Source organism: Gallibacterium genomosp. 3, assembly GCF_001678475.1.
Taxonomy (GTDB): Bacteria; Pseudomonadota; Gammaproteobacteria; order Enterobacterales; family Pasteurellaceae; genus Gallibacterium; species Gallibacterium faecale.
In genome coordinates, this window is sequence record NZ_JTJR01000022.1 from 1 (window position 1) to 47,108 (window position 47,108).

51 protein-coding genes and 1 riboswitch are annotated in these 47,108 nt (G+C 36.9%); of the genes, 25 read left to right on the top strand and 26 right to left on the bottom strand.

The annotated features are described in order from the left end of the window. Window positions 1–106 precede the first annotated feature (106 nt). A complete protein-coding gene (locus QV06_RS05775) occupies window positions 107–1,501 on the bottom strand; it encodes an alanine/glycine:cation symporter family protein (RefSeq protein ID WP_065237314.1) in 1,395 nt (464 codons plus the stop codon). 96 nt (window positions 1,502–1,597) lie between these two features. Further along, a riboswitch (glycine riboswitch) is annotated at window positions 1,598–1,695 on the bottom strand. A 172-nt stretch (window positions 1,696–1,867) separates the two neighbouring features. Then, window positions 1,868–4,294, bottom strand: coding sequence for a bifunctional aspartate kinase/homoserine dehydrogenase II (gene metL / locus QV06_RS05780; RefSeq protein ID WP_065237315.1), 2,427 nt, complete (start codon window positions 4,292–4,294; stop codon window positions 1,868–1,870). Between the two features lie 181 nt (window positions 4,295–4,475). Here metL and metJ point away from each other — a divergent pair, with 181 nt between their 5' ends. From metJ to dctM, 9 genes are all read left to right on the top strand, one after another. Beyond that, window positions 4,476–4,793: a met regulon transcriptional regulator MetJ gene (gene metJ, locus QV06_RS05785; protein WP_065233630.1), complete on the top strand. Its 318-nt coding sequence runs from the start codon at window positions 4,476–4,478 to the stop codon at window positions 4,791–4,793. Window positions 4,794–5,010: 217 nt separating this feature from the next. Continuing rightward, complete coding sequence (locus QV06_RS05790; protein WP_065237316.1) at window positions 5,011–5,271, top strand: FeoA family protein; 261 nt, start codon at window positions 5,011–5,013, stop codon at window positions 5,269–5,271. Between the two features lie 50 nt (window positions 5,272–5,321). Then, entirely contained in the window at window positions 5,322–5,687 is a 366-nt protein-coding gene (locus QV06_RS11945) for a FeoB small GTPase domain-containing protein (RefSeq protein WP_245174253.1), read from the top strand. Further along, window positions 5,684–5,857 (top strand): hypothetical protein, encoded by a 174-nt coding sequence (locus QV06_RS11950; RefSeq protein ID WP_245174254.1) that lies wholly within the window; start codon window positions 5,684–5,686, stop codon window positions 5,855–5,857. The genes QV06_RS11945 and QV06_RS11950 overlap by 4 nt, the downstream gene beginning before the upstream one ends. Before the next feature lie 129 nt (window positions 5,858–5,986). Further along, window positions 5,987–7,075, top strand: a complete 1,089-nt coding sequence (gene feoB, locus QV06_RS11955; protein ID WP_245174255.1) for a ferrous iron transporter B — start codon at window positions 5,987–5,989, stop codon at window positions 7,073–7,075. Window positions 7,076–7,148: 73 nt separating this feature from the next. After that, window positions 7,149–7,295 (top strand): FeoB-associated Cys-rich membrane protein, encoded by a 147-nt coding sequence (locus QV06_RS11460; RefSeq protein ID WP_082985047.1) that lies wholly within the window; start codon window positions 7,149–7,151, stop codon window positions 7,293–7,295. 416 nt (window positions 7,296–7,711) lie between these two features. Continuing rightward, window positions 7,712–8,698 carry a TRAP transporter substrate-binding protein gene (locus QV06_RS05800; RefSeq protein WP_167348599.1) on the top strand — a complete coding sequence of 329 codons (987 nt, stop codon included), beginning with the start codon at window positions 7,712–7,714 and terminating at the stop codon, window positions 8,696–8,698. Window positions 8,699–8,763: 65 nt separating this feature from the next. After that, on the top strand, window positions 8,764–9,399 hold the full coding sequence (locus QV06_RS05805; protein WP_065233634.1) for a TRAP transporter small permease: 636 nt from the start codon (window positions 8,764–8,766) through the stop codon (window positions 9,397–9,399). A 3-nt stretch (window positions 9,400–9,402) separates the two neighbouring features. After that, a complete protein-coding gene (dctM, locus tag QV06_RS05810; protein WP_065233635.1) occupies window positions 9,403–10,686 on the top strand; it encodes a C4-dicarboxylate TRAP transporter large permease protein DctM in 1,284 nt (427 codons plus the stop codon). Window positions 10,687–10,782: 96 nt separating this feature from the next. Here the strand turns inward: dctM and QV06_RS05815 are convergent, their stop codons facing one another. The 3 genes from QV06_RS05815 to QV06_RS05825 all read right to left on the bottom strand — a co-directional run bounded on the left by QV06_RS05815 (window position 10,783) and on the right by QV06_RS05825 (window position 12,886). Continuing rightward, window positions 10,783–11,004 (bottom strand): YdcH family protein, encoded by a 222-nt coding sequence (locus QV06_RS05815; RefSeq protein ID WP_065234744.1) that lies wholly within the window; start codon window positions 11,002–11,004, stop codon window positions 10,783–10,785. A 69-nt stretch (window positions 11,005–11,073) separates the two neighbouring features. Further along, a complete protein-coding gene (locus tag QV06_RS05820; RefSeq protein WP_082985048.1) occupies window positions 11,074–11,550 on the bottom strand; it encodes a low molecular weight protein-tyrosine-phosphatase in 477 nt (158 codons plus the stop codon). A gap of 76 nt (window positions 11,551–11,626) precedes the next feature. Beyond that, window positions 11,627–12,886, bottom strand: a complete 1,260-nt coding sequence (locus QV06_RS05825) for an NRAMP family divalent metal transporter (RefSeq protein ID WP_065237319.1) — start codon at window positions 12,884–12,886, stop codon at window positions 11,627–11,629. A 369-nt stretch (window positions 12,887–13,255) separates the two neighbouring features. Between QV06_RS05825 and QV06_RS05830 the strand changes: the two genes are divergently transcribed. Next, window positions 13,256–13,909: a trimeric intracellular cation channel family protein gene (locus QV06_RS05830; RefSeq protein ID WP_065237320.1), complete on the top strand. Its 654-nt coding sequence runs from the start codon at window positions 13,256–13,258 to the stop codon at window positions 13,907–13,909. A 4-nt stretch (window positions 13,910–13,913) separates the two neighbouring features. Continuing rightward, window positions 13,914–14,243 (top strand): N(4)-acetylcytidine aminohydrolase, encoded by a 330-nt coding sequence (gene yqfB, locus QV06_RS05835; protein WP_065237348.1) that lies wholly within the window; start codon window positions 13,914–13,916, stop codon window positions 14,241–14,243. Here yqfB and QV06_RS05840 read toward each other — a convergent pair. Beyond that, window positions 14,207–15,028 (bottom strand): DNA ligase, encoded by an 822-nt coding sequence (locus QV06_RS05840; protein ID WP_065237321.1) that lies wholly within the window; start codon window positions 15,026–15,028, stop codon window positions 14,207–14,209. The two genes, yqfB and QV06_RS05840, sit on opposite strands and share 37 nt — an antisense overlap. Window positions 15,029–15,235: 207 nt before the next feature. Between QV06_RS05840 and sodC the strand changes: the two genes are divergently transcribed. Next, window positions 15,236–15,766, top strand: coding sequence for a superoxide dismutase family protein (gene sodC, locus QV06_RS05845; protein WP_065237322.1), 531 nt, complete (start codon window positions 15,236–15,238; stop codon window positions 15,764–15,766). A gap of 76 nt (window positions 15,767–15,842) precedes the next feature. Here the strand turns inward: sodC and lysS are convergent, their stop codons facing one another. Both lysS and prfB read right to left on the bottom strand, forming a co-directional pair. Beyond that, entirely contained in the window at window positions 15,843–17,351 is a 1,509-nt protein-coding gene (gene lysS, locus QV06_RS05850) for a lysine--tRNA ligase (protein ID WP_065237323.1), read from the bottom strand. Window positions 17,352–17,379: 28 nt separating this feature from the next. Continuing rightward, window positions 17,380–18,478 (bottom strand): peptide chain release factor 2 gene (gene prfB, locus QV06_RS05855; RefSeq protein ID WP_156541983.1). Its coding sequence is split into 2 segments (ribosomal slippage): window positions 17,380–18,402 and window positions 18,404–18,478, totalling 1,098 coding nucleotides; the frame shifts between segments, so codons are not numbered across the junction. A gap of 185 nt (window positions 18,479–18,663) precedes the next feature. Here prfB and QV06_RS05860 point away from each other — a divergent pair. After that, the gene (locus QV06_RS05860; RefSeq protein WP_065237325.1) at window positions 18,664–19,503 is read left to right on the top strand and encodes a formate/nitrite transporter family protein; all 840 of its coding nucleotides are present in this window, start codon (window positions 18,664–18,666) and stop codon (window positions 19,501–19,503) included. 54 nt (window positions 19,504–19,557) lie between these two features. Here the strand turns inward: QV06_RS05860 and QV06_RS05865 are convergent, their stop codons facing one another. Together QV06_RS05865 and QV06_RS05870 are read right to left on the bottom strand one after the other, a co-directional pair. Then, the gene (locus tag QV06_RS05865; RefSeq protein WP_065237326.1) at window positions 19,558–20,052 is read right to left on the bottom strand and encodes a YfbU family protein; all 495 of its coding nucleotides are present in this window, start codon (window positions 20,050–20,052) and stop codon (window positions 19,558–19,560) included. Between the two features lie 106 nt (window positions 20,053–20,158). Further along, complete coding sequence (locus tag QV06_RS05870; protein WP_065237327.1) at window positions 20,159–20,905, bottom strand: MlaA family lipoprotein; 747 nt, start codon at window positions 20,903–20,905, stop codon at window positions 20,159–20,161. 329 nt (window positions 20,906–21,234) lie between these two features. On the opposite strand from QV06_RS05870, the gene carA reads away from it, so the two are divergent. The 8 genes from carA (at window position 21,235) to apaH (ending at window position 31,535) form a co-directional block, all read left to right on the top strand. Beyond that, window positions 21,235–22,395: a glutamine-hydrolyzing carbamoyl-phosphate synthase small subunit gene (gene carA / locus QV06_RS05875; protein WP_065237328.1), complete on the top strand. Its 1,161-nt coding sequence runs from the start codon at window positions 21,235–21,237 to the stop codon at window positions 22,393–22,395. A 30-nt stretch (window positions 22,396–22,425) separates the two neighbouring features. Beyond that, window positions 22,426–25,614: a carbamoyl-phosphate synthase large subunit gene (carB, locus tag QV06_RS05880; RefSeq protein ID WP_065237329.1), complete on the top strand. Its 3,189-nt coding sequence runs from the start codon at window positions 22,426–22,428 to the stop codon at window positions 25,612–25,614. 187 nt (window positions 25,615–25,801) lie between these two features. Continuing rightward, the gene (locus tag QV06_RS05885) at window positions 25,802–27,121 is read left to right on the top strand and encodes an NCS2 family permease (protein WP_065237330.1); all 1,320 of its coding nucleotides are present in this window, start codon (window positions 25,802–25,804) and stop codon (window positions 27,119–27,121) included. 137 nt (window positions 27,122–27,258) lie between these two features. Beyond that, the gene (gene pyrR, locus QV06_RS05890) at window positions 27,259–27,798 is read left to right on the top strand and encodes a bifunctional pyr operon transcriptional regulator/uracil phosphoribosyltransferase PyrR (RefSeq protein WP_065234365.1); all 540 of its coding nucleotides are present in this window, start codon (window positions 27,259–27,261) and stop codon (window positions 27,796–27,798) included. Window positions 27,799–27,865: 67 nt separating this feature from the next. Further along, on the top strand, window positions 27,866–28,807 hold the full coding sequence (locus QV06_RS05895) for a peptidylprolyl isomerase (protein WP_065237331.1): 942 nt from the start codon (window positions 27,866–27,868) through the stop codon (window positions 28,805–28,807). A gap of 93 nt (window positions 28,808–28,900) precedes the next feature. Continuing rightward, complete coding sequence (rsmA, locus tag QV06_RS05900) at window positions 28,901–29,746, top strand: 16S rRNA (adenine(1518)-N(6)/adenine(1519)-N(6))-dimethyltransferase RsmA (protein ID WP_065237332.1); 846 nt, start codon at window positions 28,901–28,903, stop codon at window positions 29,744–29,746. A 1-nt stretch (window position 29,747) separates the two neighbouring features. After that, window positions 29,748–30,698, top strand: coding sequence for a calcium/sodium antiporter (locus QV06_RS05905; RefSeq protein WP_065237333.1), 951 nt, complete (start codon window positions 29,748–29,750; stop codon window positions 30,696–30,698). Window positions 30,699–30,707: 9 nt separating this feature from the next. After that, window positions 30,708–31,535 (top strand): bis(5'-nucleosyl)-tetraphosphatase (symmetrical) ApaH, encoded by an 828-nt coding sequence (apaH, locus tag QV06_RS05910; protein ID WP_065237334.1) that lies wholly within the window; start codon window positions 30,708–30,710, stop codon window positions 31,533–31,535. Between the two features lie 68 nt (window positions 31,536–31,603). On the opposite strand, the gene QV06_RS05915 is transcribed toward apaH, so the two are convergent. The 12 genes from QV06_RS05915 to QV06_RS05970 form a co-directional block, all read right to left on the bottom strand. Beyond that, entirely contained in the window at window positions 31,604–31,876 is a 273-nt protein-coding gene (locus QV06_RS05915; protein ID WP_065237335.1) for an HU family DNA-binding protein, read from the bottom strand. A gap of 204 nt (window positions 31,877–32,080) precedes the next feature. Beyond that, window positions 32,081–32,671, bottom strand: a complete 591-nt coding sequence (locus QV06_RS05920; protein WP_065237336.1) for a YjaG family protein — start codon at window positions 32,669–32,671, stop codon at window positions 32,081–32,083. Between the two features lie 12 nt (window positions 32,672–32,683). Next, a complete protein-coding gene (gene hemE, locus QV06_RS05925) occupies window positions 32,684–33,751 on the bottom strand; it encodes a uroporphyrinogen decarboxylase (protein ID WP_065234358.1) in 1,068 nt (355 codons plus the stop codon). Between the two features lie 6 nt (window positions 33,752–33,757). After that, window positions 33,758–34,534 carry an NAD(+) diphosphatase gene (nudC, locus tag QV06_RS05930; protein WP_209435883.1) on the bottom strand — a complete coding sequence of 259 codons (777 nt, stop codon included), beginning with the start codon at window positions 34,532–34,534 and terminating at the stop codon, window positions 33,758–33,760. Window positions 34,535–34,636: 102 nt separating this feature from the next. Next, window positions 34,637–35,209: an aminotransferase class IV family protein gene (locus QV06_RS05935; protein WP_065237338.1), complete on the bottom strand. Its 573-nt coding sequence runs from the start codon at window positions 35,207–35,209 to the stop codon at window positions 34,637–34,639. 3 nt (window positions 35,210–35,212) lie between these two features. Beyond that, on the bottom strand, window positions 35,213–36,148 hold the full coding sequence (locus tag QV06_RS05940; protein WP_082985050.1) for an aminodeoxychorismate synthase component I: 936 nt from the start codon (window positions 36,146–36,148) through the stop codon (window positions 35,213–35,215). Window positions 36,149–36,152: 4 nt separating this feature from the next. Further along, a complete protein-coding gene (locus QV06_RS05945; protein ID WP_065237340.1) occupies window positions 36,153–36,617 on the bottom strand; it encodes a YchJ family protein in 465 nt (154 codons plus the stop codon). A 196-nt stretch (window positions 36,618–36,813) separates the two neighbouring features. Further along, complete coding sequence (gene rplI / locus QV06_RS05950; protein ID WP_065234353.1) at window positions 36,814–37,263, bottom strand: 50S ribosomal protein L9; 450 nt, start codon at window positions 37,261–37,263, stop codon at window positions 36,814–36,816. 21 nt (window positions 37,264–37,284) lie between these two features. Beyond that, on the bottom strand, window positions 37,285–37,512 hold the full coding sequence (gene rpsR / locus QV06_RS05955; RefSeq protein ID WP_005759927.1) for a 30S ribosomal protein S18: 228 nt from the start codon (window positions 37,510–37,512) through the stop codon (window positions 37,285–37,287). 12 nt (window positions 37,513–37,524) lie between these two features. Further along, entirely contained in the window at window positions 37,525–37,851 is a 327-nt protein-coding gene (gene priB / locus QV06_RS05960; protein WP_065234352.1) for a primosomal replication protein N, read from the bottom strand. Beyond that, on the bottom strand, window positions 37,838–38,215 hold the full coding sequence (gene rpsF, locus QV06_RS05965) for a 30S ribosomal protein S6 (RefSeq protein WP_065234351.1): 378 nt from the start codon (window positions 38,213–38,215) through the stop codon (window positions 37,838–37,840). The genes priB and rpsF overlap by 14 nt, the downstream gene beginning before the upstream one ends. A 132-nt stretch (window positions 38,216–38,347) precedes the next feature. Continuing rightward, window positions 38,348–39,394, bottom strand: coding sequence for a glycosyltransferase family 9 protein (locus QV06_RS05970; RefSeq protein WP_065237341.1), 1,047 nt, complete (start codon window positions 39,392–39,394; stop codon window positions 38,348–38,350). Between the two features lie 16 nt (window positions 39,395–39,410). Here QV06_RS05970 and QV06_RS05975 point away from each other — a divergent pair, with 16 nt between their 5' ends. Further along, window positions 39,411–40,184, top strand: a complete 774-nt coding sequence (locus QV06_RS05975) for a 3-deoxy-D-manno-octulosonic acid kinase (protein WP_065237342.1) — start codon at window positions 39,411–39,413, stop codon at window positions 40,182–40,184. Here the strand turns inward: QV06_RS05975 and coaD are convergent. Continuing rightward, a complete protein-coding gene (gene coaD / locus QV06_RS05980; protein ID WP_065234348.1) occupies window positions 40,172–40,645 on the bottom strand; it encodes a pantetheine-phosphate adenylyltransferase in 474 nt (157 codons plus the stop codon). The two genes, QV06_RS05975 and coaD, sit on opposite strands and share 13 nt — an antisense overlap. A 7-nt stretch (window positions 40,646–40,652) precedes the next feature. Continuing rightward, window positions 40,653–41,924, bottom strand: coding sequence for a lipid IV(A) 3-deoxy-D-manno-octulosonic acid transferase (gene waaA / locus QV06_RS05985; RefSeq protein ID WP_065237343.1), 1,272 nt, complete (start codon window positions 41,922–41,924; stop codon window positions 40,653–40,655). A 107-nt stretch (window positions 41,925–42,031) separates the two neighbouring features. Between waaA and QV06_RS05990 the strand changes: the two genes are divergently transcribed. Next, the gene (locus tag QV06_RS05990) at window positions 42,032–42,799 is read left to right on the top strand and encodes a glycosyltransferase family 2 protein (RefSeq protein ID WP_065237344.1); all 768 of its coding nucleotides are present in this window, start codon (window positions 42,032–42,034) and stop codon (window positions 42,797–42,799) included. On the opposite strand, the gene QV06_RS05995 is transcribed toward QV06_RS05990, so the two are convergent. Both QV06_RS05995 and efp read right to left on the bottom strand, forming a co-directional pair. After that, on the bottom strand, window positions 42,796–43,830 hold the full coding sequence (locus tag QV06_RS05995) for a glycosyltransferase family 9 protein (RefSeq protein WP_065237345.1): 1,035 nt from the start codon (window positions 43,828–43,830) through the stop codon (window positions 42,796–42,798). The two genes, QV06_RS05990 and QV06_RS05995, sit on opposite strands and share 4 nt — an antisense overlap. A gap of 82 nt (window positions 43,831–43,912) precedes the next feature. Then, window positions 43,913–44,482, bottom strand: a complete 570-nt coding sequence (gene efp, locus QV06_RS06000) for an elongation factor P (RefSeq protein ID WP_065234346.1) — start codon at window positions 44,480–44,482, stop codon at window positions 43,913–43,915. Between the two features lie 70 nt (window positions 44,483–44,552). Between efp and epmB the strand changes: the two genes are divergently transcribed. Next, complete coding sequence (gene epmB / locus QV06_RS06005; RefSeq protein ID WP_065237346.1) at window positions 44,553–45,557, top strand: EF-P beta-lysylation protein EpmB; 1,005 nt, start codon at window positions 44,553–44,555, stop codon at window positions 45,555–45,557. A gap of 196 nt (window positions 45,558–45,753) precedes the next feature. Continuing rightward, window positions 45,754–46,962 (top strand): LysM-like peptidoglycan-binding domain-containing protein, encoded by a 1,209-nt coding sequence (locus tag QV06_RS06010; RefSeq protein ID WP_065237347.1) that lies wholly within the window; start codon window positions 45,754–45,756, stop codon window positions 46,960–46,962. The last annotated feature ends 146 nt before the right edge of the window (window positions 46,963–47,108 follow it).

Here is a 47,108-nt window from a genome sequence, read left to right on the forward strand (position 1 = left end):
AAGTGTGAGAGGGAACCCACTAGACACTTATTAAGATTTGTAATTAATTTCAAGTTTACCAACAAGTCTAAGTACATAGTATTAGTTATACTACACACTTCACCATTTAATTATAACTACTACTAAACCCCTTCTCAGCTAACACCTCATCTCGATCTTTCGCTGAAACACGTAAACGAGCAAAGTAATCTTTTGTCTCTTGAATAATGACTTTACGTAATCCAATTAATGCAATTAAGTTTGGTATTGCCATCAAACCATTCACAATATCCGCTAAACTCCAGATAATTTCTAATTTAATGAAAGCACCACCCGCAATTAATAGAATAAAACAAGTGCGGAAAAATTTAATCCCTTTGATCCCTGCTAGATAGACAAAACAGCGTTCACCGTAATAACACCAGCCTAAAATAGTGGTAAAGGCAAAGAATAACAAACCAATTGTCACAATCGTTGCACCAACGCTATGACCTAAACCTTGTGCAAAAGCTAAATTTGTTACTGCGGCTCCTTCAATATTACTATTCCAGACACCTGTTAATACAATCACTAACCCCGTCATGGTACAAATAATAATGGTATCAAAGAATGTACCGGTCATTGAAATTAATCCTTGGCGTACTGGCTCTTCTGTCTGTGCTGCTGCTGCGGCAATTGGCGCACTACCTAGACCAGATTCATTGGAGAAAATACCTCTTGCCATACCAGATTGAATCGCTTTTAACACCGTGAAACCAATTACCCCACCTAAGGCTGCTTCTGGATTAAATGCACTATGGATAATTAAGGCAAGCGCATCAGGAATGAGATTCCAATTCAATACTAAAATAACTACTGAAGTTCCTACATAAAGTAACGCCATAAATGGCACGATTAATGAAGAAACCACAGCAATACGATTTACTCCGCCTAGAATAATCATCGCGACCAATACAGTCATCACGATTGCTGTAATCACTGTTGAGACCCCAAAGGTATCATTCATTGCATGAGTGATTGCATTAATTTGTGGGAATGTTCCAATACCAAAGAAAGCGACCAACACGCCAAAGATTGCAAATAATTTAGCTAACCATTTGATACCTAAGCCGCGTTCAATGTAATACATTGGTCCGCCTGACATAAAGCCGTTTTTGTCTTTGGTACGATATTTCACCGCTAATAAACATTCTGCATATTTTGTTGACATTCCAAAGAAAGCAACAATCCACATCCAGAAAATTGCCCCTGGTCCACCTGCTTGAATTGCTGTAGCTACCCCGACAATATTCCCTGTTCCAATCGTTGCTGAGAGTGCTGTACATAACGCTGCAAACGCAGATACATCTCCTTCACCGGTATTCCCTTTTTTAAAGATATAGCGTAATGCACGCGGTAAAGCCCAAATCTGTAAGAACCCTAAGCGAAAACTAAAATAAATTCCTGTTCCACCTAATAAAATTAAGAGCGGTGGTCCCCAAACAAAGCTATCAATTGATGCTAAGATTTCATTGAAACTCATGACTTCCTCGTAAATAAAAAAGCTAAATACAAGGAGTAGAAAAGAATAAAAGAAGAAAAATCGCCAAAAAGCGATAACATGAAATGAAATTTTATCTTTCCTGCCCCTGTCCTTTTGCCTGAGCGTTTCAAAAATCAAAGATTTTTTTGCGCCTTCGGCGTCCGTTTATTACGGATCTCTCCAAGGGTTCGTCCAGTAACAGTCCATGCTGTAAACAGCGCCTGAAAGAGTTTACCTCGTCGGCGTAGAGTTAATTCTCTACTCTCCAGCTACCTTCATCCGAACTCGGTTTCAAGTTTGCTCTTGAAACCAAGCCGAAATTTTAACAAGTTATCTATACTTGCTCAAGGTGTATCCTTTCGCTTTCTATAATAATTTTACTAAGCGATTTAAATCTGCTTGGATTGCTCCCGCAGTCATTTTCACACCAGCACTTGGCCCATGAATCACTAATGGATTATCGCGATACCATAATGTTCTAATCAGGAATAAATTTTCCCCCGGTAGCACACGTCCTATTGGATCTTCACTTGAGCAAATTTCTAAGCCAATTTTTGATTGTCCATTCGCAAGGAAACGCACTACATAACGTAATACGCCATGTTCCTCTTTGGCATCATGATAATGTTCATTAATAAAAGGCTCAATTTCGTGTAATTGTTCAAAGAATTCTGCTAATGGTACGTCAAGCATATGTTCTGGGATCAAAGGTTCTACTTTGACATCTGTACGATCCAAATCATAGCCCGCCGTTCTTGCCACAATTAATAATTTACGTAACGCATCTAATCCACATAAATCTTCTCGAGGATCTCGTTCAGTCATCCCTTGTTGCCATGCTTGTTCTAACAACATAGAAAAAGGCACCGACCCATCATATTGATAGAACAACCAAGCCAAAGTACTGGAGAATGTTCCCTCAATTGACAAGATTGTATCCCCACTTTCCACCAAATCATGGATAGTAGTATTAATAGGTAATCCACCACCCACAGTTGCGTTATACAGCCAATAACTCCCTGATTGTAAGAATGCTGCTTCAATCTGATGGTATGTATCAAGATCAAATGCAGCTGCACGTTTATTCGCACTGATCACATGGAAACCATATTTTGCATAATCTGCGTAATGCGCAGCAACTTCATCACTATTGGTAAAATCCAAAATAACTAATTCATCAAACGGATGCATACTCATCCACTGGATCAATTCATCCGGCACAAACTCTCGAGCTGACTGTTCAAATTGATTATCCCAATTATTTTCTTTGATATGGGTTAGCAACCCTTGATGATCGAGCCACGCTTTTTGGCTAGAAACAATCCCAATTAAAGAAAAATCAAAATGGCTGCGTGCCGCAATTTTCTCTTGTTCTTGGCGGAAAAGATTTACCCAAGTTTTAGCGACCTCACCTTTTCCTAATACCACTAAGCCTACTGTTTTATGTGCTCTGAATAAATCATCATGCACATTACGTAATAATTCTCGACTTACTGATTGACGTAAAATAGCAACTACACTGATGTTATCTTCAGATTGCCACATAAACTCTAATGGCTGTGTTTTTAGCATTTGCGAGAAACGTAACATCTGTAACGAATTCTGACATACGCCAGCACCAACAATCGCCAATAAGGCTAAATCATAACGAATAGAGATTGAATCTGTGATTAACGGTAATTGTTTAAACTGCATAAATGCCGTATCAATATATTCGTTGGTATAAACCAAACGTAAAGTACGGCTACTTTCAATAAATTGTTCAACCAAAGCATCTAATTGATGCTCTTGCATCCAAGCACGAAAACGTTGTAACCAACTTTGCAAAACTTGGTTTTGTGGAATCACTAACTCAATCCAACCGATATGGTTGTGGAAAGTCACAATCTTACCTTGCGCAGAAGATGAATAAACGTGCTCGACACGCGTTGTCCCTTCATTTGGTTTTAAGCTGCTGCGTAATTGCAATTTTAATTGGCACTCTTTCACTGGCTGTAATGTACGGCTATGCAATACAGGGGCACCTAACCGCGCTAATTCATTCGCTTCATCAAACCGCAATAATGGCAATAAAGTTGCATTTTTTACATACCGAGGATCAGCCGAATACACCCCCGCCACATCGCTCCAAATCGTTACATTTTCAATTTCTGCTAGTTCTGCAATTTGTGTCGCAGAATAATCCGAACCATTTCGCCCTAATAGCACTGTTTCCCCAGCTGCATTACGACTAATAAACCCGGTAATAACTAAACGTTTATCTGGATAAGCCTCTAAAATAGGCTGTAAACGTCGTTTACTTGGCGCAACACGGACTTTAGGTAATACAGTACGTTCTGCCACCATAAAATCTCTTGCATCAACAAATACTGCTGGAATACCTTGTTGGTTTAAATAAGCGGTGACTAAACGAGTTGACCAAATCTCACCATGCCCGACTACTTCTGCATAAATTGCTTCACTAAATGGCTTATCTAATAATGAGGAAAGATAGAGGGTATCATCAACGAAAGATTGTGCGACTTCTTCTGGGTGATTTAATAGACTATTCACTAAAGAGAGATATTGATGGCGCAAATTCTGTAAAATACGATTAGCACTCACTGTATCTGTACGTGACGCTTCAACCCATTCGATTAATAAATTTGTAGTTTTACCTATCGCCGAGATCACAATTACATCAGTTTCTTTACTATAATTTTGAATGATTGAGGCAACACCTCGGATACAATCCACATTAGCTAAACTGCTGCCACCAAACTTATGCACTTGATAACGAGAAACTGTCTGCATCCTTAACCTCCTTCCAATGGCGATATACAGAAACGCTGAGTATTCTAACACAATCCTATTACAACGCAGCACAACAAAATTTAATGAAAAAGAAATCTAGATGTCTTTAAGGCTAGATTGTCATCATAGGTAATTTTGATTAAAATACTACACATTGTGTGGAATTTAGAGGAAATACATTATGGCTGACTGGGATGGCAAATATATCAGTCCTTATGCAGAACATGGCAAAAAAAGTGAGCAAGTAAAAAAAATTACTGTGTCAATTCCAATTAAAGTTTTGGAAATTTTAACTAATGAACGCACCCGCCGTCAGATTCGAAACCTCCGCCACGCAACCAATAGTGAATTACTTTGTGAAGCATTTTTACACGCATTTACTGGTCAGCCTTTACCAACAGATGAAGATCTTCTAAAAGACAGACATGATGAAATTCCTGAAGATGCTAAAGTATTAATGCGTGAAAAAGGCATCGATCCCGATAAATGGGAATACTAATTTCCACCTTTTAGGATAAAAACGCCACCTCCTCCTCTTCTATTTTTAGTGCGTTTTTATCCTTTTTTTATCCTCCTCTCCCCTAAATTAACTTGATATATACCAAACAATATCCACAGACTATCCGCTAGAATTACTTCCCATTATCAATATTAGGAATATTTCTTATTTAGATTTAAAATAAGATTCACCAGAAAGAAGTTAGGAAATTATTACTATGTCTGTTTATCCTCTTCATCAGTTAGCTAAACATCAACAAGCTTATATTAAAGATATTATCGATAATCCAGTTTTTGGTTCACAAGATCGTTCTGTTAGCCTTCGCTTAGCAGAGCTTGGCTTTTCCTCTCATCGTCCTGTCACTATCATTGCAAAAGGATTACTCGGGAAAGGGTCTTATGTGGTACGCCTTGATAACCATTCACAATTTTCTTTACGCAAAGCAGAAGCTGAAAAAATACTGTGTTACTTAAAATAATTTGTTGTTATGTCAAATCATCTTAATTTTGCCTTAATTGGCCCACCGAATTGTGGAAAACCGTTTTATTTAATGCCTTAACCGGTTCTAATGCTCGTATCACTAAATATCCTAGTGTTACAGTAGATAGACGTGAAGGTATGTTACTGGGCCATCCTAATATCACTATTTTAGACTTACCAGGTACTTATAGCCTGCATACCACCAGCCCTGATGAAGAAGTTTCCCGTAATGTATTACTTGGTCATCTTGGGAAAATTCCAGATGCTATTATTGCGGTCGCTGATGCCACTAATCTACGTATGACATTACGTATGGCACTAGAACTTAAATCACTTGGTTTGCCGATGATTATCTCGATCAACTTATATGATGTAGCAACTGCTCGTGGTTTAAAAATTGATACAAAAAAATGACTCAACTCCTTGGAGTACCTGTAATTAGTACCATTGCTGTTAGGAAACAAGGGTTAGAAAACGTCAAAACTGCTGTTGAAGCATTAATGCAAACCGTTACACCAACGCAAAAAACAACAGCCGAGTTAGAACAAATTACCGATAATCTAGACAGTGAATTATTATTCTAACAAGTAGATCATATCCTTGCTGAGAGTGTACAGAATGTAAATTCATTACCTCGCTGGCATCAAACTTTAGATCATATTTTCTTACATCCTGTCTGGGGATTACTCGCCCTTATTATTGTGATGTTACTGATGTTCCAAGCTGTATATACTTGGGCCGCGCCTTTTATGGATCTGATTGAAGCTGGATTTGGTTGGTTAGCTGAATGGGTAACCACAGTATTACCGGAAGGCATTGTTCGGGATCTGTTGGTTGATGGGGTCATTGCTGGAATCAGTAGCGTATTGGTTTTCCTGCCACAAATTACGATTTTATTTGCTTTGTTGTTAGTTTTAGAGGATTCAGGTTATCTCCCTCGTGGAGCTTATTTACTGGATAGTTTTCTAGCAAAAAGTGGATTATCTGGTCGTTCATTTATTCCTTTATTATCTGGATTTGCGTGTGCAGTTCCAGCAATTATGTCAGCAAGAACGATTACCGATCCTCGTGAACGTTTAGTAACGATTGCCATTGCACCGTTACTTACTTGTTCAGCTCGTTTACCCGTCTATGCTTTAATTATTGCTACGCTTATTCCTGATCGACAAGTATGGGGAATTTTTAACTTACAAGGGCTTACGCTTTTTGCACTCTATGCGATCGGTGTTATTTCAGTGGGATTCATTGCTTTTGTTTTAAAACTCTTTGCCAAACATAAAGGAAAAGTACAACAGTTCCCATTATTAATGGAATTACCAACTTATCGGGTGCCAAACTTTAAACATATTTTGGTCACACTATGGGAACGAGTTAGTGCCTTTCTGAAACGTGCCGGTACAATTATTTTTGCCTTAAGCATCGTTCTTTGGGTATTAGTCAGTTTTCCTTCTGCACCAGAACAAGCAGCTGGACCGGCAATTGATTATAGCTTTGCTGGTACCTTAGGGCATTTCCTTGAACCAATTTTCCGCCCAATTGGCTTTACTTGGGAAATGTGTATCGCTATGGTGCCGGGTATTGCGGCAAGAGAGGTGGTAGTTGCAGCGCTTGGTACAGTTTATTCGGTCGGTTCAGTTTCTGAAGAAGCAGCCCAACAATTTTTGATTCCACTAATTATTAATCAAAGTTGGGGACTACCTACTGCATTATCGTTCTTAGCTTGGTATGTCTATGTACCAATGTGTATGGCTACGCTTGCTGTGATCAAACGAGAAACTAAATCAACCAAAAAACCTTACTAATTACCCTATATCTCTCACTATTGGCATATCTGTTTGCCTATATCGTTTATCATCTCGCATTAGGAGCCGGTTTATGATCCAATATCTTATTGTTGCCCTCTTATTTATTGGTGCTGTAGCTTATTTGTTTTATAACTTTAAACAAAAACGAGCTAAAGGAAATGCTTGTGGCGATTGTTGTCGTTGTGGAACCCAATCAAATCAGAAATCTTGCCACTAATTATTTAGTTGAGATACATTCTTATATACATAATGTATCTCAACCATTTTCTTCTCTTTTTATTAACAAATTCATGTTGCTGATTACTTACTCTCAAAAATAACTATTTACGTATCATCTTCTTCATCCTTTCATTACAGAAACAACGCCAACTCACTATTACAGCAATGATTCTCTTCCTAACCATAAAAAAAATTACCACCAAAGAGTTATATCCCTTTACATGCTCAAAAAAGCTTTTCTCTATACTTATGCTTTATTTTTAAACGGTTTTATTAAATTTCTATTAAATTTTTGAGAATGAGATCAACTTTTTAAAAAAATCCGCTTTACTAAAATTTAGCATTTAAATAATCTTATTTGTGCATACACAAACTCACTCATATAAATTAGAGGATCTGCTTATGAAAAAAACTATGTTTAAAGTTCTTGCTACTGTTGCTACTTTCGGAGCAATTTTCTCTGGAAGCGCATTTGCTACTGACCCAATTGTGATTAAATTCTCTCACGTTGTTGCAGATGATACACCAAAAGGTCAAGGTGCTTTATTATTTAAAAAATTAGTTGAAGAAAAATTCCCAGGTAAAGTAAAAGTTGAAGTTTATTCAAACTCATCTCTTTATGGGGATGGAAAAGAAATGGAAGCATTGTTATTAAATAACGTACAAATGCTTGCACCATCTTTAGCTAAATTCGATAAATACACACCAAAAATTCAATTATTCGATTTGCCATTCCTATTTAACGACATCGAAGCTGTACAACGTTTCGAAAAAAGTGATGCAGGTAAAAGCTTACTTAATAGTATGAAAGATAAAGGTATCATTGGTTTAGGTTACTGGAACAATGACCTTAAACAACTTTCAGCAAATAAAAAACTTGTCTTACCTAAAGATGCTCGTGGTTTGAAATTCCGTGTACAAAACTCTGAAGTGCTTGATGCTCAATTTAAACAACTTAATGCTGTACCTCGTAAAATGGCATTCGGTGAAATGTATCAAGGCTTACAAACTGGTGTAGTAAATGGTGCTGAAAACCCATACTCAAACATCTATTCACAAAAAATCAATGAAGTACAAAAATACATTACTGAATCTAACCACGGCTTACTTTCTTATATGGTTATCGTAAACAGTAAATTCTGGGACGGTTTACCAGATGATGTACGTAAAGGTTTGATGGAAGTAATGGATGTTGTCAGTGATGATGTGAACAAAAAATCACATGAATTCAACCTTGCTGATAAACAACGTATTCTTGATGCGAAAACAACTGAAATCATTACTTTAACACCAGAACAAAGAAAAGAATGGCGTGATGCAATGCGCCCTGTCTGGAAAAAATTTGAAGATAAAATCGGTGCTGATTTAATCAAAGCTGCCGAAGAATCTAACAAAAAATAGTCTGTAAAACGTAAGTGCGGTACAAGCTACCGCACTTTCTCTGCTCAAGTTTGTAAGGAGCATCTATGCAACAATTTAATTACCTCTGGGGAAAACTCGAGGAGTTCATGATTGCATTTTCCCTAGCGTTAATGACCTTGGTCACATTCGTTTATGTCATGTTTAACAATCTTTATACGCCTTTCTTTGACTTAGCGGATGCCTACCCAAGCCTCGAATCTATCTGTATTCCTATCGCAACATTCTCAATGACAATTGCTCAAGAAATGACATGGAGTGTTGCTTTAACAAAATTATTCTTTGCAATGTTAATCTTTTTTGGCGCTTCCTATGGAGTGCGTACAGCGGGTCATATTGGAATTGATGCTATCGTTAAAAAATTCTCTACACCAACTCAACGATACATCAGTATTTTCGCTTGTCTTACCTGTTTAATTTATACAGGCATCATTATGGTAGCAAGCATCGATTGGGTAACAGCATTACTTATTGCGAATGTAGGTGCAGAGGATTTACAACATTTCGGTATCCAACTATGGCATCTCGGTATGATTATTCCTATCGGTTACTTCATGATATTTGCCCGTTTCATCGAAATTTTTGTTCGCTTATTACAAGGTAAACAAAATGATCTCGGTTTAGCTGATGAAGCGAAAGACGCCGTCAAACTACAAGATTCTGAAGAAGAACATAAGGAGTAATCTATGACTATTATTTTCTTGTTTGCATGTTTATTCTTCTTAATGTTTATCGGCGTACCAATTGCCGTTGCATTGGGATTATCGGGTTCTTTAGTAATTATTTTATTCAGCCAAGACTCTATTAGCTCTGTGGCAATAAAACTTTTTGAAACCTCTGAACACTATACTTTATTAGCAATTCCATTCTTCCTCCTTGCGGGTGCATTTATGACAACTGGCGGTGTAGCTCGCCGTTTAATTGATTTTGCTAATGCAACCGTTGGACATATTCGCGGTGGTCTAGCCATTGCCTCTGTTCTCTCCTGTATGCTTTTCGCTGCATTATCAGGTTCAAGTCCCGCTACTGTAGCGGCTGTTGGCTCGATCGCAATTGCTGGGATGGTAAGATCAGGTTATCCGGTTGAATTTGGTACTGGTATCGTATGTAATGCAGGAACATTAGGTATCTTAATTCCACCATCTGTAGTTATGGTGGTTTATGCCGCAGCAACTGAATCTTCCGTAGGACGGTTATTTATGGCTGGGGTTGTACCGGGATTACTCCTTGGTGTGGTCTTAATGGTTGCTATCTATATTGTTGCTCGACTAAAAAATCTGCCTGCTTTACCAAGAGCGAGTGTAAGAGAGTGGTTCAGAGCTGCCAGAAAAGCATTGTGGGGATTAATCCTCATGGTCATTATTCTTGGTGGTATTTATAGTGGCGCATTTACACCGACTGAAGCTGCTGCCGTTGCAGCTGTCTATTCATTCTTTGTTTCTGTGTTTATCTATAAAGACATCAAATTAAAAGAGTGTCCAAAAGTGCTTCTCGAAGCAGGTAAGTTAAGTATCATGTTGATGTTCATCATTGCCAATGCAATGTTATTTGCGCATGTACTCACCACTGAACAAATTCCACAACAACTTACCCAACTTGTGACAGAAATGAATCTCCAAGGTTGGCAATTCTTAATTGTGGTTAATATCGTTCTGTTAATTGCTGGCGCATTTATGGAACCATCTGCAATTATCTTAATTTTAGTACCAATTTTGTTCCCTATCGCAACACAACTCGGAATTGATCCAATTCACTTAGGTATCATTATGGTTGTAAATATGGAAATTGGTATGATTACTCCACCAGTTGGACTTAACTTGTTCGTTTCTTCAGCGATTACAGGATTATCATTACCACAAGTTATCAAAGCAGCTACACCTTGGTTGTTATTGATGTTGGCATTCCTCCTCGCTGTAACCTATATTCCAGCTATCTCTCTTGCATTACCAAATGCAATAGGTGCGGTATAACTTACTTAGATATAATAAATAAAGGCACATTAAATGTGCCTTTATTTTTACCATATCACAACAAAATAAAACCCAGCTTTTTAGCTGGGTTTTATCTTATTTATTTTCTGCATATTGTTTCAGAATGACATACATCTCATCTTTCAAACGTAATTTCATTTTTTTAAGCGTTTCGATTTCCTCTGGAGTGCCATAATCGATCTTATCTATCATATTTTGAATTTTATGGTCGAGTTCATTATGCTCATCAAATAATTTAGCAAAATGCTTATCTTGGTTTTTTAATACACTAATTAAATCACGATATTCTGGAAACATAACTTTCTCCTCTGGATAGTAACTTATCCTTAATATAGCGTTTTTCCTATTAAGCTACTGTGAACAACATCACACTTTGTCTATTTGTTGTTTTATTTTCTGCAATAATGCTTCACAACATTGATCTAATAAACTATATGTTTCCGCAAAGTTATGCGTGTACCAAGGATCTGGAATATGCTCTTTGGTTAATTGTGGGCATAAGTTAGTAATTTTAAAAACCTGCTCTGGGTGATGACCAAACAAACGTTCTAAATCTTCAATATTGCTGTCATCCATACCAATAATATAATCGAACTGTGTTATATCTTGTTTGCGTACTTGCCGACTACGAAAGCCATTGCTCTCAATTTTATGTAAATCTAACATATCTGCTGTACCGCAATGCATTCCTTCTCCACTATGCCAACCAGCGGTTCCTGCACTATCAATCTGAATAAATTCACTTAATCCCGCTTTCTGTACTTTATCCTTAAAAATAAATTCAGCCATTGGTGAACGACAGATATTCCCTAAACAGACAAATAATACACTGATTTTATGCATAGTAATTTCCTATAAACTAAAAAAATAAGGCAGTAAAATTACTGCCTTATCTCAAATATAGCAAGCAAGTATTTGATTAATTTAACCAACCTAATTGATACACAATAAATAATAATGCAAATGCAGTAAGATAAAGTAAGCCAATTAAAGAAAGCCAGTAGAGTCCGCCTGTTACTCGATGCTTTCCTCGCAAGGCTAACAATAAATTTAATGTAGCAAAAATTGGTGTTGTAACAAAAGAAGCAATCATTGCAAATTTTAACATTGGGCCTAATGCATTATTGAAGAAGAAAATAATCATTGCACCAGATAACGTTGCTAAAATAAAAGAGATATTTAAATAAGTAGCTCTTGTACCTTTTTTATGAAGTAATAATCTCAAACTTTCGACATTTGTACGTGAATACCCATCAATTACGGTTAAAGTAGTACCAAACATACAGAGAAATGCGATTAATGCAATTAACCCTTTTGCCCATTCACCAATTGTTGATGAATACATTCCAATTAATTGTGCGATATATTTACCACCTACCATTTCCACAGGTACACCAGAACCATACTGCACTAATGCACCTAATGCCAAAAAGATAAGCGCCAAAATCGCTGTACCAATATATCCCACATTAAAATCAAATATCCCATCACGATATGACACTTCGGTGATCCGTTTTTTTGCTACCACCCACATAGAATTAATTGCAGAAATTTCAATTGGCGCTGGCATCCATCCCATTAATGCGACAATAAAGGCTAACGCACCTAATTGCCAAGGGCTTTCACTCACATAACCTTCTGGAGCAACACCACCACGAATCGCAGCAATAGCCACTGCTAAGACTGTGGCAACTGTTAGGCAAATCATCACCAGCTTAGACAAACCATCTAATAAACGATATTGTCCTAATAACAAAATCCCTAAACTAATCACCAATACAGTTAAACTTAATGTTGGTACTGGTAATGGCAGTACAAAAGATAAAATCACCGCAGAGAGCAATGCAACTGCTGCCGTATTAATCATTGTGGCAAAAATATTGAGTAAAAAGAAAATCCATAGATAGAATGTTCCTTTTTCTTGATATCCTTCAAGTAAGGTTTTATTTGTATCCAGCGTATATTGCACTCCAAAACGGAAAAAAGGATATTTAAAGACATTCGCCAAAATGATAATGATCGCTAATTGCCAACCATAAATAGCACCAGACTGTGTTGAAGCAATGAGATGTGATCCACCGACTGCGGCAGAAGCCATTAAAATACCTGGCCCTAATGCAGAAAGACAACTTTTGATTGTAGAAGTTGACGAGTGTTGATCTAAAGTAGTTGTATTCATAGTAAATGCTCTTTTTATATGTAATAAGTTGTGTTATCTCAAAAATCACAACACAAAAAAATCCTGAGATCAATGTCAAAATCCAGAGTTTATCCCTGATTAAATTTTATAAAAAACTACATTTTTATAATTTATAAGAATAAAAAACCAAATTACATCATGATTAACTTATTGATAATTAAGCAAGAGGAACTTGTTAGCGTTTAATTTTTTTATTAAAAACAACTCCGTAACAGTTTATTTGCTGATTATTTAATCCTTTTATTACTTTTTCTGTAACCTATTGACAATATTACTAATAAAAAACACTCACGAAAAAATGTACTTTCAAGTACAATCTCTACCTCTCACAATAGAAGACAGATCATTATGCTATTAACAATTCTTTATTTAATTGGTATCACTGCTGAAGCTATTACAGGTGCTTTAGCCGCAGGTAGAGAAAAAATGGATATTTTTGGCGTTATCATTATTGCTTCTGTGACTGCCATCGGTGGTGGTTCTGTGCGTGATGTGTTATTAGGACATTACCCTTTAGGTTGGGTAAAGCACCCAGAATATATTGCTATTGTCGCTGGTGCTGCCATATTAACTGTCTTTATTGCTCCTTTAATGCGTTATCTAAAAGCAGTTTTCTTAATTTTAGATGCGTTAGGCTTAATCGTTTTTTCAATTATTGGTGCACAAGTAGCTCTCGATATGGGACATGGTTTTATTATTGCTTCTGTTGCAGCAATTATTACTGGTGCATTTGGTGGAGTATTACGAGATCTACTCTGTAACCGCATTCCACTCGTTTTTCAGAAAGAACTGTATGCCAGTATTGCCTTTTTAGCCACGGTCATTTATATCGCCTTACAAGAAACTCATATTCCACAAGATGCCGTTATTTTAATTACTCTTGCAACAGGCTTTTTCTCTCGATTACTCGCTATTCGTTTCGGTCTAGGTTTGCCTGTTTTTGATTATCAAGAAGATAAAAATTGGGCTTGGGTGAATAAATTACCAAAAAGGAAAAAATAAAATGATGACAGAAATTACTTTTTACCAATGTTTCCAGACCAATATTCTCAACGGAACAAAAACTATCACAATCCGTGATGCTAGTGAAAAAGATTTCGCTATTGGTAGTATCGTTGATGTATTTACTTATGAACAACATCAATGGTTTGCAAAAATTAAGATTCTGGCAATCACGCCGCTCTCTTATCATCAATTAAATGATACTCATGCGAGTCAAGAAAATATGACCTTGCCAGAATTAAAACAAGTTATTCGTGATATTTATCCAAATACAGATCAGTTGTATGTAATTCACTATCAATTAGTCAATGAAGAAGAACGTTGTCGCCAGTAAGCGGCAAACTTCGGTTTACCTTTTGCAGTTTCCCCACGATATTTATAGGTAATCACGCTTCCAATCGGTGGTGGATTTGTTCGATCAGCTAATGAAAAACCGGATCCGATTTTAAACTTTCCTCGATAATTCTCACATGTTAATGATCCCATCACATTGTGAAATTGCCCTTTCCCTTTATGATGTGCAATCACTGTGCACTCTTCATCTTGATAGCGTTTTAATTTTAAAATTTGGCTACTCCGTCCAACGGTATAATGGACTGCTGGGTTACGTACAACAACGCCCTCTCCACCTAATTGTTCTATCTGATCGAGAAATTGATATACGGCCTGCTTATTTGCTATTGGTAACTGTGGAATAATTTCAATATAAGGTGAAGGATGTTTTGCTAAATAATCTTGTAGTACTTGTAACCGTTGCCAGAGCTCTCCTTCTGCATTAGGAACATCAAAGACATATAATTTTAACTTATGCCATCCCTTATCCTCTAAACTACGAGTAATACTAGAAATTTCTTCAAATTTACCGCGTTCACTAAATAATTCGCCATCAATCGCAAACGGAGGGAAATCTTTAATAAAATAGTCTGGTGGAGATAAACGATTCTCTTGCCGAGTAATCAACTGCTTACCGTCCCAAAAACCACGAACACCGTCTAATTTTTCGCTCATTACCCATCCATTAAGGTCTTGATCTTGATATTCTTTTAATAACATCACAGACTCTTTCGCTGCGGCTGGTAACAAAAATAATAAACAGTAAATAAAATAAACAATTCGCATAATGCCTCCTTTTATCGAAAGGTCTTAACATAAGAAATTACGATAAAAGAAGTTGTTTTTACTGTAAAAAATGTGAGCTAATTCGAAAAAATAAAATTATTTATCTAATAACAGAAAGGTAATACTCTTCGGTACTATACAACGATTTATTTTAGTGCTAGTTTACAGCTGCTTTGTATGCAAACTAACCAACCAAAGGTGATTAACATGAAAAAATCATTATTATTCCTTTCTCTTTGTGGGCTTTTTAGTGCGGCAGTCAGTGCCAACAATGTTGTTACCATTAATATGAAACTTTTAGATCCTGCTAATGGTGATAAAGATATTGGTGTTGTAGAAGTCACAGAATCTAAATATGGCTTAGTCTTTACTCCAAAACTCACTAATTTAAGCCCTGGTGTTCATGGTTTCCATATTCATGAAAATGCTAGCTGCGCAGCAAAAGAGAAAGATGGCAAACTAACCGCTGGTTTAGGTGCTGGTGGACATTGGGATCCAAATAAAACTAAAAAACACGGTTTCCCATGGCAAGATGACGCACATTTAGGAGATCTTCCTGCATTAGCTGTAAATCATGACGGTACTGCGACAAATCCTGTTCTCGCTCCTCGCTTAACATCACTTGATCAAATTAAAGATAAAGCATTAATGATTCATGCCGGTGGTGATAATCATTCTGATCATCCTGCAGCGCTTGGCGGTGGCGGTGCACGTATGGCTTGTGGTGTAATTAAATAATCTTTTTATTCAAAACTTTTTTGATAAAAAATCGGCACACGTTTTAGTGTGCCGATTTTTTCTTATGATTGACTAATTACGCTTTGTGTTTCATCGCTGGGAACAAAATCACATCACGAATTGAAGCTGCATTTGCAAATAACATTGCTAAACGGTCAATACCAAGACCTTCACCTGCTGTTGGTGGTAAGCCATGTTCAAGCGCAACAACAAAGTCTTCATCTTTAAACATTGCTTCATCATCACCTGCTTCTTTTGCCGCTACTTGAGCATTAAAACGTTCATTTTGATCTTCAGCATCGTTTAATTCAGAGAAACCGTTACCAATTTCACGCCCACCAATAAACAATTCAAAACGATCTGTTACTTCTGGATTTTCATCATTACGACGCGCTAATGGAGAAATTTCTGCTGGGTGTGCCATTAAGAAAGTTGGTTGAATTAAGTGATGTTCTGCTACTTCTTCAAAAATAGCATTAACTAAGCTACCCAATCCCCAAGATTTTTGTACTTCAATACCTAATTTCTCTGCTACTGCTTTAGCACGATCAAGATCATACAGATCTTCCTTAACAATGCCTTTCTCTGCACCATATTTCAACACAGCATCATGCATTGTAATACGCTCAAATGGCTTACCGAAGTCAAACTCATATTCACCATAAGGCACAATCGTAGTTCCTAAAATATCTAGTGCTAATTTACGTAACAACTCTTCTGTATTATCCATTAAATCATGGTAATCAGCATAAGCTTGGTAATATTCCAACATCGTAAATTCTGGATTATGACGAACTGATACCCCTTCATTACGGAAATTACGGTTTAATTCAAATACTCGTTCAAAACCACCCACAACAAGACGTTTTAAATATAATTCTGGTGCAATACGAAGATACATATCAATATCTAATGCATTGTGGTGAGTAACGAATGGACGTGCTGAAGCACCACCTGGAATCACTTGCAACATTGGGGTTTCAACTTCCATAAAGCCTTTGCTAATAAAGTATTCACGAATACCAGCAATCACTTTTGAGCGAATCACAAACGTACGACGAGATTCTTCATTACTAATTAAATCTAAATAACGTTGGCGATAACGCATTTCTTGATCAGATAAGCCATGGAATTTATCTGGTAATGGACGTAATGCTTTGGTAAGTAATTCAATTTCTGTACAACGAACGGTTAATTCATTGGTTTTTGTTTTAAATAATGTTCCCTTAGCACCAACAATATCGCCAAGATCTAACATTGCCATTACTTCTTCATATACACCTTCAGGCAATAGATCTCGCGCAACATAAAGTTGGATCTTACCACTCATATCTTGCAAAGTAATAAAACTTGCTTTTCCCATTTTACGACGGGTCATAATACGACCAGCCACGGCTACTGCAATTTCTTTATCTTTTAATACTTCACCATCTTCATTTTCATACGCTGTATGTAAATCACCTGCAAGGCTGTCACGGCGAAATGTATTTGGAAATGCATTCCCTTTTTGACGTAAACTTGCTAATTTTTCACGGCGAGCTAACATCTCTCCATTAAGATCAAGTTCTTGGTTATGTTCTAACATAGTTATACCTTTATTTTTTAATGATTTTTTACAATCCTGCTTTTAAGCTTGCTTCAATAAAACGATCTAAATCCCCATCTAACACCGCTTGTGTATTACGATTCTCTACACCGGTACGTAAGTCTTTAATTCGGGCATCATCTAATACATAGGAACGAATTTGACTCCCCCAACCAATATCTGACTTACTATCTTCAAGTGCTTGTTTTTCTGCATTTTTCTTTTGTAACTCAAGCTCATATAATTTCGCTTTTAATTGCTTCATTGCTTGATCTTTATTTTTGTGTTGTGATCGATCATTCTGACACTGCACCACAATACCACTTGGCATATGTGTAATACGCACCGCACTTTCAGTTCGGTTTACGTGCTGCCCACCTGCACCAGATGCTCGATACACATCAATCCGTAAATCAGCTGGATTAATTTCAATATCAATATCATCGGTAATTTCAGGATACACAAACACAGCACTAAATGATGTATGACGACGATTATTTGAATCGAAAGGACTCTTACGCACTAAACGATGGATACCTGTTTCAGTACGTAACCAACCAAATGCATATTCTCCACTGACACGAATCGTTGCAGACTTAATGCCAGCCACATCGCCATCAGAAACTTCCATTAATTCTGTTTTAAAACCTTTACTTTCTGACCAACGTAGATACATTCGCAACAACATTTCAGTCCAGTCTTGTGCTTCTGTACCGCCTGAACCTGCCTGCAAATCAACATAACAATCTGCACTATCATGCTCGCCGCTAAACATTCGGCGAAACTCTAATTTAGCCAATTTTTCTTCTAGTTGATCTAATTCAGCAACCGCTTCATCAAACGTTTCTTGATCATCAGCTTCAATCGCTAACTCTAATAAACCTTCAACATCTTCTAAACCTTGCTCAAGATTTTTGATGGTATCTACTACTGCTTCTAATGAAGAACGTTCTTTACCTAAGGCTTGCGCTTTATCTGGATCATTCCAAACATCTGGCTGTTCTAATTCTGCATTGACTTCTTCTAAGCGTTCGACCTTACTATCGAAGTCAAAGATACCCCCTAAGCGCTAGGGTTCTTTCACCAATATCGCTAATTTTATTTTTTATAGGGTTAATTTCAAACATACAATTTCATTCTTACCTAACATTAGAAACCCGCAATTATAGAGTATTCCATCCCTTTAGCCTAGTTTCTTTAGTAGAAATTTGTTAGTCGGCTAAGGATTTATGATAGAATACACAACTTATGTAAAAATCAATACGCTAAACGTTATCACTTTATTAGTACAAAAAATTAAGGAGGAAACTCAATGAAATCAGAATTAGATACTTCAACACTTTCCTACCGAGATAAAATGGCGATTGAGGAATATGAACGTCTTAGTCCTCGCTTACTTTATGAAATTATTCGTCAGGATGGGATTGAGGAGCTAACTCGACCAACCAAAGCATTAATCTTTTCCGGGATTACCGCTGGTTTAGTTGTAACATTCTCTTTTGTATTTAAAGCGATTTTTACCGCTTATGTTCCAGATCAACCTTGGGCGCCTTTAATCACTAATATGGGCTATACCGTAGGATTCCTATTGGTTATTTTAGGGCGTATGCAATTATTTACTGAAAACACGATCACAACTGTTGTGCCACTATTTAATCCATTAACTTGGCGTAAAGTGACAGCCGTTTCTCGCTTATGGTTGATCGTTTTTATTTCTAATTTAATTGGCACCGCATTAGCAGCGTTATTCTTACAAAATCATCAAGTATTTAATCCTGAATTTGTTAATGCTATGCACGAAATTGCTATGCACGTCAAACATATGACTGTTTCAGAGAATATTCTAAAAGGAATTCCTGCTGGAATTCTGATTGCGTCTGTCGTATGGATGATGCCGTCGGTGAATAGTGGGAAATTTATTATGATTTTCTTCTTTATTTATTTGATTGCATTAGGAGATTTCGCACACGTTATAGTAGGCTCTGCTGAAATTGCGTATCTTGTTTTTCAAGGTGATGCCTCACTATATGATTATTTTGTTACTTTTTTATTGCCAACCTGCTTTGGAAATATCTTAGGAGGAACTGTCGTCTTCACTATGATGATTTATGGCCAGGTTAATCAAGAAATTGAATTACGTTCTAATCGTTAAATTCAGCATAAAAAAAAGCAGATCATCTTGATCTGCTTTTTTAATGTTTAAATCTTAGGCATTTAAAATTTTACGAATTTCTTCTGCACTTAAATGATATTCATGTGGACAAGCACGCCACGCGGCTAACATCTTCTGATATTTATCTGCCATACAAATTTGTGCATCACTATCATTAGAATAGAATACAACATCAGTATAAAGTTTTTCGCTTTCGCGTAAGAATTTGACATATTGACAATATTTTTTCTCTCTTACGGCACAATAGCCTACAAATTTAATTTGATGTTCACTCACCGCAGATTTATCGCTTAAGTTATTAAAAGAAACTTGTAATGCATGATACATTTCTAATGTATCGCGTACTATCTTACATTCAGCTTCATTTAAATAAGAGAAACCTTTATCTAATTCTTGTAGTTCTTTCGCAAAACCACACTGAACAATCGTTTTTAAACGGCGAAAATGATTTGCTTGTTCAGGGTTAAGTAATGCCATTAATTCATATTGATTAGCTAAAATCAATCGCTGGGTGGAGGTCATTTCCATGATGCTATCCTTCTTAAAATACTAAAAAACTTTGACGGCGCTTACTGTAAAAGATTAACGTTCGCCTGTCCTTAATTTGAATCAAAAAAAGAGAAAATAGACACTATTAGTCAATTTCATCAACAATATTTTTATCTAATGTTTCTTTTGCTTTTGTTTCTGCCTTACCATCTGAAACTTTAAACTGTAAATTTTGGAAGTACGCTTCTCGATAAGTCACATAAGGATCCTGTGCTTGTTTTAATAACGCATCTTGATCTAGAACACTGGCTCGCTTATCCACACCTTGGATTCCCCATTTTAATAAACTCCAAGGTCCTAATAGTGACAACATTGGATAAGTCATATCAACCAAATGTCCGATATCTTGACGTGGTGTTGCAGCACCATATCCTGGTAACACAACATAACTCCCGGTTCCCATTCCATAGTGTCCTAACATATCACCAAATTCACGACTTTCTTGTTTTCTCAACGGTTTACTTGCACTAGCAATATCAATAAATCCAGCTAAACCAAATACACTATTGATCCAGAAACGGTCAAAATGCACCATCGCTTGTTTAAAATTACCCTCTAATAAACGGTTTACAAAACTCATCGGTTCATCTAAGTTACTGGTAAAATTCGTTAACCCTGTTTTTACTGGTGCAGGAACATAATCACGCCAACCTTGTGCAACTGGACGTAAAATATAAGGATCAAGATAGTTATAGTTCACATTCCACATTGCACGGTTAAAACCTTGTAATGGATCATTCCGCTCCCCCGATTCATTATGACTAGCGCATCCTGCCGTTACCGCAGTAGCTATTGCAACTACTAATAATTTTTTACTGAATAATATCTTCATTTGCTATTTCCACCTTAGATCAATATTGCTCTTTATTTTAATCAAAATTTCAACGTAAAAAAATGTTTCGCTGAAAATAACACTTGCCTTTAATGAATAAATATTCAAAAATAGTGCATATTTTTTCAATAATAAACAATCTTTTATTTGTATTTAAACGTTTGCTCCATTAAAATAACGCGATTTTTTCCCTTTTGTGAAAAAATATTCAGACACGATTTAGCCAACATGGTAAAAGTATTATGATGTTACCGTTTGATCTAAGTTGTGGTTAATGAGCATTCGTAAGTGTTCGACCAAACACATAAATTTTAATTTAGGAGTAATTGATGTCTGAACAAGCTATTCTTGTCCTTGCTGATGGTTCTATTTTTCATGGTACTTCAATCGGCGCATTAGGGCACACTATTGGTGAAGTCGTATTTAACACTTCAATGACGGGTTATCAAGAAATTCTCACCGATCCATCCTACACCAAACAAATTGTTACATTAACTTACCCTCATATTGGTAATACAGGTACAAATAGCGAAGACGTGGAATCCAATGCTATTTATGCTGCTGGTTTAATTATTCGTGATTTACCGTTATTACACAGCAACTTTCGTAGTGAAATGTCATTACAACAATATCTTACACAAAATAATGTTGTAGCGATTGCGGATATTGATACCCGTCGTTTAACACGTCTATTACGTGATAAAGGAGCCATGCCTGGTTGCATTATGGCAGGAGAAATTGATGAGAAAAAAGCACTCCAGTTAGCCCAAAGCTTTGGTTCTATGGCAGGTAAAGATTTAGCCAAAGAAGTCACCTGTAATGCACCTTATGATTGGACTGAAAAAGTATGGCAATTAGGTGTTGGTTATCCAAAACAAACTAATTTCCGTTTCCATGTTGTAGCTTATGATTTCGGGGTGAAACGTAATATTTTACGGATGTTAGCGGAACGAGATTGTCGTATCACGGTTGTCCCAGCGACCACACCAGCCCAAGAAGTATTAGCACTTAACCCTGATGGGATATTCTTATCTAATGGTCCAGGCGATCCAGAGCCTTGTGAGTATGCGATTACCGCGATTCAAGCATTATTAGCAAGTAAGAAACCTATTTTCGGTATTTGTTTGGGTCATCAGCTCTTAGGACTTGCTGTTGGCGGTAAAACCAAAAAAATGGCATTTGGCCACCACGGTGGTAATCATCCAGTAGAAAATCTTGATACACAAAAAGTATTAATTACAAGCCAAAATCATGGCTTTGAAGTGGATGCAGACAGTTTACCTAATAATGTACGTATTACGCACCGTTCTTTATTTGATGGTTCTGTTCAAGGGATTGCATTAACTGATCAGTCTGCATTCTCATTCCAAGGACACCCAGAAGCTAGCCCAGGACCACATGATGTTGCTTACCTATTCGATAAATTTATTCACGAAATGGAAGTTGCTCGTCATACCCATACTGCTGCTTCTTATGTAGTTCGTTACTAAAAATGATAAAAAATTAACGGAAAATAGATTATGCCAAAACGTACAGATATAAAATCAATCCTCATTATTGGGGCAGGTCCAATTGTTATTGGTCAAGCCTGTGAGTTTGACTATTCAGGCGCACAAGCTTGTAAAGCGCTACGTGAGGAAGGTTATCGAGTTATTTTAGTAAACTCAAACCCAGCCACTATTATGACAGATCCTAATATGGCTGATGTCACTTACATTGAACCAATTCGTTGGCAAACATTAGCTAAAATTATTGAAAAAGAACGTCCAGATGCTATTTTGCCAACAATGGGTGGACAAACCGCATTAAACTGTGCATTGGATCTATCCAAAAATGGTATTTTAGCCCAATATCAAGTAGAGCTTATCGGCGCTACTGAAGATGCCATTGATAAAGCGGAAGATCGTGGTCGCTTTAAAGAAGCAATGCAAAAGATTGGACTAAATACGCCAAAATCTTTCGTGTGCCATAGCTTTGCTGAAGCATGGCAAGCTCAAGAGGAAGTCGGCTTCCCAACATTAATTCGTCCATCTTTCACTATGGGAGGATCGGGCGGTGGTATTGCCTATAACCGTCAAGAATTCCAAGAAATTTGTGAACGTGGTTTTGATGCTTCTCCTACCCATGAATTACTTATTGAACAATCGGTATTAGGTTGGAAAGAGTATGAAATGGAAGTGGTTCGTGATAAAGCTGATAATTGTATTATCGTTTGTTCTATCGAAAACCTCGATCCAATGGGTGTACACACAGGGGATTCCATTACTGTTGCACCAGCACAAACGCTCACTGATAAAGAATATCAAATTATGCGTAATGCATCTTTAGCTGTATTACGTGAAATTGGTGTAGATACAGGCGGTTCTAACGTGCAATTTGCGATCAATCCAGAAAATGGCGAGATGATTGTGATTGAAATGAATCCGCGTGTCAGCCGCTCTTCTGCTTTAGCTTCCAAAGCAACAGGTTTCCCAATTGCTAAAGTTGCTGCTAAATTAGCTGTCGGTTATACATTAAATGAGTTACGTAATGATATTACTGGTGGTTTAATTCCAGCTTCCTTTGAGCCATCTATTGACTATGTAGTGACCAAAGTACCTCGTTTTGCTTTTGAGAAATTCCCACAAGCAGATGATCGCCTTACTACACAAATGAAATCCGTTGGTGAAGTAATGGCAATGGGACGTACATTCCAAGAATCATTGCAAAAAGCATTACGTGGCTTAGAAACAGGTATCTGTGGCTTCAATTTGCGTTCAGAAGATAACGAAAAATTACGCCATGAAATCTCTAACCCAGGTCCAGAACGCCTATTATATGTTGCTGATGCGTTTGGTCTTGGTTGGTCAATTGAAGATGTATATCGCTATACCAAAATTGATCCTTGGTTTTTAAGACAAATCCAAGATTTAGTCTTAGAAGAGCTTGTACTTGAAAAGAAAACGTTTGAGCAATTAGATTACGCAGAATTACGTCGTTTAAAACGTAAAGGCTTCTCTGATAAACGTATTGGTCAATTAACCAAAACTAGCGAAGCGGAAGTAAGACAACGTCGTTATCAATTAGATTTACATCCTGTTTATAAGCGAGTCGATACCTGTGCAGGTGAATTTAAATCTGACACAGCTTATCTCTATTCCACTTATGAAGAAGAGTGTGAAGCTAATCCATCTAATCGTAAAAAAATTATGATTCTTGGTGGTGGTCCAAACCGTATTGGTCAAGGTATTGAATTCGACTACTGTTGTGTTCATGCCGCATTAGCGTTACGTGAAAGCGGTTTTGAAACTATTATGGTGAATTGCAACCCAGAAACGGTATCTACTGATTTTGATACTTCAGATCGCTTATATTTTGAACCGCTTACTCTCGAAAATGTATTAGAAATTATTCATATTGAAAAACCTTATGGCGTAATTGTTCATTATGGTGGGCAAACTCCACTTAAATTGGCTAATGCTCTCCATCAAAATGGTGTCAATATTATTGGTACTTCTGCGGATAGCATTGATGCAGCAGAAGATCGCCAACGTTTCCAACAAATTTTAAATGATCTTCACCTAAAACAGCCTCCTAACCGTACCGCACGTAATAGTGAAGAGGCGGCTCAATTAGCAGATGAAGTTGGTTATCCTTTGGTGGTTCGTCCTTCGTATGTATTAGGTGGACGTGCAATGCAAATTGTATATAACCAAGAAGAATTGAACCGTTATATGCGTGAAGCTGTTCAAGTTTCTGAAGATAGCCCAATTTTATTAGATCACTTCCTTGATAATGCCACTGAAGTTGATGTGGATTGTATTTGCGACGGCGAAACAGTGGTAATTGGCGGTATTATGCAACACGTTGAACAAGCCGGTATTCATAGTGGTGACTCTGCTTGCTCTTTACCTGCATACTCGCTCAGTCAAGAAATCCAAGATGAAATCCGTCGTCAAACTACGGAAATGGCAAAAGCATTAAAAGTAGTTGGTTTAATGAACATACAATTTGCGATTCAAAACAACACTATTTATGTCTTAGAAGTCAATCCTCGCGCTTCACGTACAGTACCATTTGTAAGTAAAGCTACTGGTGTGCCATTAGCTAAAATTGCCGCACGTGTGATGGCAGGGATCTCTTTAACTGAACAAGGTTTTACTCAGGAAGTTATTCCAGAAAAATTCTCTGTGAAAGAAGCCGTATTCCCATTCATTAAATTCCCTGGTGTAGATACCATTTTAGGCCCTGAAATGCGTTCTACTGGTGAAGTTATGGGGGTTGGTACGACATTTGAAGAAGCATTTATCAAAGCACAATTAGGGGCAGGTGAACATATTCCACATAACGGTAAAGTTTTCTTATCGATTGCGGATCAAGATAAACAACGTTTATTGCCTATCGTGAAATTATTACAACGCTTAGGTTTTGGTTTATGTGCAACTTATGGTACAGAACAGTTCCTTGCGGAACATGGCATTATCGTTCAGCATGTAAATAAAGTCCGTGAGGGCCGTCCTCATATCGTAGATGCAATTAAAAACGGTGAAATTTCTTTAGTTATCAATACGGTTGATGGTAAACCTGAATCTATTGCGGATAGTCATTCGATTCGTCGTAATGCATTACAACATAAAGTGATGATTCAGACCACGATTAATGGTGCATCAGCCTTAGTCAGTGGCTTAGGAAAACTTGATCAACTCGGTATTTATTCACTACAAGATTAATCACTTTATCCCCTGTTATGTTACAAATAGCAGGGGATATTCCTTTTTACGCCTTCCACTTTTTACTCAAAACTTCTCTTTTTATAATTCAAAAGCAAACGTTTGCATTTTTCGATAGTAGATTTTTTTTATCTCAGGTAAAATTCACCCCTATTTTATTTCTTGTCATTTTTTAGAAGGTATTTCAATGGCTAATATGCTCGAACAACGTTTTGAACTTACTGCCCGCAACAGTTCTTTACGTCAGGAAGTAATTGCTGGGCTCACCACATTCTTAGCAATGGTCTATTCTGTGATCGTTGTCCCTGGAATGTTAAGTAATGCTGGCTTCTCTGCTGAATCCGTATTTATTGCAACCTGCTTAGTTACTGGTCTAGGATCAATCCTAATTGGTTTCTGGGCAAATGCACCAATGGCGATTGGTGTGGCAATTTCGTTAACTGCTTTTACTGCATTTAGTTTAGTGCTTGGTCAAAAAGTGAGTGTCCCTGTTGCTTTAGGTGCAGTTTTCCTAATGGGGGTTTTATTCAGTATCATCTCTGCCACTGGGATCCGAGCATGGATTTTACGCAATCTTCCTGCCAGCATCGCCCACGGCGCAGGTATCGGTATTGGTTTATTCTTACTTTTAATTGCTGCGAATGGTGTTGGTCTTGTTGTCGGTAATAATGCTGGGCTCCCAGTCAAACTTGGTGATTTCACTTCATTTCCAGTTATCATGTCATTACTTGGTTTAGCAGCGATTATTGGTCTTGAACGTTTAAAAGTAAAAGGCGGAATCTTATTCGTTATCATCGCAATTACTTTAATTGGTTTAATTTTTGATCCAAATGTCAAATTTGCGGGTCAAATTTTTAAACTGCCTTCTTTTGGAGAAACCTCTCATTTCTTACAACTTGATATTGTTGGTGCCTTACAACCAATGGTATTACCTGCTGTATTTGCTTTAGTCATGACAGCTGTATTTGATGCGACCGGAACAATCCGAGCCGTTGCAGGACAAGCGAATTTACTCGATAAAGATGGACAAATCATTAATGGGGGTAAAGCCTTAACTTCTGACTCAGTAAGTAGTATTTTTTCAGGTTTATTTGGTACTGCACCTGCAGCTGTCTATATTGAATCTGCTGCTGGTACTGCGGCAGGCGGAAAAACAGGAATTACTGCAATCGTTGTTGGTGCATTATTCTTATTAATGTTGTTCTTCCAACCACTTGCTGCATTAGTTCCTGGTTATGCGACAGCACCTGCATTAATGTACGTTGGATTATTAATGTTAAGCAATGTGACTAAATTAGATTTTGATGATTTTGTTGGTGCAATGAGCGGTTTAATCTGCGCAGTATTTATTGTTCTCACTGCAAATATTGTTACAGGTATTATGCTTGGTTTTGCTTCATTAGTGATTGGACGTATTGTCGCTGGCGAAGTGCGTAAACTCAATCTAGGCACAGTAATTATTGCGATTATTCTTGTTATCTTCTACGCAGGTCACTGGGCTATCTAATTTTACGCTAACGTGTATGAATTTATGCTTCATACACGTTTATTTTCTCTACAAAAACACGTTTTCAATGTGCGTTAATATTAATTTTATGTTATTTTGGATACGTGTTTTTTCTATTAATCAAAGGTTTTTTATTTATGGAAAAAGTGATTATCGATGAGAGTCAGTTTTTTCGTACGATTTCACGCATTTCTCATGAAATTATTGAGAAACATCAAACACTTGATGATTTAATTATTGTCGGAATTAAACGCCGTGGTGCAGAAATTGCCGAATTACTTCGTCAAAAAATAGCACAATTAACCAATATAACGCTGCCTTATATGGAGCTAGACATTACGCTTTATCGAGATGATCTTCAATATGCAGATCCTACTGAGCTTCCTGTTTATCATGGTGCATCTGAACAAATAAATATCCAAAATAAAAATGTCATTCTTGTTGATGATGTATTATTTACTGGAAGAACTATTCGAGCAGCATTAGATGCATTAATTGATTTCGGACGAGCAACACGCATTGAACTAGTCATCTTTGTTGATAGAGGACATCGTGAATTACCAATTCGAGCCGATTATGTAGGTAAAAACGTACCCACTTCTCGACAAGAACAAATTCAGGTAAAAACAATGAAATTTGATGGTTGTTATCAAGTGGATTTATTAAAACCTGAATGAAACCTTTTAAATTTTTAATACTCTAACCAAATCGTGATATTAAATGGCAAAAATAGGACAATATGGTATGAAAAATAAATGGATCAAATTGCTTCTTTTAGCAGGTTGTTTATCAGTTGCAGCAACCAGTTTCGCAGTAGAAAAAGTGGTTGCTACGGTTAATGGTACCCCAATCCTCAACAGCCAAGTAAGCAAAGCTTTAGGAAAAAGAGCCAATACCCCTGCAAATCGTGCAGCCGCATTAGATGATATTATTGATGATATGTTAGTACAAAAAGCGATTGCTGATGCTAAAATTTCTGTATCTCAACAACAAATTCAACAAATTATGCATCAAATTGCCGATCAAAACGGTTTAACCTACGGACAATTCTTAGATGCATTGGATTATCAAGGTATTGGTGAAGCAAAATTCCGTCAACAAATTGCTCATCAAATTATTATGGGGCAAGTCCGTAATAAAGCGATTAGTGAAAGTATCTCGGTATCACGTGAACAAGTTGAGCAACTTGCAAAACAGATGTATAACGATGCAAAACAAAAAGGTACGTTAAAAACTGTTACTGCTCCAGAATATTTAGTCAGTCATATCCTAATCAAAACTAACCCATTGCTAAATGATACTCAAGCAAAACAACAACTAACCTCATTACGCGCAGATATTCTTGCTGGTAAAACCTCCTTTGCTGATGCAGCAAAAACCTATTCTAAAGATTATCTCTCAGGTGCTAATAGCGGTAGCTTAGGTTGGAACTTCCCTGAAGTGTATGAACCACAATTCCAAGTTATGATTAAAAACACAAAAAAAGGGGCTATCTCTCAACCATTTAAAACAAAATATGGCTGGCATATTTTGCAAGTGGTCGATACCCGTAAGGGAGATAGAACCAAAGACAGCTATATGCAAAAGGCTTATCAACAAGTCGTTAATCAACAAGCGATGGAAGCCTCAAAAGACTGGGTAAAAACTTTACGCCGTTCAGCTGATATTAAGATTTTGCAAAAATAATCTTTGTAGCATAAACTGCACTAATTACAGACCGCACATCATGTGCGGTCATTTTTTCCATAATCGATAAATAGTAATAGACGAAATAGCACTATGAATTCAAAAACACATCTTGGGCATACAGCTCGTAAACGTTTTGGGCAAAACTTCTTACATGATAATTACATTATTCAAAGTATTGTGGCTGCGATTAATCCACAAAAAGATGATTTTTTAATTGAGATTGGTCCAGGACTTGGCGCCTTAACTGAACCTGTTGCAGAACAAGTTGATCATCTTACCGTTATTGAACTGGATAGAGATCTTGCTGAAAGATTACGTCACCATCCTTTCTTACATCAAAAATTGACGGTAATTGAACAAGATGTGATGCGTTTTGATTTCCAACAACTAGCACAAGAAACACAACAACCTTTACGCGTGTTTGGCAATTTGCCTTATAACATTTCTACACCGCTTATGTTTCATCTTTTCCAATATCATAATGTCATTCAAGATATGCACTTTATGTTACAAAAAGAGGTCGTAAACCGTTTATGTGCCGGCGTTAATAGTAAAGCTTATGGTAAGCTGACAATTATGGCGCAATATTTTTGCCAAGTCATTCCTGTATTAGAAGTACCACCAACAGCATTTAAACCAGCGCCTAAAGTAGATTCTGCTGTGGTACGTTTAGTACCGCATAAAACACTGCCACACCCTGTAAAAGATCTCTATTGGCTAAATCGTGTCTGTACTCAAGCTTTTAATCAACGCCGTAAAACAATACGTAATTCATTAATGGATCTGTTTACCCCAGAACAATTAACCACCCTTAATATTAATCTGACAGATCGTGCGGAAAATCTCTCTATTGCGGATTATGCACGTTTAGCTAACTGGTTAGCCGATAATCCACCACAAACTTCTTCCGATAACTTAGAGGATCTTGAGGCATAATATGGAATATATCACGCTCTTGGTAGGCATTGTTTTTATTCTATGGGGAGCCGATCGTTTTACCGATGGGGCGATAGCCCTTGCTCGCCGTTTTCAGATTAATGAATTAGTGATTGGACTAACAATCGTTGCTTTTGGTACTTCTCTACCTGAATTTATTACTAGTTTTTGGGGAGCATTAAAAGGCAATTCGGGCGTTTCCGTCGGGAATATTATTGGTAGTAATCTGTTTAACACCCTAGTGATTGTGGGAGCAAGTGCAATTGCTACACCGATTGCTATAAAAGCCAGTTCGATTAAAAAAGAGATCCCATTTTCTTTACTCGCGGCAATTGCTTTTATTCTGTTATGTTTTGACAAATTTTTAAATGCTCAAAATACAGATTATATTTCACGTGCCGATGGTTTAATTTTATTACTGTTTTTTATCATTTTCTTAAGCTACACCTTTTCTTCTGCTAAACAACAGGATTTAGAAGCGGATAATGAACCAACCACTTTGTTGCCATTAAGTAAAGTCGCTTTTTATCTTATTATTGGTTTAGCTGTTTTGATTTGGGGTGGTGATCTATTTGTTTCCGGTGCCATTCAAATTGCACAAAATTTTGGTATCAGTGAAGCCGTAATTGGTTTAACTATTGTCGCTGCGGGAACATCTTTACCAGAATTAGCGACTTCTGTTTTTGCCGCAAAAAAAGGTAGCTCAGATTTAGCCATTGGTAATGTAGTTGGTAGCAATATCTTCAACATCTTTTTCGTTATGGGCGCTTGCTCTGCCCTGTTCCCACTTTCAGTCGGCGATATCTCTTATCTTGATTTTGCTATGCTCATTATCAGTACGATTTTACTCTGGCTATTTGCGGCTACAGGCAAAAAAATTACACGCTCGGAAGGGACTATTCTGCTAGCCAGTTATGGTATCTATTTAGCTTATTTATTAACAACGCTTTAAGGAGATAACGTGGCAACGTATATTGTTGGTGATCTACAAGGTTGTTTTGACGAATTACAATTATTACTAGAGAAGGTGTCTTTTGATCCTAAAATTGATACCCTTTATTTAGTTGGCGATCTAGTAGCTCGTGGTGATAAATCATTAGAATGTTTACGTTTCGTCAAATCGCTTGGCTCTGCTGCACAAACAGTGCTTGGTAACCATGATCTCCACTTACTCGCTACTGCATATGGCATCAAAAAAGTAAAAGCAAAAGATCGAGTTGATGCTTTATTTAGTGCTCCTGATTTTGCTGACTTAATTGAGTGGCTACGACATCAACCATTATTAATTGATCACTCACAACAGCAAGGCTTTGTAGTCGTCCATGCAGGAATTAGCCCTGAATGGGATTTAGATACCGCTAAACAATGTGCCCAGGAAGTTGAGCTGGTTTTACAATGTGGTGATTATCAGAAATTATTAACTGAAATGTATAGTGATCAACCAGATCGCTGGTCTGAACAACTCACTGGTATCGAGCGTTTACGTTATAGCATCAATGTATTCACCCGAATGCGTTTCTGTTTTCTTGATAAACGTTTAGAGTTTGCTTGTAAATTACCTCCTCTAGAAGCACCATCAGAATTAAAACCTTGGTTTGAGCTACCTAATTCGCTCTCTCAACCGACAAATATTTTATTTGGTCATTGGGCTAGCCTAATTGATTATCCAACACCAAATATGATTTATGCGCTAGATACGGGATGTGTTTGGGGAAATCGTATGACAATGCTGCGTTGGGAAGATAAACAACTGTTCACGCAAGCTGCTGTGAAAACTTATATTAGCTAATACTCTTCTTAATAGATAAAACAAAAGCCGCTATTAAAGCGGCTTATTTATTGTTCAAAAAACGTTTCTTATTTTACAGCGTCTTTTAATGCTTTACCTGAAACGAATGCTGGTACTTTAGTTGCTGGGATTTTAATTTCTTTACCAGTTTGTGGGTTACGGCCAGTACGTGCTTGACGTTGGTTAACTTTGAATGTACCGAAACCAATTAATTGTACTGGATCACCTGCTTTAAGGCTTGCTGTAATTGCATCTAAAGTTGCTTCTAATGCAGCTTTAGCATCCTTTTTGCTTAACTTAGTGTTTTGTGCAATTACATCAACTAATTCAGTCTTGTTCATAAATAATTACCCTCTATAAATTTACTATGGTTATAAATTGAATAGATTATCTCTGTTTCAATTTCTTTATCGAAAGCCGAGATAGTTTTAATTGGTGAATATCCATTCTTCCACCCCAGCTCAAGCCTTGTCACGAGCCATCAGATTAATCTAACTTTCATCAGATGAAAAGTAATTTATGCTTAAAATTAGAAAAAAGTCACATTAATTGTTAATTTCCACCCCAATATTGCTGATTTTTGTGGCACGGATCTCATTTTTTAACCCGTTAATCACCTCAATGTCCCGCTTTTCTAATTCGTTTAGGGTACGATAAATCGCCCATTGCACATCTAATTCATCACTAATTAGTGGATTATCTTTTAACTCTTTTTCACTAAATTCACGATTCTCTTCTGTTTCTAATAATGCTACAACTGTTTGTAAAGAAAGCACACTCACTTTTACAGCTTGTTCTAACGATTCACCTGCAATAATAGTATGCAATAAATCCGATAATGCTTCACACGCATCTACCGCTGGTACAATGCCAAAAAAGTCATAATCATTAATATCTGGAATCACAGCTTCTAACTTCTCTAATTGATGCTCAAAATTAATATTCGCATCTTTAACAGTTAGATATTCCCACACTAAGTTTAGAATATTGTGATAAATTTTCGCCTGTTGAGGTTGCTCCGTAATTTGGCAAAACATCGCAAAATTTGGATACATACGCTCACAAAGACAAGCCATAAATACAATCTGTTGCCAGCTTTCTAAATTAGCTAAACGCTTTTGAATTGGATTTCTCATTTCTCTTAATCCTTAAACTGTTTTATAAGGCTGAGAATAACGATGAATCGCATCTACAAACACTTTTGGGCTTTCTACTGGTACATCTTGATGAATACCATGCCCCAAATTAAACACATGACCAAAGCCATTACCATACCCTGCCAGAATCGTTTTCACTTCTTGTTCAATGCGTTCTGGTGCAGCATATAATACACTTGGATCCATATTCCCTTGCAATGCAACCTTATCCCCTACACGTGCTTTAGCTTTTGCAATATCGATAGTCCAATCTAAACCAATCGCATCACATCCTGTTGCCGCGATCGCTTCTAACCACAAGCCACCACCTTTCGTAAATAAAGTAACTGGCACTTTACGCCCGTCTGCCTCACGAATTAATCCAGCAACAATCTTTTCCATATAACGTAATGAAAAATCTCGGTATTCTAAATGTCCTAATACACCGCCCCAAGTATCAAATACCATTACAGCTTGTGCACCTGCTTTAATTTGTGCATTCAAATATAAAATAACACTATCTGCCAACTTATCTAATAAACGGTGTAATAGTTGTGGTTCACAATAAAGCATTTTCTTAATCTTGGTAAATGCTTTGCTGGATCCACCTTCCACCATATAGGTTGCTAAGGTCCAAGGGCTACCAGAGAAGCCAATTAAAGGCACTTCACCTTTTAACTCGCGACGAATTGTTCTTACTGCGTTCATCACATAGCCTAACTCATCTTCTGGATCTGGAATCGGTAACTGCTCAACATCCGCCAGTGATTGGATAGTTTTAGCAAATTTTGGTCCTTCCCCAGCCCCAAAACTTAACCCTAATCCCATTGCATCTGGAATTGTTAAAATATCAGAAAACAAAATAGCTGCATCTAATGCATAACGACGTAATGGCTGTAATGTCACTTCACAAGCTAACTCTGCATTACGGCATAGTGACATAAAATCACCCGCTTCTGCACGAGTCGCTTTATACTCTGGCAGATAACGTCCAGCTTGACGCATCATCCAAACGGGTGTCATATCCACAGGCTGGCGTAATAATGCACGTAAATAGCGATCATTTTTTAATTCGGTCATAAACTTTTAATCCTCTGCACAGAGTGCTAATGTTGTTTTAATTAATTTGCGCGCAATTGTTCCTTCGGGCGGTAATTGCGGTAACGGTTTATCATAACGGAACCATTTTGCATCATGAATTTCACTATCTTGTAGGTGAATATCGCCACTCTCATAATCAGCTAAAAAACCAACCATCAAAGAATTAGGAAATGCCCAAGGCTGACTAGCAAAATAACGAACATTTTTTACTTTAATACCTACCTCTTCAAAAATTTCACGATGTACAGTTTGTTCCAAACTTTCTCCCGCTTCTACAAACCCTGCTAACGTTGTATAGATACCACCAATATGGCGTTGATGATTGGCTAATAAAATTTCTTTTCCTCGTCTAACTGCAACAATAATCGACGGACAAATTACTGGGTAATGACGATAGCCACATTTTGGACATTCCACTGCAAATTCATCTGTTGGTAAATAATTACGTTCACCACATTTACTGCAAAAACGGTGTGTTGTAAAAAAATAATTTAGCGCCACACCTCGATTTAATAGATTGAACTCGTCTTCACTACGATAAAGTTGATCCCGTAAAGAGGTATATGAATGTTGCTGATCATTTGGGATTTCTGCAATTAACCATAATGGTTGCTGCCTAAATTCACCAATCACACAGCCCTGTAATCCAACAACACCACATTGTTCAGCAGTACCAAAAGGTAATTCTCCATCTTGTAAATAAAGTGCTGATCCTTGAGTTAATAACCAATATCCTTGATCTGTTATTTGAATAGTCTGCATCATCGTTTTTTCCTCATTTTAATTATTAACGTGCGACTTTCTAAAAAGTTCTTTTCCCAGCAGCTATTATAGCTGAATTTCCTGTATTTCTTGGCTTTTTCCTTAATCTTCTAACGGATTTAATGCATTAATTACCCGAATCTCTTCAAATAGCGATAATTCGGACATATAGATCGGACGTAATTGTAATTGCTGATGATCTAAAAGATATTGGCGTTGTGTTCCTGCAAGTAATGGTGTATCCGGTGTGAACCATTCTCCCTGTCGTAAAAAAGCTAAATTACCAATACTACAATCAGTCACTTTATCTTGTTGAATAATCAAAATCTCATCTGCTGTTTGCCGCTGTTGATATAACAAGTTGAGTTGCTGACGATCACAATACTTAAATTGATAATTTAGATTTTCAGCCATAATAGGCTGGAAAGAACGAAACTGGCGCCGTTGATAAGGATAAAACTGAATCTGAATTTGGTTTTTGCCGTAATCCACTCGACAGCGTACTAGCCCTTGCTGAAATTCAGGTGGAATAGCAATCATACTTGCTAAATCAACCAATCCATTCTCATCCTGTGGATAAAGTGCTTCCATCGTCCGCTGATAACGTGCTTGATGGTATGCCAAACGCTGAATTTTCCCGTCCTGGATCGCTAATGTTTCAAAACATCGAAACATACTTTACCTCTTATTTATCGGAATATAGACTTTTGCCAATAATTCCTCATATTCACTAGTAACTTCACTATACCGAGTAATGCCACCTCCACTGCGAAATTGTAAGCCGTCTTCTGTCTGTTCGATATAACGAATAATCACCGCACTTTCTAAATTTTCACCATCAAAATAACCAAATATACCAGTATAAAACCCACGAGGCTGTTGTTCCGCTTGTTGAATGATTGAAATAGTTTTCTCTTTCGGAGCTCCACTAATAGAACCAGCAGGCAGCAATGTTTTCAATAATGAGATGGGATCTTCACGCCAGTTTTCATCGAGATCACCACAAATTTCTGAACTTGTTTGCCAGATTGCACCACGTGCTGTCTGAATTAATTCGGCATAACGAAAGCGAGAAACTTCAATATTTGTTGCGACCATTGCAAGATCATTCCTAAGCAAATCTACAATGGTATTGTGTTCCCAAAGCTCTTTTTTACAAGACAAAAGCTGTTCTCTAGCATTAGGCATATCTGCTTTAATCGTTCCTTTCATTGGATAGGTATAAATTTTATTGTTGTTGATCCTGATAAAACATTCTGGAGAAAAACACACAAAGCGATCTTGGAAATATAATTTATATGGTGCTTCACTCAGCATAAAAATATCACGCAAACTATAATTAGTTTCAATCTTTGTCGGATAAGTCAAATTTAATAAATAACTATTTCCACGCTGAATCTGCTCCTGTACCAAATTAAACCCTTGCTGGTAATCACTGAATGCCATTGGTTTAGCTGTTAAAGAAAGTGGTTTTACTGGTGTAATAAATGATGAAGGAATGTTATTAATCCCTAAAATATTAAAATAAATTCCTTGTTCTGCTGCTTCGGCAAATGGGATAACTCGTGGCTGTTGCTGTTCAAAATCAATTAAAAAGAAAAAAGGTTCAGTCATAACATTACAATAAAAATGGTGCGCAACACTGTTTAAATTTTTTGCCTGATTCACATAAACAAGGTTGTTTCATAGTTAATTTTGGCAGCACTGTTGGATCAAGAAAATACCAACGATCATGGCTATACACAAAGGCGGATAATTCATGATGGGCCATAGTTGTGCCATTTTGTTGATAATAGGCTTTAAATTCAACTAAAGCGTGATTCTTATCTGCTTCAGGAACAAATTTTATTACTTCTAGCCCACACCATTCTGTACTTAATGACCATTGTCGCAGTGCTTTAGCATTTAATAATGGCTGTTGAGCAGGCACAGTAGTTGTAATGATATAATCAATTTCTGCTAATACAAATGCTGCATAACGTGAACGCATTAATTGTTCTGCATTTTGTGCAAACTTTGTTTGTTGGTGTAATGGCTGACAACAGTCTGTATAGTTTAAACCTGATTGGCATGGACACTGCATAACTTCTGACCTATAAAAAATAATTGCGTAGAATACGAAAAATTCCAGCAAAGAGAAAGAGTTATCTAAAGTTTATAGACGTTTTATTTTTCTATTTGTATGGTAGGCAAATGGTTGTCATTGATTTTGACAACATTAGAAAAACAAAACCTCAGCCAACTGACTGAGGTTTTTATGTATCTAGAATAATTAGAAATTATTCTGCAACAATAATTACGTTTAATGACGCAAACACTTCGCCATGGAATTGGAAACGTACTTCGTGTTCACCAAGGGTACGTAATGGGCCAGTAGGAAGACGCACTTCGCTCTTCGCAACTTCAACACCTTTTGCAGTGATCGCATCAGCGATATCACGTGTACCAATAGAACCGAATAAACGTCCTTCATCACCTGCTTTAGAAGCGATAGTTACTGAACCTAATGCTTGAAGTTTTTCAGCACGGTCAAGTGCAGCTGCTAATGCTTTCGCTGCTTTTTCTTCTAATTCAGCACGACGAGTTTCGAAATACTCGATGTTTGCTTTAGTTGCCATAACCGCTTTTCCTTGTGGGATTAAGAAGTTACGTGCATAACCAGATTTTACATTTACTTGATCACCTACATTACCAAGGTGAACAACTTTATCTAAAAGAATGACTTGCATTACCGTATCCTCTCTTGTTAATTACTGATGATTGTCAGTGTACGGTAACAACGCTAAGTAACGTGCACGTTTGATTGCACGAGCTAATTGGCGTTGGTACTTCGCACGAGTACCGGTAATACGGCTAGGGACAATTTTGCCGCTCTCTGTAATGTAGTTCTTTAATGTAGCAATATCTTTATAATCGATTTCTACTACATTTTCCGCTGTGAAACGGCAGAACTTACGACGACGGAAATAACGTGCCATGTGGCTATTCTCCTAATCTATAAATTCGATTTGCTCGGCATGTAACACTAATTGGTCAATACCCTGATTAGTTTTATGTGAATGGATAAATCCTGAAACACAAACTTTACTGCCGACCGTAATGCCTTGAGTTTTACTTGTTAATTGATGACCGCTAAGTTGAATAGGGATTTTGCACCATGCTTGCCTAGTTAATCCAGCTTCTTGCTGTTGTGAACGATGTTCTAACCAAAATTGGCAATGCGCTATTCCACTTGGGCTTTGATGTCGTTTTGGCTGTGAAACTACAGTTCCGATTAGCGAAAAACGATTATCAATCCTCAAATTACTCTTCAGCATCCTCAAAATCGTTGTTATCAACATCAGCTAAAGCTTTACGATCATCTTTTGCTTTAACCATTGGGGACGCTTCGGTTACGGCGTGCTTAGTACGAATAATTACGTTACGAAGAATTGCATCGTTGTAACGGAAAGTTGTTTCAAGCTCGTCGATGACTTCTTGCGGTGCTTCTACATTCATTAACACATAGTGTGCTTTATGTAGTTTATTAATTGGGTAAGCCAATTGACGGCGGCCCCAATCTTCTAAGCGATGAATTTGACCACCAGCTTCTTTTACAGAACCTGTGTAGCGTTCAATCATGCCAGGTACTTGTTCACTTTGATCTGGGTGAACCATAAACACGATTTCGTAGTGACGCATTACTGCTCCTTACGGGTTAATCAGCCTCCGACTATAGACCAGTCGCCAATCTGCGGAAGCAAGGAACGAAAAAACGGAACGACTGTGAGGCGCAGATTTTACTCAAATCTGCTCAAAAAGCAAGTTAAAAAACTATTTTAGCTGTAAAAGTTGCCACATTTTTTCTGCCACTTGATCCACACTAATCTGTGCCATCAAATCCTTGCCGTACACTTTAGTTCCCCACGGTAATTCCTGCCACTTTTTACCATATTGCTTTTGTGCATTTTCTGCATAGACGGAAACAACATTTTCAACATCATAATAAGGGCCAGTACGTTGTGGATTATGATACGCATATAGTCCCAACACACGAGTTCCTTGCATTGTTGCCATATGTGCTGGTCCTGAATCTGGCGTAATTACAAGATCGACTTCTCCCAGTAAGGCAACTAATTGTTGCAAGCTTGTTTTACCAGCCAAATTCAAAATAGGGAGTGGGCAACGTTGGCAAATTTGTTCTGCCACCGCCATTTCATGTTGAGTTGGTGCACCAGAAATAATCACCTGTACATTTCTTTCGGCGGCCAAACGTGCAATTTCTACATAACGTTCTAGTAACCAATCCTTCTCTTTTTTACTTGAACAAGGTGAAATTAATACTGTTTTACGGGTTGAATCGACAAATTGGCGAACATACTGAAGGTCTTGTTCACTGATTGGAAAATGCCAGCGAGGTGGCTGAATCGGTACACCAATATATTCAGCAAAACTTAAAAATCCATCTAATACGTGATAGCCTTTAGCTTCTCCCACTTTTTTATTGGTAAATAACCACTGCCCCTCTTTCGCTCTTTGTTTATTAAAACCAATTCGATACGTTGCTCGAATACCTAATGAAAGAATCGAGGCTCGAATAGCAACTTGCATATCTAATAACGCATCGAATTTATAAGGGCGTAATTTTTTCCATAAAGCGAATACCCCCTTCCACCCCTGTTTTTTATCAAAAACAATAAATTCAATTCCCGGGATATTTTGCAATAATTGCGCTTCTACCTTACCAATAATCCAAGTAATTTTTGTATTTGGATAAAATGCTTGTATCTGTTGAACTGCCGCTAACGCATTACACACATCCCCAATAGCGGATAATCGTAAAATACATAATGATTGTGGTGGTTGAGAAAATAGAGTCATTATCTTTGCTCACAATATGCTAAAATTGTTGCCTATTTTAATCAAAAACTGGTTTGTTCGCAGTACATTGAGTATAAAAATGAGTCAAATCCACTATTTATTCCACCCCAACTTAGCACAACAAAATCTAGAAAATTATTTTGACCCTGCTTATTGGAAACGACAAAACAAAATTTTAGGTTCCGCAACAGGGCGCGGAGTGACTTGGTTTATCGCTACTGAGCAGCAAGTAAAGTGTAATTCAGCGTTACGCCATTACTATCGTGGTGGCTTATTCGGTAAGCTTATCAAAGATCACTTTTTGTTTACTGGCTTAAATCAATGTCGCAGTATCAAAGAGTTTCAGCTATTGCAACAACTAAAACAAAAAGGATTACCTGTTCCTACACCTATTGCTGCGAGAGTAAAACGTACATTACTCTGTTACCAAGCAGATATTTTGATTGAATTAATTGAAAATGGTCGCGATCTTATTGCGATCTTGCAAGAAAAAATCTTATCTGATGACATTTGGCGACAAATCGGCAAGTTAATTCGCCAATTACATGACCAGCAGGTATTTCATAGCGATCTTAATGCTCACAACATTCTGCTACAATCGCTAGATAATCAGCAATATAAGTTATGGTTACTTGATTTTGATAAATGTGATTTTCGTCAAGGAGATGAATGGAAAGCCGCCAATTTACAACGGCTTTATCGATCATTTCAAAAAGAGATACATCGTTATCAAATTCAGTTTACACCACAAAATTGGCAAACTTTACTGCAAGGCTATCATTCACATTGAGCAATATATTGAAAAACACGCTCTGGTACTAATTTACCAATATCCCCACCATGCAGTAAGATTTCTCTCACCATAGTTGAAGAAACATAAGACCATTTTTCTGATGGTGGGAAAAATAGACTCTCTACTCCATTAGTTAGCAGACGATTTAGATGAGCTAATTGTAGTTCATAGTCAAAATCACTTGATGTTCTTGCACCACGAATAATCCCTTGCACATTTTTCTCTAAAATAAGGTGAGCCAATAACCCATCAAAAGCAATAATCTCAACATTTGGTAATTCCACCGTTGCTGCTTTTACCATTTCCAATCGCTGTTGCAAAGAGAACATCGGCTTTTTACTTGGGCTAGCCGCAACCGCTACAATTAATTTAGGAAATAACTTCGCCGCACGACAAATAATATCAAGATGTCCATTTGTAATTGGATCAAACGTTCCAGGATAAATCATTGTAATCATGATGTTTTTACTCACTCAAATAAGGTTTTAATAAAGCTAAAGTTTGCTGTAAAGCACCACGGTTTTGTTGTAAAAAAGAAAATCCTTTTTCTCCATACTGTTTTACGGCTTCAGGATCAGTTAGTAGTAATGATAATGCTAAAGCTAAACTTGTCACCGAACTTTCCACAATCATCACGGCTTGGATTAAGGTTAATTGTTGATAAATTTGTTTAAAATTAAAGGTATATTGACCAGAGATAACAGGAATTTTAAACAACAAAGGCTCTAATGGGTTATGCCCACCTCGCTCAATAAGGCTACCACCCACAAAAGCAATATCGGCTAAAGCATAGAGTTTCAACAACTCTCCCATTGTATCTCCTAGCATAACTTGCGTATCTGCAGAAATTATCCCACCCTCGCTACGTTTTTGATAACTTAATCCTGAATTTTGTACTAAGGCTTCTACTTCCGCAAATCGCGCTGAATGGCGAGGAACTAAAATTAATAATAAATCAGGATAAGTTGCCAGCAGTTGTTGGTGTACCTCTAAGATCAATTTCTCTTCGCCTGCGTGTGTACTCCCTGCAATCCAAACAGGACGATCATTAAACATCTGTTGCTTTTGCTGACGATAAGTCGCAATCACCTCATCCGATAAATTTAAATCAAACTTTAAATTACCTGTACAGCTAACTTTTTCTGCTGGTACGCCTAAATCTCGATAACGCATAGCACTTAATTCATCTTGTGCTGCAACGGCAGTAAATCCTTGCCATACATTGGTTAGTGCAGCCTGAAAATAACGATAATGTTTTGCTGATTTTGCTGATAATCGCGCATTGATTAATAAGGTAGGAATTTGTGTTATACGTAATTGATGTAATAAATTAAACCACAATTCAGTTTCTACAATAATAAATGCTTTTGGCTGTAACTGTTGTAAAAACCGCTTCATCAACAAAGGCAAATCAAACGGCAGATAACAATGTTGCACTTGTTCACCAAATAACAATTTAACTTGGTCAGAACCACCTGGTGTGAATGTAGTAATGGTTAATCTTGTGTTGGGATATTGTGCCAATATCTGTCGAATCAGTGGTGCGATCAATAACACTTCACCCACAGAAGCCGCATGAATCACAATACTGTTTTTCTGCAATGGAACTTTAAATAGAGCAAAACGTTCTACCCACCGTAGCCGATACCCTTTTTCCTTACGGCTTTTAACCAAAAACAATAGTAAGATAAATGGTAATAATAGAAAGAATAATAGTGTATAAATTAAACGTAGCATCTTTATCCATCATTAATGATTATAAGCCTGAATCTTATCATCTTTTTACTGAATATGTTAAACTGAACGCATTATTCTAAAGATTCAACATTCTCAAGGAAAGAACTATGTCATCACCACGTCTTGCTGTAGCACTAATTGTTAAAAATGAAGCAGAAAATCTAATTTCTTGTTTAGAAAGCATTAAAGATTGGGTTGATGAAATTGTTATTGTTGATTCAGGCAGTACCGATTCAACTTTAAATATAGCTCATCAATATACTAATAAAGTTTTTTCTCATCCACATTGGCAAGGTTTTGGAAAACAAAGACAAATTGCACAAAGCTATATTGAAAGTGAATATGTATTATGGTTAGACGCAGACGAGATCATTACTCCTGAATTAAAACAAAGTATCCTTTCTGCCATACAACAAAATAAACCTAATACAATCTACCAAATTGGTAGGCTTAGTGAAGTTTTTGGCAGAGAAATTCGTCACTCTGGTTGGTATCCTGACTTTGTTACTAGACTTTATCGCACTCAAGATACTCAATATAATGATTCCCTTGTTCATGAAAAAGTTATCCAACCAAAAGGCTTTACTTTAGAAAAATTAAATGGTGATTTATTACACTATACTTATAAAGATCTTCATCATTATTTAGTTAAATCAGCGAACTATGCAAAAGCATGGGCTGACCAAAAAGAGACTCAAGGTAAAACATCTTCTCTTGCTAAAGGTCTATCTCATGCTTTAGGCTGCTTTATCAAAATGTATCTACTTAAAGCTGGATTTCTAGATGGTAAACAAGGATTTTTATTAGCAATCTTATCATCACACTCTACTTTTATTAAATATGCTGATTTGTGGATTAGAAAACAAAATCATTAAAGATTCAATGACTTAATAAACGGTATAGCTCTTTCTATCACTACTGTAATATCTATTTGTGACATTTGTGTTTCTTCTGGATTTTTATGATCTGCACTAATTAATAACTGCTTAGTTGTTTCATTGATTGGTTGCCAACGCAATGCACAAGCCGATCGTTTACTAGGATAAAACCCGATAACAGGTTTATTTAATGAAGCTGCCAGATGTAAAGGTCCTGTCGAACCAGCAATAAATAAATCACAACACGCAATAGACTTTGCAAAATCCACTAATCCATCATTTTTATCGTATATGATTACTCTCTCATCATTAATAAAACGCTGTAATTTTAATGCATTTTCACATTCACCTTTACCAGCAGTTAATATAATTTGATAATCAAAATAACTCATTAATGCCTTAGCTAATCGAGCATACTGCTGTAATGTTAAATTTTTTGCTGATCCTCCAGTACCTGAGTGAATAAAACACCACTTTCTCTCTGTTGATAATTTAAGTTGTTGAATAAGTTTAGTACGTTGCAATTTAAGGATATCATTTTCAAATTGAAAGTAAGGTAATTTTGGCTCAATAGCTTCAATATTATTTGTTTTTAGAAAATATCTTACAAGATCCAAATTATAAACAAACTCCGGTTTTTCTGATTTAGAACGTCGTTGGGATAGCCGATAGTTATATAAGAATTGAATAATTTTTGTTGCAGGCGCTAACCGATAAGGTATTTTTGCTCTCCATAACAAAGTAGCATTATACCGATCTGAGAAAAAAGCAATTACACTATCAAAATGTTGTTGCCGTATTTTTGATAACATTTTTTTCTTTTCAGCTTTAGAACTATTTTTTCCTACATCAATAATCACATTATCAATGTAAGGGCATGCTTGAGCTAACTCCGAAGTATATTCAGGAACAAGTGCCGTAATTCTGGATAATGGTAATGAGCGTTTTAACATAGCAAACGCAGGCCATGCTAATAAAAAGTCTCCTAACTTATCATTTCTAACAACTAAAATATTCTGATTCTTCACTTTAGTCTCCTTTTAATGTTCATAAAAATACCCTAAATAATCTCTTATTTAGGGTATTTCATTATCCACTAATACTTAATTATTAGTCCTTCACACGTGATACATATTCACCAGAACGGGTATCAACTCGGATTACTTCACCAATTTGTACGAAAAGTGGTACACGAACAACTGCACCAGTGCTTAATGTAGCTGGTTTACCACCAGTTCCCGCAGTATCCCCTTTTAAACCTGGATCAGTATCAACAACTTCTAACTCTACGAAGTTTGGTGGAGTTACACTGATCGGTGAACCATTCCATAAAGTAACGATACATTCTGCTTGATCTAACAACCATTTATCATTATCACCAACTGCTTTTGCATCCGCTGCAAGTTGTTCAAATGTTTCGTTATTCATAAAATGCCAGAACTCTTCATCTTTGTATAAGAAAGTTAAGTTAGTATCAACAACATCAGCTGCTTCAACAGTAGTACCTGATTTGAAGTTTACATCTAATACTTTGCCAGAAATAAGTTTACGAATACGAGTACGGGTAAATGCTTGACCTTTACCTGGTTTCACAAATTCATTTTCAACAATTACACAAGGCTCACCGTCTTGCATAAATTTAAGACCTGGTTTGAAATCACTGGTAGAATAACTTGCCATAATATCCTCATTAATGAAAAAATAGCGTCCTTTATTTTAAATACAAAGGCTCACGTTTTTAAAAGTACTTATGATAACTCAAAACCACCTGATTAGAGAAGTATCAAGTTGGACAGATTATCTCGTGACTGCAATTTCTGATCCAATTAAATTACTCAAATTATTAGAGCTTCCTATTGAAAACTATCAGCAAGACTTAGCCGCACGCCGCTTATTTGCTATGCGTGTTCCATCACCTTTTATTGCAAAAATGCGCAAAGGGGATGCTAATGACCCACTTTTTTTACAAGTTATGACGAATCAATCAGAGTTTTTAGCAACGCCTGGATTTGTCAAAGATCCTCTACAAGAACAAGATAATCCTGTTCCTAATTTATTACATAAATATCACAATCGAGTCTTACTAATGGTTAAAGGTGGCTGTGCTATTAATTGTCGTTACTGTTTTCGTCGTCATTTCCCTTATGCAGACAACCCTGGCAATAAAGCTAATTGGCAACAAGCATTAACGTATATTGCTCAACATCCAGAAATAGAAGAAGTGATTTTTTCTGGTGGTGATCCTTTAATGGCAAAAGATCATGAGCTTGATTGGCTGATAACTGAATTAGAAAAAATCACCCACCTTAAAACGCTACGCATTCATACCCGCTTACCGGTGGTAATTCCACAACGAATCACGGATGATTTAGTGCAACGATTGACCCGTTTATCACTTAATAAAGTCATGGTGTTACATATTAATCATGCGAATGAAATTGATCCTTTATTATCAAGTTATCTGAATAAACTCAAACAAGCGGGTATTGTATTACTAAATCAATCTGTTTTATTAAAAGGGATTAATGATCGTGCAGAAATTTTAAAAGCATTAAATGATAAGCTGTTTGCTAATGGTGTACTACCTTATTATTTACACCTTTTAGATAAAGTAGAAGGTGCTAGCCATTTTTGGATCGATGATCAACAAGCTCTTGCCATCTATCGTAAACTAATCATCCTTTCTTCTGGCTATCTTGTGCCTAAATTAGCCCGAGAAATTGCAGGAGAACCGAGTAAAACTTGGTACAGTTAAAATTTTCTACCATAAATCAAGATTAGGCTTAGTAATACAACTTTTTTTCCTTTAAAATAGCAAATCTAACTAAGCCTAGTGAGTAACAAAACTTCTCACACAGCATTAAGAATTCTCAATATAAGGCTATCATCCATAGCCCTTATACTATTAGCAAAAATCTTTATCCTATGTATTTAATAGTTTGAGGTATATCGTGAGTAATATCGACAAGGAACAGCAACCTGATCAAGTAGATAATAAGCAGAGTGAATTAAACTTTGATTTTGATGAGTTTGAACCTATTACCCCCAAAAAAGCGACAAAGCTCCCTGAAGCAGAATCTTCATTTTTAGATAAATTAAAAGGATTACTACCGAAAAAAGTAGCAAAACAAGAGACTGCACAACCATCCTTTGAACCAGCTCAAGAAAATAATCAAGCTCAATACAATGAATTTGACGCTGAGCCTGTTGCCGTAACTAAAGCGAGTGCAATTAAAAACTTACCAACACGTTATCGCCGTTTAGCCATTAGTTTAGTTGTTCTATTGGTTATTATCGGTTTATTTATTTGGTTAAAACCAAATAGTCAACCAGTCGATAACCTACAATCACAAGATAATAATTTACCAATTGAATTCCAACCAATTGATCCAAATGCAGCAGAAGCAAATACACCGCCGCAACCAAATGCGACACCAGAAGGAGCTACTGCACCAACAACTGAAACCGCAACTACTACAAATGATGCTGCTGCGACAGCAAATACTTTAACCCAAGATGCAGCAGTAAATCCAACAGCTCAACCTGCGCCAGTCGATAATACGCCAATCACTACTGATGCGCCTACTGCTGCGAACGTTGCTGGATCTGATAGTTCAAGTGTTACACCGGCAGCACTAGCTGAAAAACCAGCTCAACCTGCACTTTCTCAAGAACAAATTAATCAAATTGAGAAAAAAGCTTACCAAGAAGAACAAGCACGTCTTATCGCTCAAGCTAAAGCGCGTGCTGAACAACGTGCTCGCGAAGAATTTAGAGCAAAACAACAGCAAGAAAGTCGTAAAGCACAAGCCTTATTAAATGGCAAAGAAGTTCCTGTTGTTGAAGCTAAACCTGTACCAAGAACAGCGCCAAAAGCGACAACTTCATCTACCGCCTCTACCTCCAGTGGGCAAAGCAAGATGTTAACTGTCCCAGCTGGTACTTCATTAATGCAGGTATTCCGTGATAACAAATTAAATATTGCTGATGTTAATGCAATGACTAAAGCAAATGGTGCAGGTAATGCATTAAGCAGCTTTAAACCTGGCGATAAAGTAGCCGTCAAAGTAAATAATGATGGTCGCGTTTCTGAACTACAATTACCAAATGGTTCAAAATTTATTCGCCAAAGCAATGGTACCTATATCTATAAAAAATAATCTGATAAAAAGCCTATTGCCAAATGGCAATAGGCTTGTCATATTTCTTCATCTTATAAAAAAGTCGGTGTAGTAGACAAAATGGTTGCTGATTTTTAAAAAACTACACCAAGTGGACAAAGTGGTTGCTAATAATTATTTTCTAA

Coding starts and splice junctions, on each gene's coding strand:
- QV06_RS05970 (WP_065237341.1), bottom strand. CDS start 39,394: ATGACTCTATTTTCTCAACCACCACAATCATTATGTATTTTACGATTA.
- QV06_RS05820 (WP_082985048.1), bottom strand. CDS start 11,550: ATGCATAAAATCAGTGTATTATTTGTCTGTTTAGGGAATATCTGTCGT.
- sodC (WP_065237322.1), top strand. CDS start 15,236: ATGAAAAAATCATTATTATTCCTTTCTCTTTGTGGGCTTTTTAGTGCG.
- QV06_RS11950 (WP_245174254.1), top strand. CDS start 5,684: ATGACTCAACTCCTTGGAGTACCTGTAATTAGTACCATTGCTGTTAGG.
- QV06_RS05775 (WP_065237314.1), bottom strand. CDS start 1,501: ATGAGTTTCAATGAAATCTTAGCATCAATTGATAGCTTTGTTTGGGGA.
- metJ (WP_065233630.1), top strand. CDS start 4,476: ATGGCTGACTGGGATGGCAAATATATCAGTCCTTATGCAGAACATGGC.
- QV06_RS05895 (WP_065237331.1), top strand. CDS start 27,866: ATGAAAAATAAATGGATCAAATTGCTTCTTTTAGCAGGTTGTTTATCA.
- QV06_RS05945 (WP_065237340.1), bottom strand. CDS start 36,617: ATGCAGTGTCCATGCCAATCAGGTTTAAACTATACAGACTGTTGTCAG.
- QV06_RS05805 (WP_065233634.1), top strand. CDS start 8,764: ATGCAACAATTTAATTACCTCTGGGGAAAACTCGAGGAGTTCATGATT.
- QV06_RS05840 (WP_065237321.1), bottom strand. CDS start 15,028: ATGCGAATTGTTTATTTTATTTACTGTTTATTATTTTTGTTACCAGCC.
- QV06_RS05815 (WP_065234744.1), bottom strand. CDS start 11,004: ATGTTTCCAGAATATCGTGATTTAATTAGTGTATTAAAAAACCAAGAT.
- rsmA (WP_065237332.1), top strand. CDS start 28,901: ATGAATTCAAAAACACATCTTGGGCATACAGCTCGTAAACGTTTTGGG.
- QV06_RS11460 (WP_082985047.1), top strand. CDS start 7,149: ATGATCCAATATCTTATTGTTGCCCTCTTATTTATTGGTGCTGTAGCT.
- hemE (WP_065234358.1), bottom strand. CDS start 33,751: ATGACCGAATTAAAAAATGATCGCTATTTACGTGCATTATTACGCCAG.
- QV06_RS05905 (WP_065237333.1), top strand. CDS start 29,748: ATGGAATATATCACGCTCTTGGTAGGCATTGTTTTTATTCTATGGGGA.
- QV06_RS05915 (WP_065237335.1), bottom strand. CDS start 31,876: ATGAACAAGACTGAATTAGTTGATGTAATTGCACAAAACACTAAGTTA.
- QV06_RS05865 (WP_065237326.1), bottom strand. CDS start 20,052: ATGGAAATGACCTCCACCCAGCGATTGATTTTAGCTAATCAATATGAA.
- QV06_RS05920 (WP_065237336.1), bottom strand. CDS start 32,671: ATGAGAAATCCAATTCAAAAGCGTTTAGCTAATTTAGAAAGCTGGCAA.
- rpsR (WP_005759927.1), bottom strand. CDS start 37,512: ATGGCACGTTATTTCCGTCGTCGTAAGTTCTGCCGTTTCACAGCGGAA.
- QV06_RS05990 (WP_065237344.1), top strand. CDS start 42,032: ATGTCATCACCACGTCTTGCTGTAGCACTAATTGTTAAAAATGAAGCA.
- carA (WP_065237328.1), top strand. CDS start 21,235: ATGTCTGAACAAGCTATTCTTGTCCTTGCTGATGGTTCTATTTTTCAT.
- QV06_RS05885 (WP_065237330.1), top strand. CDS start 25,802: ATGGCTAATATGCTCGAACAACGTTTTGAACTTACTGCCCGCAACAGT.
- efp (WP_065234346.1), bottom strand. CDS start 44,482: ATGGCAAGTTATTCTACCAGTGATTTCAAACCAGGTCTTAAATTTATG.
- QV06_RS05870 (WP_065237327.1), bottom strand. CDS start 20,905: ATGAAGATATTATTCAGTAAAAAATTATTAGTAGTTGCAATAGCTACT.
- nudC (WP_209435883.1), bottom strand. CDS start 34,534: ATGCAGACTATTCAAATAACAGATCAAGGATATTGGTTATTAACTCAA.
- QV06_RS05830 (WP_065237320.1), top strand. CDS start 13,256: ATGCTATTAACAATTCTTTATTTAATTGGTATCACTGCTGAAGCTATT.
- feoB (WP_245174255.1), top strand. CDS start 5,987: ATGTTCCAAGCTGTATATACTTGGGCCGCGCCTTTTATGGATCTGATT.
- metL (WP_065237315.1), bottom strand. CDS start 4,294: ATGCAGACAGTTTCTCGTTATCAAGTGCATAAGTTTGGTGGCAGCAGT.
- QV06_RS05975 (WP_065237342.1), top strand. CDS start 39,411: ATGCTAAAATTGTTGCCTATTTTAATCAAAAACTGGTTTGTTCGCAGT.
- QV06_RS05800 (WP_167348599.1), top strand. CDS start 7,712: ATGTTTAAAGTTCTTGCTACTGTTGCTACTTTCGGAGCAATTTTCTCT.
- priB (WP_065234352.1), bottom strand. CDS start 37,851: ATGCTGAAGAGTAATTTGAGGATTGATAATCGTTTTTCGCTAATCGGA.
- QV06_RS05940 (WP_082985050.1), bottom strand. CDS start 36,148: ATGACTGAACCTTTTTTCTTTTTAATTGATTTTGAACAGCAACAGCCA.
- waaA (WP_065237343.1), bottom strand. CDS start 41,924: ATGCTACGTTTAATTTATACACTATTATTCTTTCTATTATTACCATTT.
- coaD (WP_065234348.1), bottom strand. CDS start 40,645: ATGATTACAATGATTTATCCTGGAACGTTTGATCCAATTACAAATGGA.
- lysS (WP_065237323.1), bottom strand. CDS start 17,351: ATGTTAGAACATAACCAAGAACTTGATCTTAATGGAGAGATGTTAGCT.
- rplI (WP_065234353.1), bottom strand. CDS start 37,263: ATGCAAGTCATTCTTTTAGATAAAGTTGTTCACCTTGGTAATGTAGGT.
- carB (WP_065237329.1), top strand. CDS start 22,426: ATGCCAAAACGTACAGATATAAAATCAATCCTCATTATTGGGGCAGGT.
- rpsF (WP_065234351.1), bottom strand. CDS start 38,215: ATGCGTCACTACGAAATCGTGTTTATGGTTCACCCAGATCAAAGTGAA.
- QV06_RS05935 (WP_065237338.1), bottom strand. CDS start 35,209: ATGTTTCGATGTTTTGAAACATTAGCGATCCAGGACGGGAAAATTCAG.
- dctM (WP_065233635.1), top strand. CDS start 9,403: ATGACTATTATTTTCTTGTTTGCATGTTTATTCTTCTTAATGTTTATC.
- epmB (WP_065237346.1), top strand. CDS start 44,553: ATGATAACTCAAAACCACCTGATTAGAGAAGTATCAAGTTGGACAGAT.
- QV06_RS05790 (WP_065237316.1), top strand. CDS start 5,011: ATGTCTGTTTATCCTCTTCATCAGTTAGCTAAACATCAACAAGCTTAT.
- yqfB (WP_065237348.1), top strand. CDS start 13,914: ATGACAGAAATTACTTTTTACCAATGTTTCCAGACCAATATTCTCAAC.
- QV06_RS05860 (WP_065237325.1), top strand. CDS start 18,664: ATGAAATCAGAATTAGATACTTCAACACTTTCCTACCGAGATAAAATG.
- QV06_RS05825 (WP_065237319.1), bottom strand. CDS start 12,886: ATGAATACAACTACTTTAGATCAACACTCGTCAACTTCTACAATCAAA.
- pyrR (WP_065234365.1), top strand. CDS start 27,259: ATGGAAAAAGTGATTATCGATGAGAGTCAGTTTTTTCGTACGATTTCA.